General features: G+C 57.3%; 37 protein-coding genes (1 of these 37 running past the window's edge). 19 read left to right on the top strand and 18 right to left on the bottom strand.

The window, feature by feature from the left end; genetic code table 11:
* The 3 genes in view from araD1 to OW493_RS16355 are tightly spaced (at most 59 nt apart) and all read right to left on the bottom strand, a layout consistent with a single transcriptional unit that may run on beyond the window.
* Positions 1-19, bottom strand: the 5' portion of a protein-coding gene (araD1, locus tag OW493_RS16365; RefSeq protein WP_289864928.1) for an AraD1 family protein. The gene continues 989 nt to the left of window position 1, outside the view; 19 of the gene's 1,008 nt are visible here — the first part of the coding sequence; the start codon lies at positions 17-19; the stop codon falls past the left edge of the window.
* A 10-nt stretch (positions 20-29) separates the two neighbouring features.
* Positions 30-1,202, bottom strand: a complete 1,173-nt coding sequence (locus OW493_RS16360) for an L-rhamnonate dehydratase (protein ID WP_077373800.1) — start codon at positions 1,200-1,202, stop codon at positions 30-32.
* A 59-nt stretch (positions 1,203-1,261) separates the two neighbouring features.
* Positions 1,262-2,290, bottom strand: coding sequence for a 4-hydroxythreonine-4-phosphate dehydrogenase PdxA (locus OW493_RS16355; RefSeq protein ID WP_141391963.1), 1,029 nt, complete (start codon positions 2,288-2,290; stop codon positions 1,262-1,264).
* 319 nt (positions 2,291-2,609) lie between these two features.
* Here OW493_RS16355 and OW493_RS16350 point away from each other — a divergent pair, with 319 nt between their 5' ends.
* Positions 2,610-3,338, top strand: a complete 729-nt coding sequence (locus tag OW493_RS16350; RefSeq protein ID WP_084208310.1) for a FadR/GntR family transcriptional regulator — start codon at positions 2,610-2,612, stop codon at positions 3,336-3,338.
* A 24-nt stretch (positions 3,339-3,362) separates the two neighbouring features.
* Here the strand turns inward: OW493_RS16350 and OW493_RS16345 are convergent, their stop codons facing one another.
* From OW493_RS16345 to OW493_RS16325, 5 genes are all read right to left on the bottom strand, one after another.
* Positions 3,363-3,989 carry an XRE family transcriptional regulator gene (locus OW493_RS16345; RefSeq protein WP_289864927.1) on the bottom strand — a complete coding sequence of 209 codons (627 nt, stop codon included), beginning with the start codon at positions 3,987-3,989 and terminating at the stop codon, positions 3,363-3,365.
* Positions 3,990-4,255: 266 nt separating this feature from the next.
* Positions 4,256-4,636 carry a nuclear transport factor 2 family protein gene (locus OW493_RS16340; RefSeq protein ID WP_289864926.1) on the bottom strand — a complete coding sequence of 127 codons (381 nt, stop codon included), beginning with the start codon at positions 4,634-4,636 and terminating at the stop codon, positions 4,256-4,258.
* Between the two features lie 146 nt (positions 4,637-4,782).
* Positions 4,783-6,159, bottom strand: coding sequence for an FAD-binding oxidoreductase (locus OW493_RS16335; protein ID WP_289864925.1), 1,377 nt, complete (start codon positions 6,157-6,159; stop codon positions 4,783-4,785).
* A gap of 158 nt (positions 6,160-6,317) precedes the next feature.
* Positions 6,318-8,063 (bottom strand): BCCT family transporter, encoded by a 1,746-nt coding sequence (locus tag OW493_RS16330; protein ID WP_289864924.1) that lies wholly within the window; start codon positions 8,061-8,063, stop codon positions 6,318-6,320.
* Positions 8,064-8,550: 487 nt separating this feature from the next.
* The gene (locus OW493_RS16325; RefSeq protein ID WP_289864923.1) at positions 8,551-9,621 is read right to left on the bottom strand and encodes a nitronate monooxygenase; all 1,071 of its coding nucleotides are present in this window, start codon (positions 9,619-9,621) and stop codon (positions 8,551-8,553) included.
* A gap of 335 nt (positions 9,622-9,956) precedes the next feature.
* Here OW493_RS16325 and OW493_RS16320 point away from each other — a divergent pair, with 335 nt between their 5' ends.
* Positions 9,957-11,687, top strand: coding sequence for a thiamine pyrophosphate-dependent enzyme (locus tag OW493_RS16320; RefSeq protein WP_289864922.1), 1,731 nt, complete (start codon positions 9,957-9,959; stop codon positions 11,685-11,687).
* 196 nt (positions 11,688-11,883) lie between these two features.
* On the opposite strand, the gene OW493_RS16315 is transcribed toward OW493_RS16320, so the two are convergent.
* The 4 genes from OW493_RS16315 to OW493_RS16300 all read right to left on the bottom strand — a co-directional run bounded on the left by OW493_RS16315 (position 11,884) and on the right by OW493_RS16300 (position 16,808).
* Positions 11,884-14,112, bottom strand: a complete 2,229-nt coding sequence (locus OW493_RS16315; protein ID WP_271303453.1) for a YjbH domain-containing protein — start codon at positions 14,110-14,112, stop codon at positions 11,884-11,886.
* A 65-nt stretch (positions 14,113-14,177) separates the two neighbouring features.
* On the bottom strand, positions 14,178-15,149 hold the full coding sequence (locus OW493_RS16310; RefSeq protein ID WP_289864921.1) for a capsule biosynthesis GfcC family protein: 972 nt from the start codon (positions 15,147-15,149) through the stop codon (positions 14,178-14,180).
* Between the two features lie 127 nt (positions 15,150-15,276).
* Positions 15,277-16,098, bottom strand: coding sequence for a hypothetical protein (locus tag OW493_RS16305; protein WP_289864920.1), 822 nt, complete (start codon positions 16,096-16,098; stop codon positions 15,277-15,279).
* A 5-nt stretch (positions 16,099-16,103) separates the two neighbouring features.
* Positions 16,104-16,808 carry a hypothetical protein gene (locus OW493_RS16300; protein ID WP_289864919.1) on the bottom strand — a complete coding sequence of 235 codons (705 nt, stop codon included), beginning with the start codon at positions 16,806-16,808 and terminating at the stop codon, positions 16,104-16,106.
* A gap of 1,510 nt (positions 16,809-18,318) precedes the next feature.
* On the opposite strand from OW493_RS16300, the gene OW493_RS16295 reads away from it, so the two are divergent.
* The 15 genes from OW493_RS16295 to OW493_RS16225 all read left to right on the top strand — a co-directional run bounded on the left by OW493_RS16295 (position 18,319) and on the right by OW493_RS16225 (position 38,460).
* A complete protein-coding gene (locus tag OW493_RS16295; protein ID WP_289864918.1) occupies positions 18,319-19,482 on the top strand; it encodes a polysaccharide export protein in 1,164 nt (387 codons plus the stop codon).
* A gap of 81 nt (positions 19,483-19,563) precedes the next feature.
* The gene (locus OW493_RS16290; RefSeq protein ID WP_289864917.1) at positions 19,564-21,792 is read left to right on the top strand and encodes a polysaccharide biosynthesis tyrosine autokinase; all 2,229 of its coding nucleotides are present in this window, start codon (positions 19,564-19,566) and stop codon (positions 21,790-21,792) included.
* Between the two features lie 49 nt (positions 21,793-21,841).
* Positions 21,842-23,137: an exopolysaccharide biosynthesis polyprenyl glycosylphosphotransferase gene (locus OW493_RS16285; protein ID WP_289864916.1), complete on the top strand. Its 1,296-nt coding sequence runs from the start codon at positions 21,842-21,844 to the stop codon at positions 23,135-23,137.
* Between the two features lie 614 nt (positions 23,138-23,751).
* On the top strand, positions 23,752-25,203 hold the full coding sequence (locus tag OW493_RS16280; RefSeq protein ID WP_289864915.1) for an oligosaccharide flippase family protein: 1,452 nt from the start codon (positions 23,752-23,754) through the stop codon (positions 25,201-25,203).
* Between the two features lie 147 nt (positions 25,204-25,350).
* Positions 25,351-26,529: an O-antigen ligase family protein gene (locus OW493_RS16275; protein WP_289864914.1), complete on the top strand. Its 1,179-nt coding sequence runs from the start codon at positions 25,351-25,353 to the stop codon at positions 26,527-26,529.
* Between the two features lie 5 nt (positions 26,530-26,534).
* Complete coding sequence (locus OW493_RS16270) at positions 26,535-27,623, top strand: glycosyltransferase (RefSeq protein WP_289864913.1); 1,089 nt, start codon at positions 26,535-26,537, stop codon at positions 27,621-27,623.
* 14 nt (positions 27,624-27,637) lie between these two features.
* Positions 27,638-28,696 carry a glycosyltransferase gene (locus OW493_RS16265; protein WP_289864912.1) on the top strand — a complete coding sequence of 353 codons (1,059 nt, stop codon included), beginning with the start codon at positions 27,638-27,640 and terminating at the stop codon, positions 28,694-28,696.
* Positions 28,693-29,115, top strand: coding sequence for a serine O-acetyltransferase (locus OW493_RS16260; protein WP_289864911.1), 423 nt, complete (start codon positions 28,693-28,695; stop codon positions 29,113-29,115). The genes OW493_RS16265 and OW493_RS16260 overlap by 4 nt, the downstream gene beginning before the upstream one ends.
* Positions 29,116-29,183: 68 nt before the next feature.
* Positions 29,184-30,332, top strand: coding sequence for a UDP-N-acetylglucosamine 2-epimerase (non-hydrolyzing) (gene wecB / locus OW493_RS16255; RefSeq protein ID WP_354670168.1), 1,149 nt, complete (start codon positions 29,184-29,186; stop codon positions 30,330-30,332).
* A gap of 27 nt (positions 30,333-30,359) precedes the next feature.
* Positions 30,360-31,637 (top strand): UDP-N-acetyl-D-mannosamine dehydrogenase, encoded by a 1,278-nt coding sequence (gene wecC, locus OW493_RS16250; protein WP_289864910.1) that lies wholly within the window; start codon positions 30,360-30,362, stop codon positions 31,635-31,637.
* Between the two features lie 115 nt (positions 31,638-31,752).
* Positions 31,753-33,459: an alginate lyase family protein gene (locus tag OW493_RS16245; RefSeq protein ID WP_289864909.1), complete on the top strand. Its 1,707-nt coding sequence runs from the start codon at positions 31,753-31,755 to the stop codon at positions 33,457-33,459.
* 49 nt (positions 33,460-33,508) lie between these two features.
* Entirely contained in the window at positions 33,509-34,729 is a 1,221-nt protein-coding gene (locus OW493_RS16240; protein WP_289864908.1) for a glycosyltransferase family 4 protein, read from the top strand.
* A gap of 240 nt (positions 34,730-34,969) precedes the next feature.
* Positions 34,970-36,136: a nucleotide sugar dehydrogenase gene (locus OW493_RS16235; RefSeq protein ID WP_289864907.1), complete on the top strand. Its 1,167-nt coding sequence runs from the start codon at positions 34,970-34,972 to the stop codon at positions 36,134-36,136.
* Between the two features lie 251 nt (positions 36,137-36,387).
* Positions 36,388-37,695: an O-antigen ligase family protein gene (locus OW493_RS16230; RefSeq protein WP_289864906.1), complete on the top strand. Its 1,308-nt coding sequence runs from the start codon at positions 36,388-36,390 to the stop codon at positions 37,693-37,695.
* A 114-nt stretch (positions 37,696-37,809) separates the two neighbouring features.
* On the top strand, positions 37,810-38,460 hold the full coding sequence (locus tag OW493_RS16225; RefSeq protein WP_289864905.1) for a DsbA family oxidoreductase: 651 nt from the start codon (positions 37,810-37,812) through the stop codon (positions 38,458-38,460).
* A gap of 153 nt (positions 38,461-38,613) precedes the next feature.
* Here the strand turns inward: OW493_RS16225 and OW493_RS16220 are convergent, their stop codons facing one another.
* The 6 genes from OW493_RS16220 to OW493_RS16195 form a co-directional block, all read right to left on the bottom strand.
* Positions 38,614-39,954, bottom strand: coding sequence for an aminotransferase class I/II-fold pyridoxal phosphate-dependent enzyme (locus OW493_RS16220; RefSeq protein WP_289864939.1), 1,341 nt, complete (start codon positions 39,952-39,954; stop codon positions 38,614-38,616).
* A 257-nt stretch (positions 39,955-40,211) separates the two neighbouring features.
* Positions 40,212-48,356 (bottom strand): type I polyketide synthase, encoded by an 8,145-nt coding sequence (locus OW493_RS16215; protein ID WP_289864904.1) that lies wholly within the window; start codon positions 48,354-48,356, stop codon positions 40,212-40,214.
* Positions 48,353-50,104: an LTA synthase family protein gene (locus OW493_RS16210; protein ID WP_289864903.1), complete on the bottom strand. Its 1,752-nt coding sequence runs from the start codon at positions 50,102-50,104 to the stop codon at positions 48,353-48,355. Before OW493_RS16210 ends, OW493_RS16215 begins: the two co-directional genes overlap by 4 nt.
* 127 nt (positions 50,105-50,231) lie before the next feature.
* Positions 50,232-51,125 carry an SDR family NAD(P)-dependent oxidoreductase gene (locus OW493_RS16205; protein WP_289864902.1) on the bottom strand — a complete coding sequence of 298 codons (894 nt, stop codon included), beginning with the start codon at positions 51,123-51,125 and terminating at the stop codon, positions 50,232-50,234.
* 197 nt (positions 51,126-51,322) lie between these two features.
* Positions 51,323-52,747: a capsular biosynthesis protein gene (locus tag OW493_RS16200; RefSeq protein ID WP_289864901.1), complete on the bottom strand. Its 1,425-nt coding sequence runs from the start codon at positions 52,745-52,747 to the stop codon at positions 51,323-51,325.
* 3 nt (positions 52,748-52,750) lie between these two features.
* Entirely contained in the window at positions 52,751-54,715 is a 1,965-nt protein-coding gene (locus OW493_RS16195; protein WP_289864938.1) for a capsular polysaccharide biosynthesis protein, read from the bottom strand.
* 777 nt (positions 54,716-55,492) lie between these two features.
* On the opposite strand from OW493_RS16195, the gene OW493_RS16190 reads away from it, so the two are divergent.
* Complete coding sequence (locus tag OW493_RS16190) at positions 55,493-56,422, top strand: SLC13 family permease (RefSeq protein WP_289864900.1); 930 nt, start codon at positions 55,493-55,495, stop codon at positions 56,420-56,422.
* Between the two features lie 157 nt (positions 56,423-56,579).
* Positions 56,580-57,419: a 3'(2'),5'-bisphosphate nucleotidase CysQ gene (gene cysQ, locus OW493_RS16185; protein ID WP_289864899.1), complete on the top strand. Its 840-nt coding sequence runs from the start codon at positions 56,580-56,582 to the stop codon at positions 57,417-57,419.
* Positions 57,420-57,671 lie beyond the last annotated feature (252 nt).

The raw sequence follows: 57,671 nt of genomic DNA, 5'->3' as shown, positions 1-57,671 counted from the left end.
GAAGTTGGACGAGTCTCATGATGGCTTCCTCACTCGATGATGTTGAACTGATCGAAGTAGTCGCTGTTCAGCTCAAGGCCCAGCCCCGGGGTCTCTTCGTCGAGGTCGATGAAGCCGTTCACCGGCTCCGGGTCGCCCTTGAAGATGTAGTAGAAGAGCTCGTTGCCGATCTCGACGTCATGCACCGGGAAGTACTCACTCATCGGGGAGGCCAGTGAGGCCATGGTCAGGTGGTAGTTGTGCATCTGGCCGGCATGCGGGATGACCGGCACGCTGAAGGATTCGGCCAGGGCGTTGATCTTGCGCGCCGCGGTGATGCCACCGACCCGATTGGTGTCGTACTGGATGACGGAGACGGCACGCTTTTCCAGCAGCTGGCGGAAGCCGTAATGGGTGAATTCGTGCTCGCCACCGGAGATGGGAATGCTGGTCAGCTGATTGAGTTCAGCGTAACCATCGATGTCATCGGCGATCACCGGCTCTTCCAGCCAGCGCGGCTGGAAGCGCTCGAGCTTCGGCAACATGCGCTTGGCGTAGTCCAGGTTCCAGCCCATGTAGCATTCGAGCATCAGGTCGACATCCTCGCCGATGACTTCGCGCACGGCGGCGACGCTATCGAGGTTGGCACGCACGCCCTCGACGCCGTCACGCGGACCGTAGCCGAAGCGCATCTTCATGGCGGTGAAGCCTTGATCCAGATAGGACTGGGCCTCTTCCTGCATGCCCTTGAGGTCGGTGCGGTAGAGCTTGGAGGCGTAGCAGGGGATCTTGTCCTTGGTGCGCCCGCCCAGCAGCTTGAAGACCGGCTTGCCGACTGCCTTGCCCATGATGTCCCAGATGGCGATATCCACGCCGGAAATGGCGGCCATGCCGATGCCCTTGCGGCCCCAGGCGTGGGTGGAGCGGTACATGCGCTGCCACAGGTATTCGTAGTCGAAGGGGTCCTGACCGATGATCAGCGGCGCGAGGTACTGATCGATGATCGCCTTGGCGATGCGCGGGGCGAGTGCCACGTTGCCAAGCCCTACCAGCCCGTTGTCGGTCTCGATTTCCACCACCGTCCAGCCATGGAAGCGGAAGGTGCCCATCGAGTCGCCCTTGTCCCACAGCTCGTCCATGGCGTTGGAGCAGAAGTGGGCAGTGGGGGGAACGGTGTGGCCTTTCCATTCGAAGACGCGAGTTCTGACCTTGGTGATTTTCATCGGATTATCCTTGTTGTGGATGACGTTGGCGCAGATGGGTGAGCAAGAGTGGCAAGGCGTCAGGCCGACGCGGTCTCGAGGCGCAGCGCGCGCAGGTTGGTGCCCATGCGCTTGGCGATCGCGAAGGCATTGCGGGTCGGGTTCACGTCCGCCTTGCCCTGGCCTGCGATATCGAAGGCGGTGCCGTGGGCCGGCGTGGTGATGGGGATCGGCAGGCCGCCCTGGACGGTGACGCCGGACTTGAAGCCCAGCAGCTTGATCGCGATCTGCCCTTGGTCGTGGTACATGGTCACGATGGCGTCGTACTCGCCGTCGCGTGCCTTGAGGAAGATGGTGTCAGCCGGGAAGGGGCCTTCCACGGGATAGCCCTGGGCACGGCACTCGGCGACGGCCGGCGCGATGACATCGATCTCCTCACGCCCGCAGGTGCCGCCCTCGCCACCATGGGGATTGAAGGCGGCCACGGCGATGCGCGGCTGCTCGACGCCGGCCAGTGTCAGCGAGTCATGAATCAGCTGGCTGGCGGCGATGATGCGCTCCTGAGTGACGTACTCGGCGGCATCCTTGAGCGGGATATGCGAGGAGATGCGTGAGGTCCACAGCGTCCCCAGGGTGTTGAACTCGCAGAAGTAGCCCTTGACGCCCAGTGTCTCGGCGAAGAAGTGCAGCTCGTCCTCATGGCCAAGGCCGCCTTTCTTCATCGACAGCTTGTTGAGGGGCGCGAAGCAGATGGCGTCGACTTCCTCGTTCTGGGCCGCTTCCAGGCAACGAGACAGCACCGCGAGGGTCGAGGCGCCACAGGCGGCACTTTCCTCGGCCAGCGTCACCTCCTGCTGTGCCACGCTCTCCACCAGCATCAATGACAGGCCTTCATGCTGGCGGGCCTCGGCGAAGCTTGTGACGCGTGGCAGCTCGGTGAAGAGCCCGGCCTGGCGTTGGCCCTGCTCCCAAAGCCACTGATCCCCGACCAGCACGCTGTGGGTCTCGGCGAACTGCTCGGGTTCCGCGATCAGGCGAGCGATCAGCTCCGGGCCGATACCGGCGGGATCACCGAGGGTCAGGGCAATGACAGGGCGTGTTGCGGACATGGGGTCAGCCTCTTGGTGGTGTCGTCGTTGTTGTCGTTGTCGATCGATGTGGTAGATCGTGTCGATGTCGGGCGTGCTCAGCAGTCCGGCCTCTGGCGAGAGGGCCTTCTCAAGACAGTTCAGGACGGTTCAGGACTGTGAAATATCACGACTTGATTGGACTGCTGGTTGGTTTACCGGACCAGTTGAGATGAAAACTAGCCGAGCGCACGATGATTGGTCAAGGATTTCTCGAAAATTGCGACCATGGTCGGTTTTCTGGTGCGTCTGATTCGGTTGTCAGTTATTCTGGTATGAAATCTATACCAGTGGGGGCCGCATGAACCAGACGCCTTTCGCCTTCGAGAAAGCGCTGAAGAATCAGACCAAGAAGGAAATTCTCGCCGACAAGCTCATCGAGATGATCCTGACCGGCCTGCTGCGCGATGGGGATGAGCTGCCCAGCGAGCGTGAGCTGGCGCAGCTGTTTGAAGTGAGTCGTGAGACCGTGCGCGGGGGGCTGGCGCTGTTGACGGGCTATGGCCTGCTCAATGTCTCGCATGGCAGCAAGTCACGGGTGTGTGCCAGTGAGGCGGTGATCGACAGCTTCCGCAATCATCCTGCACGTCAGCAGGGCGACGAGCTCAACAATCTGGACATCGAGAGCGTCTTCGAGAGCCGTATCGTGGTGGAGTCGGCCATCGCCCGCCGCGCAGCACGGCACATCGATGCCGCGGGCCTCAAGAAGCTGGATGCCTTGCTGGACGCCCAGTCCCAGCATTTCGACTCGCCGGTGAACTTCCAGCTCTCGGATCAGAACTTCCATCAGGTGATCGCGGAGTATTCGCGCAACGAGATCCTGATCCGCTACGCCCACGAGCTCTATACCTATGCGCTCAACATTCGTCGCCAGGTCATGGCCGAACATGGCTCGATCAAGCGCAGCTATGAAGAGCACGTACGTATCGTCGAAGCGCTGCGCGCCGGCGACCCTGACGCCGCCGAACGCGCCATGCTCTCGCATATCGACAGCGTCTATTACACGACGCGGGACAAGATGCCTCGTTGAAGGTGCCTCATGGAAATGAGGGGCTCAGTACTCCACGCCCGTCATCACCCAGACGATACGGGTCTCGGTCTCGCCGGGGTTGCGAATCCAGTGGGGTTCCTCCCCGGTCAGCGAGAAGCTGTCGCCCGGGTTGAGCAGGAAGACCTGCTCGCCGATGGTCAGCTCCAATTGGCCACTTTCCACATAGCCCGCTTCCTCACCGCGCCGCTCACGAGGCGTCTCACCGCCGCTGCCGCCGGGCTGCAGGCGGGTCATGATCAGGATGAGCTGACCGCTCAGGCGGGGGGAGAGCAGTTCTTCCCGTGCACCGATGGCGCTGAGATTCATGGCACGGCGTTGATCCGCGCGCACGATAGTTTCCTGTTCGGCCGCCGAGTCACTCCCGCCCGGCTGGAAGAACCAGCTGACGCGCACACCGAGGGCATCACTCAGGGCCTGTAGCACCCCGATGGGGAGGGAGGAGACGCCGCGCTCCACCTGGCTCAGATAGCCGACGGATTTTCCGATGCGCTTCGCCAGCTGGCTGAGTGTCATCTGACGGGACTTGCGCAGGTCGCGCAGCTGTCTGCCGATACGACGGTCTTCCTGTTCTGCATTGCTGAGTGCGGTGCTGCCGGCTGATGCCTGTGAGGAATCTGTCTCCGTGGTCATCCGGTTTCCTCTTGGCAATGGGGGCTGTCAGGCAATGAGGGTCATTTCATGTAGATGAAAAGCGTGAAGTGGTTTTCATCAGCAAGATTATCAGCATGCGGCGTGGAGAGATAAGTCAGTGCCGTTATCAAATCGTCGTGTCGGGACTGGTGTTGGTTCAGGGCTCGAGATAGCGGTTTATGAGATAGCGGCTTTAGAGATAACGCTTGAGACGCAAAAGGCCAGTCATGATGACTGGCCTTTTGCGTGTGCGCCGGGCGTGAAAATCACCCGGCTGGGGCAAAGGCCGGTCGCTGCTTGCGGAAGGCCTGCTTGCGAGTGATCTTGCCCTTCTCGATGGTGAAGAGATCCACGCTATCGGCCTCGACACGCAGGCCATCGGGCTGGGTCGCCATGAAGGTGCATTCGGAGACGACGCGCTGATCGGCGAAGAAGAACTCGCCCTTGGCCCACTGCACATCGGGCATGGTCGTCCAGGTGTTCACGAAGGCATCGCGCACGGCGGCCTTGCCGACGATACGTGTGCCGTGCGCCTCATCACCGGACACGGTGTCGAAGACCACATCATCGGCGAAGTACTCCATGACCTCATCGATGGCGTGGCGATTGAAGGCATCGAACATGGCGGTCATCTGTTCACGGTTCATGGTAAGGGTCTCTGGTGCATGCATGCCGCGAGTGGCATGCCAGTGGGAGGTGCCGCGACGGAATTGGAGTGCGCCGCGGCGTGTCGGGAAGTGATGGCAGGAAGTGATAAGAGGCGATCAGTGGCGGAACTCGCGCGGCGCGTGACTCAGCTCACCTTGTCCAGCATCTGGAAATACTTGTAGAGCAGGTGCTGGCCCATGCGCCGGATCGGCCTGAGCGGATGGGCGGGTAGCGGCGAGTTGAAGATCGGCAGATGGACCTCCGGCAACGACTGCCCGGCGATCAGCGCGGCCAGCTGCTTGGAAGCATAAGCCGAGAACGACACGCCGTTGCCGCTGTAACCCTGGGAGTAGAAGATCTGCTGCTTGGGGTCTGGCTGCACGATGCGCGGCATCATGTCGTGGGAGATATCCATCCATCCATGCGAGAACCATGGTGTCTCGATGCCGGCCAGCGCCGGGAACTTGCGTGCAATGGCGGCGTGCACCACATCCAGATGACGAGCATTCTGCGCATCCGCGCCGCTGATGGCGCTGCGCGTGCCGATCTGCAGGCGTTTCTCGGGCAGCAGCCGATAGTAATAGCGCAGCTTGCGGGTATCCGTGGTCAGGATGGTCGAACGCAGGCCGCAAGCCTCGATCTCATCGTCGGTCAGCGTTCGCGTCCACACCGAATTGGCCATGATCGGCATGTTGCGATAGGCGGTCAGTGAGTGGAGGTTGGGGCTGGTATAGCCCGCCGTGGCGATGCCTACCGCGCGTGCCTTTACCGTGCCTCCCGGTGTCTGCAAATAATGGATGCCGTTCTCGGTCGTCCAGTGTTGCACCGGGCTGCTGGTGTGGATTCTGGCGCCATGGCGGCGCGCGATACGCGCATAGCTGTAGGCCAGCTTGAGCGGCTGCACGGCGATGCCCTCGGGCTCCAGCATCGCGCCGTGACTTTCCTGATCGCCCATGAAATCCCGATGGACCGTCGCACGGTCCAGTGTTCGGGTCCGGTAACCGAGGATGTTGTTGCACAGGCGTGATTCGGCCTCGAGATGCTGCATGGCCTGCGGGCTATGGGCGATCAGCAGATTGCCCAGCGGTTGAGGCTCGCAATCCACTTCCGGGTCCTGGGTCAGGGACTTGAAGACCTCGAAACCCTCGAGACTATTGGCGTGCAGCTGGCGCGCCATGTCGACCCCCCATTTCCTGACCCACTGGCTGCGACTCAGGCGTCCCCAGGCCAGATGGCCCTGGCCGCCATTGCGGCTGGTGCAGCCCCAGCCGATCTGATTGGCCTCCAGCACCACCGCCTTGATGCCGTGCTCGCGCGCCAGGAACATCGCCGTGGCAAGGCCGGTAAAGCCGGCGCCGATCAGCACCACGTCTGCCTCCATGTCGTCAGTGACCGGGCCATCATCCTCGGGAGGCGGGCCGGCGTGGTAGCGCCAGTAGCTCGGCGCATAATCCACGCCTTCGCCCGGGGAGCTGTCCTTGAGGGGGTCGTAGTGAGGGTTGTAAGGCTGCTTGACAGTCATCGTGGGTCACCATCCGTGTTGTTGTTGGCGATCGTTGTCATTGGTGATCGTTGTTGTCGGTGATCAATGTCATTGGCGATCAATGGCGGTGCTTGTCCAGGCGTGCTGCGCTCTGGGGTCTCTGCCTGCCCGAGTCGGCGTGAATCGCATCATGCCGCTCAGGTCGCGCCCGGGATGGGTTGGCTTCCCGATCCCGGGAGGGCGTGCGGCGTTGGCGTGGCAGTGGTGCCTGGCGTGGCGGGTGTGGCAGCGCTCGGGGCTTCAGGCTCAGCGGCTTCGGCAGGCATCGGTCTGGCCTGAGGGGCCGGCTGCATGGCCGTCGCGGGCTGCTCGTGGGTCGCCTTGAGCATGCGATAGACCGAGAACATGTAGGCGATGCTGACGAGGAAGAAGGGCGCACCGACCACGATGGCCAGGCTCTTGATGGCGTTGAAGCCTCCGGCGAGCTGGAAGACGATGCCGGTGACACCGATGATCACGCCCCACAGCAGACGCATCAGGATCTTTGGATTCTCGTTGCCATTGGAGACCTGCATGGCCGAGAAGAACGAGGCCGAATCCGAGGTGGTGACGGCGAAGACGATGATGTTGAACAGCACCGCGAGGCACAGCCACCAGCCGCCGGGCATGCTCTGCAGCAACAGGTAGATGCCGGATTCCGGATTGCCCTGCACGCTCTCCCACAGCGGCACGATCTGATTGACCTCGGCATAGCCGGCCGAGCCACCCCAGATGCTGAACCACACGATCGACAGCAGCATCGGCACCACCACCACGCCGAACACGAATTCGCGCAGGGTGCGACCGCGGGAGATGCGCGCGATGAAACCGCCGCAGAAGGGGATATAGGAGATGTACCAGAGCCAGTAGAAGATCATCCACCAGCCCACCCATTCGCGCTGTTCGAAGCTGCCCGCGTCGGTCCAGAACTGAGTGACGAAGACGGCGCCGAAGTAATCACCGAACTGCTGGGTGATCATGTTCAGCAGGTACTGCGCCGGGGCATGACCGAAGGCCAGCAGCGCCAGCAATATGGCACCGGCCATGACCATGTTGAGCAGGCTGAGGTATTTGATGCCGCGCTCGATGCCGGTCGCCGCCGATGCCACGTAGGCGATGATGATCACCAGCATCACCATGGCCTGACCGAAGGCACCGAACTCGAGCCCGAACAGCACCTTCAAGGCATAGCTGATGGAGGTGACGCCCAGGCCGATCATGGTGGCATTGCCGCCGATGGTGCCGATCACCCCCAGCCCGTTGGCAAGCTTGCCCCACAGGCTGCTGTTGCAACGCTCTCCCAGAAGTCCGTAGAGGCCGGTGGCGACCGTTAGCGGCTGTCCCAGGCGATAGGCCGGAAATGCGATGGCCCAGGCGGCCACGGCAAACAGTGCCCAGCCATTCATGCCCCAGTCCATCAAGGTGTCGAGAATCGCGGTCGATACCCCGGCCTGCTGGCCGACTTGATTGAGATCCTGCACATGCGAGGAGGTGTAGAGGTGCGTCAATGGCTCGGCGACGCTGAAGAACACGAAGCCGATGCCTAGTCCGCAGCTGAAGATCATCGAGATCCACGCCACATAGCTGAATTCAGGGCGTGAGTCGTCCGGCCCCAGCCGGATGCCGCCAAAGGGGCTGAGCAACAGATAGAAGCTGAAGATCAGCGTCGCGGCGACCCCAAGCACGAAGCTCCAACCGAAGTTGAAGATCAGGAAGTCGCGTATGCCGGACAGCGCCGCGCCGGTCTGCTCCGGTACCGCCAGGGCGTAGATCATGATCAGGGTGTAGATGCTGAGAACGGGCCAGAACAGCCCCTTGTCGTAGTCGCCAAGCAGACCGGACGAGCGCGGAACGCCGTTGCTGCCAGCGCGCTCAGCCGCTGCGGGATTGCGTGTAGCTGTCACTGGGGTGTCTCCAGAAAGGGGCCCTGATGCTCCAGCCAGATCTCGTCAGACACCTGACGAGCCGACAGGAATATCGAGAGCAGATTTTATTGTTGTCATGGGAGCGGGGGCTGGGACTTCGCCATTCATTGAACCGGCAAGGTCCCCATCCATCGTCAGTGAATGCGCTGCAGCTGATGCAGCACTCGATGAATCTTCTCGCGTCAAAATGAAAATAGACGGCGGTGTAAATCACGCAAGTGAAATTTTCAGGTATTTTTTCATTTATATGTGAATTGGTAGACTTTTAGCGCTAACGCCTTGAAATAAAGAATCAATTGGGTGCACTGCTCAGGTTGGTTCGAGGGTCGAAGGCGGGCGAACAGAGGTAGGGGAGGAACGGGATAGGAAAGAGGAGGTGAGGGGGAGTGAAGAGTGAAGAGTGAAGAGTGAGGCAGCCTGTCAGGAGTGGCACTGCACGGAAGGTGCAGCGCCTTGCTCTGACCCGTTATCTCCGCAACGACATTGCCCTACATGCCATTCGATATTCCTTTCCCAATATTGCCACCAGCTCTCCCGCTGGCATCGCTCTGGCCAGCGGGGCGCCCTGGCCCGCCCACTGTGCCCCGAAACCGGTGTCGCCCTGCGATCTGGCGGCAGCGTTGAGCGCCTTGCCGGCGGCGTAGGTGAGAGGGTAGTCCGGTGGTGTGGGGCATGATGGGTCTTCCATCAGGCGGGCAAACCGATTGGCGAGAATGCGTGCGGGGCGGCCCGAGACGATCGAGGTCATGCGGGTGTCATGCGCTGCCGGTCCTGTGAGTGCGTCTCGATAGGCGGCATCGGCGCTGGATTCCGGGCAGGCGATGAAGGCGGTTCCGAGTTGGGCTGCCACGGCGCCATTCGCGAGAGCGGCGGCAATGGCCTCACCGTTCATGATGCCTCCCGCGGCAATGATCGGCAGGTGCGTGGCGTCTACCAGCTGCCTGGTCAGGGCGGCAGTGCTCAGCTGGGTATCCGCGGCTTTTGGATCAAACATGCCGCGATGACCTCCCGCTTCGAATCCCTGCGCCACGATGGCGTCCAGGCCGGCGCGCTCGATGGCGCGGGCTTCCTCCGGGTGGGTCGCTGTCGCCATGAGCCAGATGCCTGCCTCCTTCAATGCGCGGATAAAATCGCGTGAGGGCAGGCCGAAGTGAAAGCTGACGACGGGTGGGCGAGTCTCCAGCAACATCGCCTGCATGTCAGGGTCATCGGCGACGCTGGTATAGAGCGTGTCGAGTCTGGCGGGGGGCGTTGCCTCGAAGGCCTGGAAGTGCGGCGTCAGCCACTCCCGCCAGGCGCTCTCGCGAGCAGCGTCATGTGTCGGGGCCGGGTGCACGAAGACATTGACGTTGAAGGGCCTGTCGGTCAGCGCTTGCAGTTCTGTGATCATCCTGCGGGCGCCGTCGGCATCCGTGGCACCGACGCCGATCGAGCCCAGCCCGCCTGCCTTCGAGACCTCGGCTGCTAGGCGAGGCGTCGAGACGCCTGCCATCGGGGCCTGAATGATCGGCCACTGCATTCCCATCCTCTTCAGCATTTTCGTTCTCCCCAGCATCGTTCTCTCCGGCATTGCGCACTTTCCGGCTTTGCGCTCTCTCCAGTATTGCTCCATCCAGCATTGCGCTGTGCTCTGCATGCACAACTCCGCCTGTGCACTCCGCCTGTGCACGCTGCGTGGCGTGATCAGGTCCTCGCGGCTCGGGTGCCACAGGCTCATGCTACGCCGCACGCAACGCCGTGTGCCACTTATGCCTTGCGCCCTCACCATTGCATTTCCTCGGGTCATCCCAACGTCTTGTTTACTGTTTATTCGAATGAGTGAATGCATTGCTCATCCTTCACCGCAACTCAACGGAAAAGGAAAGCGCCCCCATGTCCAAGTCCCATTCTTCGGCCCATAGCGTCTCCGAGATCATCACCGAATCCCTGCTCGAGGCAGGTGCCAAGCGCTGTTACGGCATCGTCGGCGATACCATCAACCATTTCACCGACGCCATCCGGCGCTCCGAGATGGAGTGGGTGCATGTGCGGCATGAGGAGGTGGCCGGCTTCGCGGCAGGGGGCGAGTCTTTCATCAGCGGGGAGCTGACCTGCTGTGCCGGCACCTGTGGCCCGGGGAGTACTCACTTTCTCAATGGTCTGATCGAATCGCATCGCAATGGCGCACCGGTGGTGTTCATCGCCTCGCAGATCGATACCGCCGAGATGGGCGTGGGCTTCCCGCAGGATGTGGACCAGAAGGCGCTTTATTCCCAGTACAGCGTGTTCTGTGAATACCTGACCAATCCCGAGAATGCTCGCCGCATGGTGGCCATCGCGGCGCAGAAGGCGTTGGCGGAGGGTGGGGTCGCGGTGCTGATCGTCCCGGGGGATCTTTTCCCGCAGAAGCCGAAGGCCTCGCTGCCCTGGCGTGCCCATCGCTTCTCGCCGGTGATCCGTCCGAGTGAGCAGGAGCTGGCTGCCATCGCCGAGGCGCTCAATCAGCCGGGCAAGGTGTCGATCTACGCCGGGGTCGGCTGTCAGGATGCGCAGGAAGAAGTGCTGGCATTGGCACGTCGCCTCAAGGCGCCGGTGGCGTGGACGTCGCGTGCCAAGGACTTCATCGAGCCCAACAATGAACTCGAAGTCGGCATGACCGGCGTGTTCGGCCTGCAGGGTGGCTACGAGGCCGTCGCGGAATGTGACACCTTGCTGCTGCTGGGCTGCAGCTTTGCCTGGTCCCAGTTCTATCCGGACAAGGCCACCGTGATCCAGGTGGATCTCGACCCCGGCAAGATCGGTATCCGTCATCCGGTGGATCTCGGTGTCGTCGGTAGCGTCAAGGACACCTGCGACGCTCTGCTGACCCGCGTGGACCCGCGTGATGACAGTGGCTGGCTTGACAGCTGCCGCAAGAAATATCTCGAGGCACGCGACGAGGCCGCCGTCACCTCCGACGATGAGCATCTGATTCACCCGCAGGAGCTGACCCTGGCGCTGGACCGCCATGCCAGTGAGGACGCCGTCTTCACCGCCGATGGCGGCAGCCCCATGGTGTGGTGCCTGCGTCATATCCGCGCCAACGGCAAGCGCCGCACGCTGCCAAGTCTGATGCATGGCACCATGGCCAATGCCTACCCTCAGGGCATCGGCATCCAGAAGGCCTACCCTGAGCGTCAGGTGATCGCCATGTGCGGTGATGGCGGTCTGTCGATGCTGATGGGGGACCTGCTGACCCTCAAGCAGGAGAAGATTCCGCTCAAGATCGTCATCTTCAACAACAGCACGCTGGGCTTCGTGGAGCTGGAGCAGAAGGTCGAGGGCATCCTGGATACCTACACCGAACTCGAGAACCCCGACTTCTCGCTGGTCGCCCAGTCCATGGGGCTGTGGGGACGGCGTGTCGAGGAGAAGCACGAGCTGGATGAGGCAGTGCAGAGCCTGCTGGCCCAGGACGGCCCCGGGGTGCTGGAGGTCAAGGTCAACCGCATGGAGCTGGTGATGCCGCCGCACATCGAAGCCGGGCAGGTTGCCTCCACCGCGCTCTACTCCGCCAAGGCGGTGCTCAATGGGCGCATGGATGACGTGGTCGATCTGGTACGCAACAACTTCACCGGGCGGTGAGTACGGCGTGAGAGATTGTGGCCCACTCATGCCTTCGCTCAAGAAGGCATGAGTGAAGGCGCAGACCAGAAGGCGCAGACCAGAAGGCCCCGATCCAGAGGATCGGGGCCTTGTCGTTGGCACGGCAGGTGACTGAGGAGAACTTCAGCACGACCGGCCGTTGTCTGCGGGAGCAGAGGTCAGCTCGCGGTCAGGATCACTTCCATACCTGTGAGGCGAAACCGCGCCAGTAGTCGTCCATGTCGCGATAGCTGGTCATGTCATACAGGCTGAACTTGCGATTGAGGCGGGCGCCACCATCACGCGTCAGCGGATTCCACGCCAGGCCGACATTGTCGCGGGTGGAGTGCATGAAGAAGGCATCCAGCGGCAGCACGATGTAGAGGCCCTTGTCGAAGCTACCCTCACCGAAGTCGTCACCGGCATCGGTGAAGGTGGCCCAGGCACCCATGCGTGCGCCATTGGCGAAGCCGCGCGAGACATCCAGCGTCACGCCGACATCTTCTGCCAGATAGCGGCCGATACTGGCCTTGGCCAGCACATCCTCGTAGCCGGTATCCCAGTAGACGCTGGCATGGCCGGTGGTGGTGGAGTAGTCGCGCAGCCCGAACTGCTGGTCGAATTCACGCTGCTTGACCCAGTTCACATCGACCCCGTAGGCCAGTGGAGAGCCCAGCGGACGATAGAGCACCTCGGCGCCGACACCGGCATACATCATCTCCAGGATGCCGCCATAGGCCATGCCGTACCAGTCACGCCCGAACTGGTGGGTACGGGTGTACTGCAGGTTGTCGATACCGACGTCGGTCTCTTCGATATAGCGCCCGATATAGGAGCGAACCCTGGGCAGCTTGGAGTCCGAGATGTAATCGAACTTGTCGAAGTTGTCGAACAGGGTCAGCTGTGCCGAGCCGGAGAGCCAGCCGTGGCGATCGGTACGCCAGGCGGCCGAGCCACGCAGGTAGGCCTGATACAGATAGCCATCCGGGCCGCCGATGTTCTGGTTGAGGCCAGGTGAGAAGCCGGCGCTCCAGCGATCATCAGGATTCTCGAGCAGCACCTTTTCACCCGGGTAGCGCGCGGCACCTTGTGCCTCGTCACCGTCGGGTTCGGTGGCGGCCAGCGCATAGACGCCATGGGTATAGCGCAGCTGCTGGCGGGCGTCGTGACCGGCGTTGACGATATCGGCACGCTGGTGGACATCTTCGCGGGTATCCAGGCCGCCGGAGCGCAGGCGGTAATGGAAGCTCTCGAAATAGTCATCCAGGCGGTTGTGCAATACGCGGTTGGCACGGCCTTCGGCCTGTGCGGTCGAGCGGAAACGCGTACTCTCGCCGCTGACGATCAGCGCCGTGCCTTCGCGGGACAGGCTATCGACACGAATGCCGGATTGCGCCTGGATCTCGCGGGAAAGCTCAGGCCAGCTGACCTGGTTGCGTGAAGGGGCTTCTGCCTGCAAGGCCTCCGGCGGGCGGTCCAGCTTGGCCTGGGAGAGCCCGGCGAGATCCACCCCGAAGTTGACGCCCAGCATCGCGGTATTGCCCCGCTCCCAACCGGCCTTGAGGGTCAGGTTGTCCGTCACGCTCAGGCGAGCGCCCAGATTGATCGGGCTGTCCTGCGCTTGATCGTTGTCCTGTGGCTCGCTCTGATAGTCGTTGCCATCCAGCTCTACCATCATCACCAGCGGGTCCCACGGGGTCTGCCATTCCACGCCGCCGAACACGCCCATGTCGCCCTTGAACAGGCTGTTGAGGGAGAACTCGCCACCCTGGTCACCGCCGGTCTCGCCGCGACCGGGACGGTCGTTGTAGCTGTCGCGTATCCAGCCGATGGGGTTGGAGAGATCCCCGCGAGAGCCCAGATACCCCCAGCCCAGTCCCAGCGTGAAGTCCAAGTCATACCAGCGCTTGCTGGCGACCAGATATTCACTGCCGAACAGGCTGGTACCGCCCATGTCGCGCAGGCCGACCGCGAGCTGCGGCAGATAGCGGCTCTCTTCCCACAGGCGGATCTTGGCATCGACCCCCTTGTCCAGATAATCGCGGTCACCGGCGATGGATTCGCCATACAGACGGTTGGTGACCTCGGTATAGCGAAAGCCCACTTCCAGCCAGTCAAGCGGCTGCAGGCTGACGTTATAGCGCTGATACGGCTCGACCTGGCTGTAGGAGAAGTGGATGCTGCCCGGCTTCTGCATGCGCGCGGTCGGTGTCTGCATCAGCCCGACGCCGCCGAAATCCGATTGGCCATGCCCCAGGCCGCTCAGGCGGCTCTCGACGGGCTGCGGACCATCCAGCACGCCGGCGTGGCTCACGGGGGCCAGCATCACGCCCGCGCTGAGCAGCGCCAGCCTGCGGATGATGCGTGGCAGCGGGGCCAGACGCGGCCGGGCCTGCATGGCGGGAGAAGAGGGGAAATGATGCATGCTGTCTGCTGCCATCCTTTGCTTGCCTGAGCGCGAAGCGTGCGGCGGGTTCATGGACGCCTCGCTCATGGGGTCTCACTCTCGTCGGATGCGGGCGCCGACGCGTCGGCGGGGGCGTTGTCGGCCGCCACCTTCGCCTCAGCCGTGCCTTCCGGGGCTTTCGCTTCTGCCGCCTCAGGAGAGGCGTCCAGCTCACGCAGCGACAGCAGGTACTCCGGCGCCTGGGGCTGGCCAGTGATGGCATCCAGGCTGCGGCACGCCTTGCCCGGCCATTGCAGGCTCAACCATTCCGGCAGGCTGCGATTGACCCAGGCCGCCGAGGGCGAGAGGCGCGGCAGATGGATCACGACACGATCCCCCGGTGCCAGCGTGTAGGGCTGCTCGTTCCAGGCGCTGATGCCGCGCTCGATCACTCTGCCGCTGAGCGTGATGACACTGGCGCTCTCGGCGCTGGTCCGTGCGCCCGGCAGGCCGGCAATGGCCTCGCGCAGGGTCAGCTCCGGCCGCCAGTCAAGCTGACGAACGCCCACGGCGCTCCACAGCTGGAGGCGAGTCTCGGGCTGGCATTGCCCGATCCAGTCATGCGTGCTGAGCGGGATATCCAGGCGCGGGAAACGCCACAGCGCGATGGGATCGATACGCCCCACCTGACGGCCGCCGATCGGCGTGCGCTTGACGATCTGCATCCAATGCTTGAGCCCGGCGGCGGGCAATCGCTCATCGAACACCGCCTGTGAACTCAGTTGACGCAATTCGAAGAACAGCCGACGCCCCAGCTGGCGAGAGTGCTCACGCGCCTGCCGGGTCGCCACGAAGGTGTGCGGCCATTCAATGCCGTGCTCACCCCTCAGTTCGGCGAAGTGACGTGACAGTGCCTCGCTGATGGTCAGCGTGGTGGGTGGCTGAGCGCGATCAGCCGCGGCATCAGCGGCAAACGCTGGCGCAGGCGTCAGGAATGCCCCTGACGCGGCCATCAGAGAGCCGAGCAGTGCGGTGGACAGGACGGCCTTCAGACGTGTTGGCAGATAAGGTTTCACGACACCTCGACGAACAGGAGAATGGCCGTCGGCTCCCCCGCGAGGGGCGACGTGATCAAGGCGCTGACGCCGGCGGCTGTCATGCCATGTACCTTCTTGCCAGGCACTTTCATACCGGGTACCACGCTTACCACCAGGCACGTGCCACCTCCCAATGCCAATGGGGTGAGTCAGGCCAGGCCTGAACCTCTGCAGCCCAGATTCTGGGAGAGGCAACCGGTGTCATGGCGGGGGCCACCGCGTAGTGATTGACGCTCAACGAGCCGTCGCTCCAGTGAATGCTCTCCTCACAGCGGGCGACGCGTTGCTCGCCAAGCGGGAAGGGCTGCACGCTCGGCGCGGCACACGACCAGTCGGCACGGCCCTGGGCATAGCCCTCGGTGCCATCGGCGCGTTGCCAGCGCGTGCGTACGTGGTAGCCGGGAGCAGGCTCGCCAGCGGACAACGCGGACATCAGCGTGGTCAGGCGAGTCTCGCGATGCATGTCCAGGAGGTCGCTGTCGAAGCCGGCAGTGCCGGTCAGCCAGCCGTTCTCCAGGCGAACGAAGGCGTGGTCCGCGGTTTCAAAACGGGCCAGTTCTGTCGGAGGCGACGAGGGGGGCGTCACTGTCTCGGCAGAAGTGGCAGAAGATGACGAGGCTGCCGGTGAAGACAGCTCGTGGTCTGCTTGTGTCGGACTCGCGTCCGTGGCGCTGGGGGGGCGGGAACTGACGGTCTCAAGTGACGCCAGTACCACCATGCCGGTGTTGCCGTCGTAGCGCAGACGCAGCGACGCGTAGGGCAGGGCCCGCGCGCGCTCGGCATCGAATTGATCGCTGCCGAACACGGCGCTCGCCGTCTGACCCAGCTGCCCCTGCTCAAGCGCGGAACAGCCGCCAAGCAGCAGTGCGCCGGACACGAGCAAAGGGGCCGCCAGGCGACCCCCCATGCTGATGGATGTCGAGATCATGATGATCAGAAAGTACCTGTCGTGCCGGTGGTGCCTGTCGTCCCGGTAGAACCGGTGGTGCCGGTCGTGCCCGTGGTACCTGTCGTGCCGGTGGTGCCAGTGGTACCGGTGGTACCTGTCGTGCCGTCACCATCGCCCGGCTCGCCGCCTTCATCCGGGTTACTGCCATCGCCCGGATCGGTGGTGCCAGTGGAGCCGTCGCCATCACCTGGGTCGGTGGTGCCAGTGGAGCCGTCGCCATCGCCCGGATCGGTGGTGCCAGTCGAGCCGTCGCCGTCACCCGGATCGGTGGTGCCAGTGGAGCCGTCGCCATCACCTGGATCGGTGCCGCCGTCGCCCGGATCAGTGCCGCCATCGCCACCATCACCCGGATCAGTACCGCCGTCGCCGCCGTCACCCGGATCCGTTCCGATATCGCCGCCAGTGCTACCACCACTACTGCCATCGCCACCAGATGCGACAGTCGCCGCGACGCCCACTGCCGCTGCGAGGCCAGCGGCAACGGCGGCGATGCTGCCGGCTGCCATGCCACCGGCTGCGCCGGCACCTGCGGCAGTGCCACCACCGCTGCTACTGCCCGTACTTGTGGAAGAGCCGGTGGATGTCGTGCCCGTCTGCGCTGGCGCTTCACTTTCCGCGCGCGCGATCCCGGCAACGAGAGGGGATAGCGCCAATCCCGCGATGACCAATGTTGTAGCAGTACGTTTCATGAGAGGGCCTTATCTCCTGCAGAGTACATCTGCACATCTGGTTGTGATCGTGATGTCCTGCCGATGGGTTCCCTATTGGCACCAATCGGCAGGTCATGCACATTTTTGTGACAAGACTTGAACAGAGTTGGAACAATGCGCCCGGCATGCGATTGAAAGAAGCAAGCGTACACTCAAGCCATGACATTCTCATCAATGACAGGTGAAATCAGTTGAAGCATGGCGCATCTAGTGATAATGCGAGCCATCTTAGCGTATTCCCATTCTTTAGAGAATCTCATTTCACCCGCTGGCAGAGATATGGGAGCCAATGTGACGTCTTCACCTGCCGAAATCATATCAGGCCTTATATCTGTCAGGGGGCTGAGCTTACTAAATCCGACGAGTGAAAGTCATTATAAGAAGGTGCTTAATTAATCTCTTGGGGATGGTTTGTCTAATGCTTGTCGGGGCTTGTTGTGGTCCTGAATGTATATTTGCGTATCGTTGTGTAACTGTTTGGAGGCGTGTGAGTACTGCTGCGTCGCACATAGCAGACGCATGGTGGGTATTGTCAACTGTGATCAGTACAGTGAAAAGTGGGTCAAATAACAGGAAATTGTTTTTATATCAGTAGCTTATCAGATATCTGGTGCCAGAATCTCACGCCTGGACCTGAATGAAATGTGAAAAACTGGTGGATGAATTGCGTGATTTTACAGTATGATGCTCACCTTATTTGTCACCGCCGTGTTGCGAAAAGGCGACAGGGTTGGCAAGGATGCGAACCAGATTGATAGGAAATCAAGCACCACAGAGGTTGTCGTGTGCTCCTCTGGCAAGTGACACATTCTCCTACCGCTACTGCTGGCAATCTTCTTTCTTGTCAATCACGCCTGCATCTGACTCGCTGGTGACGTGCTTTTTTGCGTAAAAAAGTTCTTGTACTGCCAATGTCATGGTTGAGTCACTCAAACGCTATAGCGTCAAGACACAAAGCAACTTCATGAGCTCGACATGCCTGCGTGTGATGGATGAATCCTCACGCCTCAAGGCGATGCTCACTATGTGCTTTCTGTCTTGAGGTGATGCTTTATGTCTCGCCTGATGAAATCAAGAGAAGGAGTCAAGGCCATCCGGCATTGAACTCGAGAACTTCGTTTCAAGGCGCCACATTGCATTGCCGCTTTCCCTATGACTTCTCGTAACGCCCTTTCCAGGGTGGGGAAACGTTCGTCTTAAAATTCTTGAATTGTTTCCATCGTGGAAGCAATTCTGTCGCGTCATCAGCAGTCTCTGCTGGTGGGCGTGTCCGGGCCTTGGGGTAAGCGCCGTCATATACCTCAGGGCGGTAGCGTGCCTGAACGCTGAATGGCTCAGAGGTGCACCACCTCGGTTCCTGGGCACCGAACCAGCGTTTCTTCCTGACGATCCATCGTCTTTCATCGCTTCAGCACTCATGGCGGATGTGCCTTGCCAAGGCGCGCCGGGTGAGCTGCTTACTTCATCTTGCAGGTTTCGGGGGTTTTACATGATCAAGGTCACCATGTTTGGCAAGGGCTGTGCGCTGAAGCCGCGCCCCCGCCTGGCAATGACCACCGCGCTGTTGATTGCCATGTTGTCTACCACCGGCTGTGCCTTTGCCCCCGGTGGCAACATGGATTATCAAGCGGAAACGGCTCCCCTGGATGACGCGCTCGAGGTCCGGCCCATCACCTTTGGCATGGTAGATGCCCTGAAGGACAGTCACGGGAAGGCCCAGCGTGACAACGAGAAGCTGGAACAGCAGCTGGCCGATTACGATTACCGTATCGGCCGAGGGGATGTGCTCAACATCATCGTCTATGACCACCCCGAACTGACCATCCCGGCCGGCTCCGAGCGCAGCGCCATCGAATCAGGCAACAGCGTTCACAGTGACGGCACCATCTTTTATCCCTATATCGGGCGCGTGAAAGCGGCGGGGCTCACCGTCAAGGAATTGCGGGCGGTCATCGAGCGTCGCCTGTCCGGCTATATCGCCTCCCCGCAGATCGATGTGCAGGTGGCGGCATTCAAGTCCCAGAAGGTCTATGTCACCGGGCAGGTGGAAACCCCGGGAATCCTGCCGATCACCAATGTGCCGCTGACCATCCTCGACGCCGTCAATCAGGCAGGCGGCCTGTCGCCGCTGGCCAACTGGCACGACGTGGTACTGACACGTGATGACAGTGATGAGCACTTCTCGCTGTATGACCTGCTACAAAACGGCGCGCTGAGCAACAACCGTCTGCTGCGCGACGGCGATGTGCTGCACGTGCCGGATGTGGGCAATCAGAAGGTCTACGTGATGGGCGAGGTGCAATTGCCGGGCAGTCTGGCGATGGGCAATTCGCGTATCTCGCTGACGGATGCCATCGCACAGTCTGGCGGTATCGATGAAGGTCAGGCAGATGCCAAGGGTATCTTCGTCGTGCGGCGCGCGGACACCAGCACTGGCAAGCTGGCGACGGTCTACCAGCTGGATGCACGTGATTCGGCGGCCTTCGTGATCGGCGCGGAATTCATGCTTCAGCCTTCGGATGTGGTCTACGTCACGGCCGCGCCGCTCAGTCGCTGGAACCGTGTCGTCAATCAGTTGCTGCCGACACTGACAGCCGTCTATCAGGTGACGCGTTCCGCCAGTGATTTCGATGATCTGCGCAGTGATGATTGATCCGCGTCATCCTCCCGTCTCCCTCTTCATTACCCACTACCACTGGTTCTCACGAGAGCCGCAGCACTCGAAGGGTGTTTCATGAATCAGACCCCGCAACATACGGCCACTGGGGCGATGTCAGCGCCTGCCACTCGCGACAACGATGACGATGCGATTGATCTGGGGCGCCTGTTCGGCATTCTGCTCGATCACAAGCAATGGATCATCGCGATCACTGGCCTGTTTGCCGTCATCGGGGTGGTCTACGCGCTGTTGGCGACGCCCATCTACAAGGTGGATGCCCTGATCCAGATTGATGATGCCCCTTCGACCAATCCATTGGCTGACGTCAATTCGATTCTGGGCAAGGAGCCGCCGTCACAGTCCGAGATCGAGATCATCCGCTCGCGGATGGTACTCGGCCGCGCGGTGGACCTGCTCAACCTGGATGTCACCGTCACGCCGAAGCGACTGCCGCTGCTGGGAGATTTCCTTGTGCGCCGGGGGGTGGAGCGCCCGGATTTCGCTCAGGGTTGGGCAAGTACCTGGGCAGGGGAGAGCATCAGCGTCAGTGAGATGCCTGTCGATGAGGCCATGCTGGGTAGCACCATTACCCTGCGTGTCGTCGATCATGCGCATTACGAGCTGATCCAGGACGGTGAGTTGCTGGGCAAGGGGCGCATCAATCAGCTGGACAGCTTTGCCGATGGTCAGCTGAATCTGCGTGTCACTGCCTTGAATGCCGCCACAGGCGCGGAATTTGAGCTGACTCACATCAGCCGCATGCAGGCGATCGAAGATCTACGTAAATCATTCTCCGTCTCGGAGCAGGGCAAGGAGACCGGCATTCTCTCCTGGTCGATGACGGGCGAGCAGCCGCGTGAGCTACAGCGCACGCTGAATACCATCGCGGATATCTACTATTCACAGAATGTTCAGCGTCAGAGTGAAGAAGCGCGCAACAGTCTCGAGTTTCTCGATAACCAGGTACCCAAGGTGCGTGCCCAGCTCGATGAGGCGGAATCGCGCCTGAATGCGTTCAGGACGTCACGTGACAGTGTGGATCTCTCACTGGAGACCCAGTCAGTGCTGGAGCGCATCGTGAATCTGGAGGCCCAGGTCAATCAGCTGGAACTGACCGAAGCCGAGATCGCCAAGCGTTATACGCCTAGCCACCCCACCTACGCGGCACTGCTCGAGAAGAAGTCTCAGCTCAAGCGCGAGATGGACAAGCTGAATGCTCAGGTGAAGGACCTTCCGGAAACCCAGCAGGAAGTGTTGCGCCTGACACGTAGTGTGGAAGTGACTCAGGCCATCTATGTGCAGCTGCTGAATAAAGTGCAGGAAATGGAGATCGCCAAGGCCAGTACGGTGGGCAATGTGCGCATCCTGGACGATGCCGGTATCTTGCCGCAGCCCGTCAAGCCGAAGAAGGCCATGATCGTGGTCATCATGACACTGCTGGGTGGCATGCTGTCCGTCGGTGTCATTCTGCTGCGTGCGGCGTTCCGGCGTGGGGTGGAATCGCCGGACCAGCTGGAAGCGCTGGGTCTGCCGATGTATGCCACCATCCCGCTCTCGGATGAGCAGGGCAAGCTGAGCCGCAAGGTGAAGCGCGCGACAGACAAGCACTCACGCAAGATTCCCAACGGACTGCTGGCCGAACGTAATCCCGCGGATCTCGCGATCGAGGCCTTGCGTGGCCTGCGCACCAGCCTGCACTTCGCCATGCTGGAATCCTCATCCAACACCCTGATGATCACCGGCCCCAGCCCGGGGATAGGCAAGAGTTTCATTGCCGCCAACCTGGCGGCTGTCTGTGCCCAGGCCGGGCAACGCGTGCTGGTAGTGGATGCCGACATGCGCAAGGGCCACATGCACTCCATCTTCGATGAGCGCTCCGAGTGTGGCTTGAGTGACTACCTGGCAGGCAAGAAGTCGCTGGAAGAGGTCATTCGCCCCGTTTCCGCACTCGAGACACTTTCCTACGTCGCGCGAGGCATTGCGCCGCCCAACCCCTCGGAACTGCTGATGAGTGCGCGCTTCCAGGACTTCCTGACTGCGGTCAGCGAGCGTTATGACCTGGTCATCATTGACTCTCCGCCTATCCTTGCCGTCACCGATGCCGCCGTCATCGGCAAGCATATGGGCACGACACTGCTGGTCACGCGCTTCGAGGTGAACGCGCCCAAGGAAGTGGAAGTCTCTCTCAAGCGCCTGGCAGCTTCTGGCATTGCCGTGAAAGGCGGAATCCTCAACGCCATGGAGCGCAAGGCCGCCGGCGCCTATGGCGAGAATTATGGCTATTACAACTACAGCTATAAATGATCCCGCTGTATTCCGTCATCAGTCATATTGAATTCGAAGGGAACCAGACATGAAAGACATGAGCTCTACCATGGAGCATCAACGGCGCTATTCACGTCACTACGAGCGCTTGCTTGCCAGCAAGCGCCTGCAGACATTCTTTGGCGTGCTGCTGGTTGTCGTACTGCCTGCCATGTACCGCTGGGGATTCGATTTCTGGAATACCTCCACCTTGGCACAATGGAATGCGATTCTGGGCACCGCCGCCGCCTTCACCTTGTCCCTGACGCTGATCAACCGTCTTTGCCAACTGCCGGGGACACGCTCCTTCACGTATGTCATTCCGACAGTTGCGGCTTCCTATACCTTGCTCATCATCATCTGCGGTGTGCTGGAAATCGAGGTGTCACGTCTGCAGGTCGGGATTTCCTTCGTACTGGCCATCGTCTTCGGTGGGGCCTTCTACTATGTCGACAGCAAGCTGACCACCAAGCGCATGGCAGTGGTGCCCTTCGGGAAAGCCCCTTCCTTGTGTGATCACCACAGCAAATCAGTGTACTGGTATGCGATGAAGGAACCGACGCTGGTCGGGTTCAAGCGTATCGATGCCGTGGTTGCGGACCTGCGGGCAGATCTCCCCGAAGAATGGCAACGTTTCCTTGCTGACTGCACGATACATCGTATTCCGGTGTATCACGCCACCCAGGCCCATGAAATGATCACCGGCAAGGTACTGCTGGATCACCTCTATGCCAACGAATTTGGCTCTCTGACGCCGCGCGAAGACTACGAAGTCATCAAGCGCGGCATGGACATTCTCGCCGCGTTAATCCTGATTCCTTTGCTGACCCCTGTCATGCTGTTGACGGCACTTGCTATTCGTCTGGATAGCCCGGGCAAGGCACTGTTCTGCCAACCGCGTATGGGGTTCCACTGCCGCCCGTTTACCGTCTACAAGTTCCGTAGCATGTATACCGACATGAAAGGCACTGGCTTTACCCAGGAAGGCAATGATCCACGTATCACGCGCGTGGGGCGATTCATTCGCAAGTGCCGTCTGGACGAGCTTCCCCAATTGTTCAATGTCTTGAAGGGTGACATGAGCATGATCGGACCGCGCCCTGAATCCATGAGCCTGACGGAGTGGTATGAGAAGGATGTGCCGTTCTTCCACTACCGTCATGTAGTACGTCCGGGTATAACAGGTTGGGCTCAAGTGGAACAGGGCTATGCAGCAGAAGTAGAAGGGATGATTGAGAAGCTTGAATATGATTTTTACTACATAAAGAATTTTTCTTTTTGGTTAGATTTATTGATTATTGTGAGGACAATAAAAACTGTAGTCCTAGGAAATGGAGCAAGATGAATTATGTTGATTAAATAAGTAGAGGAAGTCACTTCTAAACAAGGTAAGTCTTTACACTTCTTTTACCTGATATCTTCATTATACGGAGATGTTATATTTTTAGTAAATATTTTTTGGATGATAAGTTTGATATAAATAATTTTAGGTAGTCTGTATTATTTCAGCAAAATGGATTCCTCGATAATATTACGACTGAGCTAGAAAAGTTGATTTATATGCGTGTTTAATGATTTGTACTTTGGTAAAAAATAGCATGCCGGTTATATTTCAAGATCATAAGTATGTTCAGAAACATCTATGTTAGAATTTGTGATTTTACTTTAATCATTATTAATTCCAGTGCAAATTAAATATAAACTCCATACGCCTTATTATCTAGGAGAAACTAAGGTATTTTCTAAGCACTATGAATTCAAAACAACGCTAGTTGGTAGATTATGGTGATAGATAACACTTCACGAATCATCATTTTTAAATGATGATTCGTGAAGAAATATTATCATCCGTTATGATAAATTACCATGGCACTTCAAAGTAGTGTAATTCTCCTATGAATTCAGGATGAGCAGCAGAAATTAGTAATAGAGTAATTTTTATTAATAGGCCATTACGCAATGAAAATACTAAGTGATACTCTTTGGGTGTTTTTTGGAAATGCATCAGCTAGGCTGATTTCGGGTATCTTCACAATACTATTGGCGAGATTCATTGGTTTAGAAGATTACGGTATTTTTGTGTTGGCACTAACATGTGGTGCTATTTTTTCACAATTTGCAGACTTTGGCCTACAGCAGACATATATAAGAGCTGTTAATCAAGAGTTAAAAAACGACAGGGGGTTAATAAATACAGCTCTAGTAATAAGATTTATCCTAGGAATAGCTGCTTGCATTCTTTTAGTTTTATACAGCCTTATTTTTGTAAAAGAAAGTTACTTGAAACCGGTCCTTTATCTAGGCTTACCATATATATTTGGAATGACTTTTTTTAATCTGATACAAGGAGTAGATTTTGCGACACAAAATATGCGTAGAGCATCATTTTGCAAAATTTTACAAACTATATTCATAGTAGGGTCAATTGCACTTTTTATAATAATAGCAAGTCCAGAGGAAGTTCATGCAACAAGTTTAAGTTTATTTTATGGACTAGCATCGCTTGGTGCAGGCTTTACGATACTTATAATTGCTATACGAAATAGCTACAAGTTGCCTTTTTTTGATATGAAGCAAGCTAAGATATTGCTTCAGGGAATAACAGGCTTTATGGGGACTAATATTTTCTTCATTTTATCTTCACAAATGCCTATACTGGTCTTACAAATATTTTCTAGTGCTATAGTTCTCGGAGCATTCTCATTAATTTATCGATTACCTCTAGTTTTACTTATGGTACCTACATCTATAGCTCAATCTTTTTACCCAAAGCTTTTCAAAAGCAACAATAGTCATATAGAGTACCGTAGTTTAATTAAGATTGAGCTGATAAGCTTGGTTACTTTAGGTCTTTGCTTAAGTATTTCTCTAGATTTTATGGCATCGACACTCCTACCGATGATGGTTGGTGATACAGACAAATTTATACTACAAGAGTTGAAATACGCATTTAGCGTTACATCTTGGTTAATAGTTATTATCTCGATATCTCAACTATTTTCGCAAATATTGATGACTACGGGCCATCAAGGTCGACGTGCCTTAGGCCAAGGATTGATTTTAATCGTCAGTATTGCACCTTACATTATAATTGGAAAAAATAATAATATTATAGAGCTAGCTTATGTTGTTGTATTAATAGAACTAGCTTTGTTATTAATGTATGTATATTTAGTAAGATGCTCCTTAAATAAGGATATAGTTAACTTTCTGGCAAAAGAGTTAATGCCTTACTTTATTGTTGCATTGAGCATAAAGTTATTTGAAACTTTAATACACTCGATGATAACTCCAGGAGTTGTAATAGATATAATTTTGGCAATGACAGCTTGTATCATTATCACTGGAGTATCTGCGATTAAACTAAACTTGAATCCATGGATGATAGTAAGAAGATTTAATAAGGTCTAGAGTTGCAATAAATAAAATTTTATGTAATGAGCAGTAGGGGCTTTCTTGAATAAAAGCAAGGTAAATAAGCAAATATTTTTTTTCCTAACGCTGTATGTTTTTTCAGTACTATTCTCGCCTACTATACGCATACCTGGAATTTCAGGAATGCGCGGGTTAACAGCAGACCATATATTATTGCTAGCAATAATATCTATATATTTTGTCAGTTGTAATAAAAAGTGGCGACAGGCATTCTCTATTTCAATAGATAGTCGTGTAGCTGTAGGTGTGTTTACTATAATTATAATAGCTATTGCAACATTCACTTCTCTATTAAGATTATTATTTGAAGAAGGGACTGTATCTCCATTTGTAGAAGTTGCACGATTGTATGGCATTTTCCGTCCAGTACTTATAATAATGTTAGGAGCTATATTTATACATATAAGTTTCGTTAACGAAAAAAATAAGATTTATGAGTTATACGCACATTTAATAGTGGTTCTTGGTGGTGGAGCAATATTAGTTGGACTGCTACAAGGCGCTGATTTTTTGCCTCTAAATGTGATTTTAAACGAATTCTATTCGCGAGATGCTGACTTTGAGTCTGTCATTAAATACGGGCGTGTATTTGGTACTTTTGACGGACAACCAAACGTATACGGGACTTTTTGCAGCCTTTATATACTTATATGTATTAACCGAATTAAATCCAGTAAAAGTGTATTTATTATTATTCCGGCAATTATTATAGGTGGCTTGGGTTTAATGCTCTCTGGGTCACGTGGAGCTTTATTAGGATTATTAATTTCGATTATTATTTGGTTAATATTGACACGTAGTGTCAAAACTTTTTTTATTTTCTTTATTCTAGGAGTTTGTATAACTTTAACAGTTTTTATAGGAAAAGACTTTGTACAAGAATCTTTGGTTGAGCGATTAAGTTCAGCAATAGGTATTAGTGGTACACAATCTGTTAGCTTAACTAGCAGTCGACTACCATATTGGAATACTATTTTTGATCTATTCTTAGACAATCCATTCAGACTTTTGTGGGGGTTACCTGGGAATATAATGCCACCTACAGATAATTTACAGTTAGCTTTAATGTCTTCTCTAGGGCTACCGGGTTTACTTATTTTTATGTCTTTCCTGGTGTATATAATAGTTCTTCAACTAAAATACCCGAACCCTAATAGTAAAGAATTTATATCAATTATAGTACTTATGATATTGAACGGCGTCTCCTATCCAACTTTTTTAACTGGTAGAATAGGAGATACATTCTGGATGATCGCATCATTAATATTAATATCCAATTTTTACGAAAGGGTGAAAAAATGAGAATTATGCAGATTGTGCCCAGCTTATATAATGCTGGTGGTGAAATATTCAGTGTTCAACTTTCGATCGCTTTAGCTGAGTTAGGACATGAAGTAAAACTTGTATCTATAGCCGAGGTTAATGAAGATAATTATCTTCTTAAACAAATATTGAGGTCAGAAATTCAATTTGAGTCTCTAAAGAAAAAGAATGGGTCTGGCATAAATATGTCGATTCCATTTAGGCTGGTTAATATAGTTAAAAATTGGAAACCGGATATAATACATACGCATTTAAGAGCGCTACCATATTCGATATTCCTAACAAAGTATAAATCGAAAAAGTTTCATACCGTTCATAATGTGGCGGATAAAGAAAGTGGGAGCAAAGTAAGATTATTAAATAAGTTATTGTTCAAACTAGGTTGGTGTCCAGTAGCAATATCCCCTATAGTGGGTAATTCTATACAAGATATATATAAAATTAGTGCGCCAATTGTTTCAAATGGTGTTGTTAGACCTATAGTAACAGTACATAAAGCAGAGTTTCTAAAGCATTTGAATATTGATTCTAATAATAAAATCATCACTCATATAGGTAGATTAATCGATACGAAAAACCAGCTATTATTGATTGAAGTCTTCGAAAGAATTGCGAAGTACGATAAAAATGTTTACTTATTTTTAGTAGGTAATGATCCCGTTAGGGGTGAGCCCTATTTAAATAAGTTGAATCAATCTATAAGTTCTATGGAGCCACATATTTCAAAGCGTATAAAACTACTAGGATCCCGATCTGATATTGGGAATATACTTCAAGCAACAGATGTATTTGTATTATGTAGTAAGTATGAAGGCTTACCATTATCATTGCTTGAAGCATTATCACATGGCTTGAGGTGTGTGTGTACAGATGTTGGCGGTATATCTGATGCTCTTAGTAATGATATTGGTTGGCTAGTAGAATCAGATAAATCTTATCAACTTGAAGAGGCCATAAATGAAGCTTTAGCAGAACAAGATGAAGAATATTCCGAAGATATAAAGCATCATTTTGATAATCTATTTTCTATAAAAAAATGTGCTCGTGGATATGAACTGTTATATAAAAATTAACCTTTGAGTTTTTTATGAGAATTTTAGCACTAGGACCTTTACCTCCAGAACTAGGTGGAACAACAGTTCTGTTTAAAGACTTTTGTAGAAAAATTAGAAACCACACTGATGAATTAGTGGTTATTGATATTAATGATAGGAGTTCAAATAAAGCTAAAAAGGTTTTTAATGCATTCAAGCTATTCTTTATATTCCTATACAAACTGTTTCAATGTGATGTAATCACACTCCATGCTTCCACCAAGAAATTTGTGATCTACGGGGCTTTTTTGAGGTTGGTATCATTAATTACTGGGAAACCGGTAATACTACGTGCTTTCGGAGGATCTCTAGACTTATTCTATAACCGGTCGGGTAAACTAAATAAATTTATATTCAAGCTTGCTGTTTCTAATACGCTGATTTTAATAGAAACTAAATATTTGATTAATTTTATAAGCGAAAAACACAATGGTTTAAATATAGATTGGTTACCTAATTCCCGATCTATAACTAAATCAGTGGATGAGGAAAAAGTACGAAATAATAAATTCATTTTTGTTGGGCACGTGAACGAAGCAAAAGGAATTAGAACAATAATCGATGCCTTTAAAAATAATTGGTTAGAAAACCATGATGTACAAGTTGATATAGTGGGGCCGATTACTCAGTCTTTCCCACAAGAGTGGTTAAATAATATTCCTGGTTTGAACTATTTAGGTGAAAAGTCTCCGGAAGAAATTCAACATCTTTTAGGATCTTATAGATGTCTAATACTTCCTACAAAATATTCAGGAGAAGGTTATCCTGGAGTAATATTAGAGGCATATGCGCAGGGTACTCCAGTTATTACAACTGATTGGCGATCAGTTCCAGAGATAGTTGTAAATAATTTAACTGGAATAATAGTTAAGCCTGATAACCCTTTAGAACTATATAAAGCGATGCACTATATAAGATTTGAAGATAGGGTTTGGATACGCATGAGTCGTAATGCACGACGTTACTCTAAATGTTTTGATTCAGATAAGTGGCATGGTACTAAATGGAGTGATTGGTTAAATAAAACATTAGGTAAGGATCAAAATAAATGAATGCTATGTTTTTGCAAAGAATCGGATATTTTTTTTACAAGCGTAAGGTGCCAATTCTACCGAAGCTACTTTCGTCATTGAATTATATTTTATTTCACTGCTATCTTCCGTCATCAATAGAAATAGGGAAAGGTACAAAATTAGGATATGGTGGACTTGGTATTGTTATTCATAATAGAGCTATTATTGGTCAAGATGTAGTTATAGCTCAAAATGTGACGATTGGAGGTCGTTCTAAAAACTATGAAGTACCTAAAATCGGTAATAGAGTATATATCGGAGCAGGTGCTAAATTGCTCGGACCAATAAATATTGGGGACGATGTATCGATTGGTGCGAATGCAGTAGTGATAAAAGATATTCCTTCTGGTGCGACAGCAGTAGGTGTACCCGCTAAAGTAATTCGATCAAACGCTTAGTCTATAATATCTCAGTATTTAGATAGATTATACATTTTTTGTGGCATATAAGTAGGTGATAGTAGTATATGAAAGAGTACAAACAGACTATTAAAACTTTATGTGTAATTGGTACACGTCCTGAAGCTATAAAAATGGCTCCTTTAGTATTGGCCTTACAAGAAGATCAGCGTTTTGAACAAAGTCTATGTGTGACAGGACAACATAGAGAGATGCTAGACCAAGTACTAAGCCTGTTTGAGCTAGTCCCTGAACATGATTTATCAATAATGTGTCCTGGTCAAGACCTCACGGATGTTACGACCGCTATTCTTACAGGGATGCGTGAGGTCCTAAAGATAGAGCAACCTGACGTTGTGCTTGTCCATGGTGATACAGCTACTACTTTTGCAGCGTCGTTAGCAGCTTACTATGAACAGATACCTGTTGCTCATGTCGAAGCAGGTCTACGTACGGGAAATATCTATTCACCGTGGCCAGAAGAGGCTAATCGAAAGCTTACGGGAGCTTTAGCTGCAATACATTTCGCTCCCACAGAACGATCGCGTAATAATTTATTAGCAGAAGGTGTGTGTCCAGAATCAATAAGTATTACTGGCAATACGGTTGTTGATGCTTTATTTACTATTATTGAGAAGCTAGATACTAACCCAGAACTTGCGAAATATGAGGACTTACCTCTTGATTTAATCACGTTAAGTACAAATAAAACTATCTTAGTGACAGGCCATAGAAGGGAGAGTTTTGGTGGTGGATTTGAGCGTATCTGTCAAGCGCTGCGAGGAATAGCAGTTAATAATCCGGCTGTTAATATTATTTATCCTGTGCACCTTAATCCTAATGTACAAGAACCGGTGAATCGTCTGTTAGCTGATATACCGAATATTCACTTGATTGAGCCTCTGACCTACTTACCTTTTGTCGCATTAATGAATCTATCGGATATTATCTTGACCGACTCAGGTGGCATTCAGGAGGAGGCACCCTCTCTTGGTAAGCCCGTTTTAGTAATGAGAGATACTACTGAGCGTCCTGAGGCTTTAGAGGCGGGTACCGTCAAGCTAGTTGGCACCAACGTTGAAAAAATAACTAATGAGTTGAATTACTTGTTAAATGATTCTTCAGCATATGAATTGATGAGCCGTGCTCATAATCCCTATGGTGATGGTAAATCATGCGGCCGTATCTTAGATATTCTCGCCACTCATTACTCCTAAACACACGACTACAAGTGAATTAAAGTTATGAATTTTAATACTATTTCCGTAATTGGACTTGGGTATATTGGGTTGCCTACTGCGGCTGTTATTGCGTCTCGTCGTAAGCACGTTATAGGTGTGGATATCAGTCAAAAGGCCGTTGATACCATCAATCGAGGAGAGATCCATATTGTTGAGCCCGAGCTTGATATGCTTGTGCATGCAGCTGTCAATGAAGGTTATTTACGCGCGACTACCAAAGCAGAGCCAGCAGATGCCTTCCTTGTCGCAGTGCCAACTCCATTCAAGCGTGAGGAAGGCAAGACACATGTGCCCGATCTTACCTATATCAAAGCTGCGAGTTTATCTATAGCGCCTGTTTTGAAAAGCGGCGACCTGGTCATTCTTGAATCAACTTCACCTGTTGGTGCGACAGAACAGATGGAAGCTTGGCTTGCAGAAGCACGTCCAGATCTCTCTTTCCCTAGTCAAGTAGGTGAGAAATCGGATATCCGTGTAGCTCATTGCCCTGAACGTGTATTGCCTGGGCATGTAGTAAGAGAACTCGTTGAAAATGATCGAGTCATTGGTGGGATAACGCAGCGTTGTTCAGAGATGGCCTGCTCGTTGTACGAAATTTTTGTCAAAGGCGAGAGTATAATTACAACTGCTCGTACTGCAGAAATGGCAAAATTGACAGAAAATAGTTTTAGAGATGTAAATATTGCTTTTGCTAATGAGCTATCAATTATTTGTGATAAACTTAAAATAAATGTATGGGAGCTGATTCGTTTAGCTAATCGTCATCCTCGTGTAAATATATTGCAACCGGGCCCGGGGGTAGGTGGACATTGTATTGCAGTTGATCCGTGGTTTATCGTTAGTCAGACTCCTGAGCAGGCTCGATTAATACGTACTGCCCGTGAGGTGAATGACAGTAAGCCGCAATGGGTCATTGACCAAGTTAATCAAGCAATTGGTAAGTTTCTTTGTCATAACCCTCATTATACATCTAGAGATGTTACTGTTGCATGCTTAGGTTTGGCCTTTAAGCCCGATATTGACGATTTACGTGAGAGCCCAGCTCTTGCTATTACCCAAGATTTGCATGAACAACTTATTAGCAACTTACTGGTAGTAGAACCTAATATATCGACGCTACCGACGAGCTTGAAGGGAGCCACACTTTCAGGGTTAGAAGAAGCGCTTGAAAAAGCGGATATCATTGTACTATTGGTTGATCACAAATCATTCAAAAAGATTGAACTTGATCATTTATCTAATCGGTATCTCGTTGATACCCGTGGGGTATGGACTAGCTAAACCAACAGATTCTATCCTTTTAGCAGACAGTCTTCTTAGTTAAGACTATTTATCTTTTAGGTTTTAATAATTAGCAGCTGCACGTTTATTGCTGCCTACTTAACGAGTTTTACCAATGACGTCTAATCGGGCTACTCGCTTATTGCATACAATCCGTTTTCTCAAGCCTTCACAAATTGGCTGGCGTCTCTACTATCTTGCTTTGCGCAGTAGAGTGCGTCGGAAAGCTATGTCTGCACTGCCGCCTCTACTTATTCGTCCTTGGCAAGATATATGGATGGCTCCTGTATGGATGCCATCCTGTTGGGTTGGCAATAATGAATTTAAATTCCTCGGTGAGCGTGGTTTTTTGACCACAGAAAAGGACTGGCACTGTTCAGAAAAATCCAAACTATGGCTGTACAACCTACATTACTTTGACGATCTTACGGCTAAAGACGCAGAGACACGTTTTTCAATGCATTGCGACTTAGTATCAAGTTGGATCAACTCTAATCCAGAGCTTACTGGTAATGGTTGGGAACCCTATACTCTATCACTACGTATAGTGAATTTCATTAAATGGTTCAAGGGGCCAGTATGGAACAATAGAGAGGCTATTCCAAAAGCTTGGTGTAATAGCTTAGCACGGCAAGCTCAAGCACTTTCTGCACAACGCGAGTATCATATTCTTGCTAATCACCTGTTCGTTAACGGTAAAGCACTTACTTTTGCAGGGGCTTTTCTGCAAGGAGATTTAGCTGACCGTTTTCTGCAGGAAGGCTTGGCTATTCTCGATGCGGAAATTCCGGAACAGTTTTTATGTGATGGTGGTCATTTTGAGCGATCACCGATGTATCACGCTATTCTTTTATGGGATTTAGCTGATTTAATTAGACTTGCTGAGTGTAGTGATTTACCATCTTTAAAAAAACGAGTGTCGTTATGGCGCGATTATTTGGCTAGGGGGATGTACTGGCTTGAAATGATGTGTCATCCAGATGGAGGTATTAGTTTTTTCAATGATGCAGCCTTTGACATAGGCCCAACGTTTACAGACTTGAAGCGTTATGCGGTAAAATTGCAAGTATCGGACTTGAAACAATCTTGTCTGAAGACACCGTATATAGCGGAAGACTATCCCCTTGTTGTTCAGCATGCCGTCACTACCGGCTATCTAGCTGTTACTTGGGCTAAAAAATGTAAAGCTCTTCTTGACCTTGCCCCAATAGGCCCTGATTATCAGCCTGGTCATGCACATGCAGATACATTGAGCTTTGAGTTAAGCCTTTATGGTAGGCGTGTATTCGTTAATTCTGGAACATCACAATACGGCGAAGATAGTGAGCGTCATCGTCAACGATCAACACTAGCCCATAACACAGTTGCTGTAGATGGTGAAAACTCCTCAGAAGTATGGTCGGGGTTCAGGGTAGCTCGGCGTGCATATCCTGGTGAAGTTCAGATTGAGCGCGAAGAAAATTCACTGAGTATATGTGGTAGTCATAATGGCTATCAACGACTCAAAGGTAAAGTCTTACACTATCGAAAATGGAATTTTGAGACTAATCGGTTGATAATCGAAGATCGCTTAGAGGGCCGTTATAATCAAGCAGTAGCACGGTATTTTTGCCATCCAGATGTGTCTCTAACCATGTCTAGTTCTCATAATGGTTTTTTGACTACTCATGATGGACTAAAAGTATTATTATTTATTGAAGGTGGCGAGGCTAACATCGCGGTAAGTACTTGGCACCCGCGTTTTGGCGAAAGCCAGATCAATCAATGCTTGGTAGTAAACATGACTTCTTCTTGTTGCAGGGTTAGTCTCTCCTGGGACTAAAGCGCTGCCTTTATTCAATTATTCAATTTCTCAAACTAGAGCTTTTACCATGCGAATTCTTTTCCTCTCTGATAATTTCGCTCCCGAGACTAATGCTCCGGCCACACGACTTTATGATCATGCTATTCGCTGGGTGCGTGCAGGACATGAAGTCACAGTAGTTACCTGTGCACCTAACTTTCCGGAGGGTCTCGTTTTTAACGGATATAAAAATCGATGGTATTCAGTGGAGGAAATTGAAGGTATTCGTGTCGTACGTGTCAAAAGCTATATTACCTCCAATGAAGGTTTTCTTAAGCGCACCTTAGATTATATTTCCTTTATGTGTAGTGGTTTTGTTGGCGGTCTATTCCAAAAAAAACCTGATATAATTGTGGCTAGTTCTCCACAATTTTTTGCAGCGGTAGGCGGTTGGTTGCTATCTGTTGTGCGTCGTAAACCTTTTATATTTGAGCTGCGTGACCTATGGCCAGCTTCTATTGTAGCCGTGGGTGCTATGAAGGACAGCCGTATGATACGTATGCTCGAAAGACTAGAGCTGTTCCTCTATCGTCGTGCTCGGCGTATTGTAGCCGTCACTCATGCATTTAAGAAAGATTTAATCCAACGTGGTATTGAAGGAGATAAAATTGATGTAGTACTTAATGGTGTTGATCTTCGTCAATACTCTCCTGTTTCACCGGATTGTAATCTTCAGCATCAATATAATATTCAAGATAAGTTCGTTGTCGGTTATTTGGGAACTCATGGTATGGCCCATGCGTTGGACAAGGTCTTGGATACAGCTGTTTATCTCCGTCACCGAGAAGATATAGTATTTTTGTTTGTCGGTGCTGGAGCTGCTAAAACCGAGATTGAATCAAAAGCTAGAGATCTCAATTTGCAGAATGTTCGCTTTATCCCACGTCAAACCAAGGATGTAATGCCTAGTTATTGGTCGTTATGTGATTTAGCTTTGATTCCTCTGAGAGATACCCCTGTGTTCGAGAGCGTTATTCCATCTAAAATGTTTGAATGTATGGCAATGGGGATACCAGTTCTTATGGCACTTCCAGAGGGAGAAGCAACAGGAATCCTCCGTGAATCAGGAGCCGGTATTTGTGTTCCTCCGGAAGATCCAATTACCATGGCCAAGGCCATAGAGCAACTACAAGCTGATACTGAGCGGCGTGCCGCTATTCGCGAATGCGCTTTGAAAGCTGCTCAGATATACTCTCGAGACCGTCAAGCTGAAAAGATGCTAGCTGCTTTCGATAAAGCTAGATCTTAGATATATTTAACTCAATGATTCTTGATCATGACTTAGTTGCGAGTTATTTTCTGTACTTGATATGTACTTAACTGCAATGTATTGTTTTTTGGCTACAAAAATCTTATAATCATAAGTGTTTTGATCTCTATTGTTTTTCTTCAAGATTATAACTTAGTGATTATTGGTAATTATAATCATATGTTTTGTGTCGGTATCAGGTGTGATGCTTTCACATGTTTTATTGAGGAGTTATAGCGTATGAAAATTGCCATCGCAGGCACCGGTTATGTCGGTCTCTCCAACGCCATGCTGCTGTCTCAGCATCATGAAGTCGTCGCGTTGGATATCGTGCCGGAGAAGGTGGAAGGCCTGAACCGTGGTATCTCACCTATCGTCGATAATGAGATTCATGAGTTTCTGGCGCGTGGAGATCTGAATTTCCGCGCTACCCTCGACAAGGAAGAGGCCTACCGCGATGCCGATTTCGTGATCATCGCCACGCCGACAGATTACGATGCATCTACAAACTACTTCAATACCAAGAGTGTGGAGGCGGTGATTCAGGATGTGCGTGACATCAATCCAGACGCGGTGATGGTGATCAAGTCCACCGTGCCGGTGGGCTATACGGCTGAGGCGCGTGAGCGTTTCCAGACTCAGAATCTGATGTTCTCGCCCGAATTCCTGCGTGAAGGCAAGGCGCTGTACGACAACCTGCATCCGTCTCGCATCATCGTCGGTGAGCGCTCCGAGCGAGCTGAAGTGTTCGCTGGGCTGCTCAAGGAAGGTGCCATCAAGCAGGGTGTCGGTGTGCTCTTCACTGACAGCACCGAGGCAGAGGCCATCAAGCTGTTTGCCAATACCTACTTGGCAATGCGTGTGGCCTACTTCAATGAGCTGGATACCTATGCCGAATCGCGTGGACTGGACGCCAAGCAGATCATCGAAGGGGTGGGGCTGGACCCGCGCATCGGTCAGCACTACCACAACCCGTCCTTCGGGTATGGGGGATACTGCCTGCCGAAGGATACCAAGCAGTTGTTGGCCAATTATCAGGAAGTGCCCAACAACATGATCCAGGCCATCGTCGATGCCAACACCACGCGCAAGGACTTCATTGCGGAATCCGTGCTCAAGCGCAACCCGCAGGTGGTGGGGGTGTATCGCCTGGTGATGAAGTCCGGCTCTGACAACTTCCGCGCCAGTGCCATGCAGGGCGTGATGAAGCGTATCAAGGCCAAGGGTGTGGAAGTGGTGGTGTACGAGCCGGTACTGGAAGAGGACACCTTCTTCGGGTCACGCGTCATGCGGGATCTCGAGGCGTTCAAGCAGGAAGCTGACGTCATTCTGAGCAATCGCATGGCGGAAGAGCTCGCCGATGTGGTCGACAAGGTCTACACCCGCGATCTGTTCGGCAACGATTGATCTAGAGCGCTGGCTCTTAATCGAAAATACAACGCCGCATCCTCGTGATGCGGCGTTTTCATATGGGTTCACAGGGCACCGGGTAGAGAGGGCATAGGTGAAGACTTTCATGCTGCTAGCCTGATGCCAAGGAGGTGGGCAGTTGTGTCAGGCTATCTCTCCCATGGAGTCCTCAATAGCCCTCTGCAGCATGCGCCTGAGTGGCTCGTGCCATCCCTCATAGAGTCATCACTGGGTCAGGAAGGCCAGGTATGCCGTCATACGATTCCCTCGCTCGTTCAGCTTCATCCCCCGTTGACGCCGATGTTTCCTCGGTGACGTCGCGCCCCGTGTCCTGCGGCGTTTTCCTGTTCGGTCTGCTCAGTCTGGTCGTGCCCTCTGGCTATAGCATCGGGCCGGCACTGCTGGTGTTGCTCAGTGGCTATGGGTTGCTGCGCGAGCCTCGCACGCTGCTGCGCGCGCCTGGCAAGGAGGACGTGACCGTCATCGGCGTGATGGCGGGCCTCGCAACCTTGTTGCTGGTGAGCATCCTGCTGCAGGGGGATGCGTGGCAGACGGCGGGCGTGCCTATCCGCCTGTTGCTGGCTGTGCCGGTGCTGTTGCTCGTGTTGTCTTGTCCTCCGTCGCTGGGGGCGATGTGGGGTGGGTTGATCCTCGGCAGTGTGCTGACCGGTAGCTGGGCGATGTGGCAGAAGCTGGTGTGGGGTGTGCACCGCGCCGGTGGCTTTACCAATACCATCAATTTCGGCGATATCTGCATGTTGATGGGGCTGATGTGTCTCGCGGGACTTGGCTGGGCCATGAGTCAGGCAGGTGCCCGGCGGCGCTATTGGATACTGGCGCTGCTGGTTGGCGGGGCGTTCGGCATCATCGGCTCGTTGATGTCGGGGACACGCGGCGGTTGGATCGGCTTTCCCTTCGCGGCCTGGGTGCTGTATCGCAGTTATGGTGAGGTGATTTCACGCCGTGTGCTCAGGCTGGGCGTCTTCATGTGTGCCGGGGTGATCGCCTTGATGGTGATGACGCCGGCGACCGGTATCCAGCAACGTGTCGAAGCCGGTGTCTCGGATGTCACGAAGTACGTGGAGGACCGCAATGCCGGCACCTCCGCGGGGGCGCGACTCGAGATGTGGCGGGGGGCTCTGCTGATGATCGCCGAGCAGCCGTGGCTGGGCAGGGGCGAGACGGGGTATGCCGAGGCGCGTGATGCGATGATCGAGCGGGGAGAGCTGAGTCGCCACGTCCAACCTTATGAGCATCCCCACAACGAGTTTCTCGATGCCTGGGTCAAGCGTGGGGTACTGGGCTTGCTGGCGTTGCTGGCACTCTATCTGGTGCCGCTGCGACTCTTCTACCGTCGCCTGGACAGTGACGACCTGACATTGCGCTCACTGGCTGTCGCCGGCGTGCTGCTGCCGCTGACCTTCCTCGACTTCGGGATGACCTGGGTGATGTTCTCCCAAGCCAGCGGCGTGATGGTCTACGCCTTCTGGCTAGCGATCGTGTGGGGCACGCTGCGCGCCCACGAGCGACGCCTCGAGACACTGCAGGCACCCTGAGAGTATTTTGACCTGCGAAGGTGACAGGTCTACAGTACGCGCAAAATTTGAGCAATCGCTCACGACTATTCACGTGGGGTGAAGGAGGCTGCTTCACCGCTCAGGAGAACTGACATGCAAGACAAGCTCAAGATCGACATCGTCTCCGACGTGATGTGCCCGTGGTGCGTGATCGGCTACAAGCGCCTCGAGAGCGCCATTCAGTCACTCGGCCTGGAAGATAGCGTCGAGATCGAATGGCAGCCCTTCGAGCTGAATCCGGACATGCCGGCACATGGCGAGAATCTGCGCGCCCATATCGAGCGCAAGTACGACACCACGCCCAAGGCCAGTGCCGAGGCACGTCGCAATCTGACCGCTCTGGCAGCTGAAGAAGGCCTGGTCTTCAATTTCTTCGACGACATGCGCATGGTGAATACCCTCGAGCTCCACGTCCTGCTCGAGTACGCCGCCGAACAGGGCATGCAGCATGATCTGATGATGCAGTTCTACGCTGACTACTTCACCTTGCAGAAGGACATGTCGGACCGCGCCGTGATGGCGGACTCTCTGGCAGCGGTCGGGCTGGACGCCACCGAAGGTCTGGCACAGCTGGACGTCCCGGAAGCCCTCCAGCAGGTAAGGGCGCGCGAAGCCCATTGGCAGCAGATGGGCATCTCCAGCGTGCCGACCTTCGTCTTCAATCGTCGCAGCGCTCTGAACGGGGCCCAGCCTAAAGAGGTGTTCGAGCAGGTGTTGAGCGAGCTTTCGGGAGATCAGGCTTGAGCCTCACCGAATGAGGTGTCACTGAGGCACTGATTTCGGTAGTGACGATCCCGTGACAAAAACGCGGCCCCGCTTTTCAGCAGGGCCGCGTTTTTCGTTCTGGGGTGTGAACTGGCAGAACTGGCCGATCCGTCACGTGTGGACTGACGACCCTCAGAGCCCTGCCTTGATGTCGCTCAGCTGCTGGATGAGGGTCTCGAGGACGGCATCCACCTGGGTTTCGGTGTGCTCGCAGGAGAGGAAGAAGCGCAGACGGGCGCTCTTCTCCGGGACGGCGGGGTGCAGGATGGGCTGGACGTTGAAGCCGGCCTCGAACAGCTGGTTGGAGAGGCGTGCCGCCACCAGGGAGCTGCCGAGGATGACAGGCACCACCGCGACGCCCAGGCTGTCCCCGACATCCAGCCCCAGCGCACGGGCGCGCGTGAGGAAGTAGCCGGAGACGGCATGCAGGCGGGCGATGCGCTGTCTGGCATCGTCACCCTGGAGCAGTTCGAGGATCTTCAGTGACGGGGCGGCGACCTGCGCCGGCATGCCCACCGAGTAGAGGAAGCCCGGCGCGAAGTAGCGCAGCATGCTGACCAGCTCCTTGCAGCCGGCGATGTAGCCACCGCAGCCGGACAGCGTCTTGCTCATCGTGCCCATCCAGATATCAACATCACGCGCAGCGATGCCGAAGTGCTCCCTCAGGCCGAGCCCACGCTCCCCGAGCACGCCGAAGGAGTGGGCTTCATCGACCATCAGCCAGCAGCGGTACTGTTGCTTGAGGGCGATCAGGCGCGGCAGGTCCGGCACGTCGCCGTCCATGCTGTAGAGGCCTTCGGTGACGATCAGCACGCGCTCGAACTTGCCGCGCTGACTGCTGAGCAGGGCTTCCAGCGCGTCCGGGTCGTTGTGCGCGAAGGGCATGCGACGAGCGCCGGACAGCTGAGCCCCCACCAGCGAGCTGTTATGGATCCACTCGTCATGCAGGATGAGGTCCTTCGGGCCGAGCAGATAGCCCAGCGTGGACACGTTGGTGGCATGACCACTGACGAACACCACCGCATCCTCGACCTCGTAGGTGCGCGCCACCGCCGCTTCCAGCTCGCGATGGATCGGGCGCTCACCGGAGACGGCGCGTGAGGCCGACACCGAGGTGCCGTAATGGGCCGCCGCCTCGGCCGCGGCCTTGATCACCTCGGGATGACGGGAATAGTCGAGGTAGTTGTAGCTGGCGAAGTTGACCAGCTCGCGCCCATCGATGCGCGTGGTGGCGCCAGCGCAGCCTTCATGCACGCGGAAGAAGGGCTCCGGCACGCCGAAGGCGGCGCCGGCCTGCTGCATCATGCTCAGCTGCTGATAACCGGGCTGGCGATCGAAGCGCACGAAGTCATCGCTGATCTCCAGTGGAGCGGTTGTCCTGTGCGCGAAGATGTCGTCTTCGGGGCCTTGAGCCTGTGCGGTGGTGGGGCGAGTACGGCGTGCACGGGCCTTGTCCAGCAACTGCTGTTTCATGTCACTGGTGGAAGATCCGGGGGTATGACGTGATGCCAAGAGTCGAATTCCTTTCACGATGTTGCTGACCCAAAAACGGGCGCGAGAGCCGTGGCTCCCCGCCCGTCGGGTACGTGATGCATGTCGGCGCCGCCGTTGGAGGCGACGCGAACCTGTGACGATATGACTGGGACGTTACGGCAAGACGGGAGCCGGCGCCAGTCTCGCCTCGCCGTCACCGTCCTGCCGCCTTCGCCCGCGTCTCATCCTCCCGGCGGCTACTTGCTGACCATCTCGCCGCGCTCGCCCTGGGGAATGGCATCGCCACCGTGCTGCTTGACCAGCTGCGCCATGGCCTGATCTTCACTGCTGCTCTCGGCGTCCTCGCCATCGGCCGCGCTCATCTTGTGCATCAGACGCTCTGCCAGACGCCACAGGGTGGCAGCCTCGCTGATCATCATCACCGGGATGCTGATGCCCAGACGCGCCTCCACCGCCGTCATCAGCTCGACCCCCATCAGCGAGTCGAAGCCCATGTCATAGACGCTCTTGTTGACGTCGATGGCGGCCACATCGATCAGCAGGATCTTGCTGAGCTCGCCCTTGAGGATCTCGACGATGGCGGTCTGCAACGCCTCACCGCTCAAGCCGGCCAGGGCCGCGGCGATATCGTCCTGCTGCGCCTGACTGCCGTCATCGTCTCCGGCGCGCCGTGCGATCTCGTCAAAGCGCGGTGTCGCGGCCGTGGGCAGGAAGCGCGCCAGCGCTCCCCATTCCAGCTCCAGCACGCCCAGCGAGCGACCCGGCTGGCCGAGTGCCAGCGCCTGCTGATCCGTCACGATCATCTCGCCGAGACAGGCCAGGGCGTGATCCGCCATCAGCGCATCGCCGCCCAGACGATTCTTGAGCGCTTCGCGAGTCTTCTCGTTGCGCGCCAGGAAGCCGGCATCCTCGATCGCGCCCCAGCGGGCACAGGTGGCCGGCAGGCCACGCGCACGACGATTGGCGGCGAGCCCTTCCAGCCAGTGATTGGCTGCCACATAGACACTCTGACCGGGGTTGCCGAACAGCGTGGTCGCCGAGGAGTAGAGCACGAAGAAGTCCAGCGCATGCTCGGCACTCAAGCGATCCAGCAGGCGTGCGCCCTCGAGTTTCGGGGTCATCACTCGCTGGATGCGCTCGGCGTCCAGGTGACGGATCAGTGCATCGTCGATCACCGCCGCGGCGTGGATGATGCCTTTGAGCGGCGCGATGGCATCTTTCGCCTCACTGGCATCCGCCGACGTGACGAAGCGTGAGAACACGGCCGTGAGCGCCGCTTCATCGGCGACATCGCAGGCCAGCGCATGCACGCGCACGCCTTGTGCCTCGAGACGCGCGACACCTGCCTGTGCCTCGTCACTGGCAGCGCCGGAGCGCCCCAGCAGCACCAGTTCACGCGCGCCTTGTGCGGCCAGCCACTCGGCGCTGCGCAGCCCGAAGCCCCCGAGACCGCCGGTGACCAGATAGCTGGCCGCCGGGTCGAGGTGCAGCTCGCCGGACTGCGCCGCCAAGCCGCTGGTGCTCATACCAGAAGTCCCGGAACCGGCGGGAGCAGATTGCGCCTCGCTCAGCGGTGCCGCGAGGGAGCGCTGGGTGACCACCACCTTGCCGATCTGACGGGCCTGCTGCATGTAGCGGAAGGCTTCCACCACCTGGCTGGCATCGAAGGTGGTGTAGGGCAGCGGTGCCAGGGTGCCATCCTCGAACAGCGCCATCATCTCGCGGAACAGACGCGTGGTCAGGCCCGGGCATTCCTTCATCAGCTGATCGGAGTCGATACCGAAATAGCTCAGGTTGTTGCGGAACGGACGCAGCCCCATCGGGGTGTTCTCGTAGAAGTCACGCTTGCCCAGCTCACAGAAGCGCCCGAAGGGCTTGAGCACGCGCAGATTCTGGACGATGGCCTCACCGGCCAGCGAGTTGAGCACCACGTCGACACCACGTGCATCCACGCTTGGATCGCGCTGCTGGCGGGCGTCGAGATCGGCCAGGATGTCCTCCGCGAAGCCGTGGCTGCGCGAGTCATAGACGTTCTCGATGCCCATCAGAGCCAGAAAGTCACGCTTGGCGGGCGAACCGACGGTGGCGAACACCTCGGCGCCCAGCCACTCGGCGATCTGCAGCGCCGCGATGCCCACCCCCCCGGCAGCCCCGTGGATCAGCACCTTCTCGCCGGCTTCCAGACGTGCCAGATGCTTGAGGGCGTAGTAGACGGTGAAGAAGGTGGTCGGGATGGTCGCTGCCGCTTCCAGACTGACGCCCTGAGGCACGCGGGCCAGCGCGGTATCCGCGATCACCAGACGGTCGGAGAAGCTGGCGGGGCCGAAGCCGACCACCCGCTCACCGACCGCGAATTCGGCGTTGTCACCGGCGCGTGTCACCACACCGGAGAACTCGAGTCCCAGGCTCGGGCCGGAGAAGCCGTGCTCGATGGCTTCATCCGACAGCAGCCCGAGGGTGTACATCACGTCGCGGAAGTTAAGGCCGGTGGCCTCGACACGTACCTCGACGTCACCGCGTGCCACCTCGGGGAGATGACGCGGCTGCCACTCGAGATTGCGCAGCTGGCCCGGCTGACTGAAGCCTAGACTCACGCTGCGGCGATCCTGTCTGGCTGTCTCGCTCTGGCCTGCCGCCGTCTCGTGGGACGCCTGCTCGGCAGCTATCGCAAGCCTTGCCTGTGCAGGGGCTGTCACCTGACGCAGGCGCGTCGCGAAGCGGGCGCCATTGGCATCCAGCACGACTTCCTGCTCGTGATCCGGGGCTTCGACTTCCTGTACCAGCGCGTTGATCAAGGCTGACGTGCTGACGACGTCGCTTCCCAGTACCGGCGTGTCAAGCAGGCGGATATCCAGTGACTGGCTCTCGTTGGCCAGGCTGCGCGCAAAGCCCCAGCTGGCGGCATCGGCAGGCGCCTCGGTGGCAGTCGCATCCCCCGAGGGCGGCGATTGCCACATGGCGGCAACATCATGCGTGAGCACCCAAAGGGTCGGCGCCACCAGACTGTCATCCTGTTCCTGCGCCGCCTCGAAGGCCTGGGTGATCTTGGTGAGCAGCTGCTGGCGGGCACATTGCCGGGCGTTGGCGGCAGCGGCGTCGCTGGCCTTGGCCGGCAGCGCGACCAGATGATCGACGCTCGAGAAGCGAGCGAACAGCGCCTCCGGGGTGTCTTGCGGCGGCAGCGTCACGTGCGCCACCTGATGGCCTCGCGCCTCCAGGGACTGCGACAGCGACGAGATCAGCGCCTGGTCCGCAGCCGCCTGTGGGGTATCCAGCAGCGCGATTTTCAGAGACGTCTGTGGCACATCTGACTGAGCGGAGTCATCGGCCATCGCTTTGCTCGCGGCCAGCCACCAGGCACCGGACATCGGTGCCGCGCTGGTATCCGTCGCCGGCAGGCTCAGGCCAAGCTGGCCGAGCAGACGCTGCCACTGGACCATGCCCGGATGACTGCGCAGCTGCTCGCCATCATCCAGTGCCAGTATCGGGCCGCTCCAGGCGGCAGGCTCGCAGCCACACAGCAGGACCTCTGCGCCGGGGGCCAGGCGCTGCACCAGCTGACTGAGCAGCTCGCGGGCCTGAGACGGCGCTTCCATGTCCAGATGCACGATGGCGACCTGTACCGGCGCCTGGGGGCTTTCCCAGCCCTCGCTGGTGGTGACATCGATCAGCGGCAGGTCTTCCTGCAGGCGCTGGGCCTCGCCGAGCGCACTCTGGCTGGCGGCGAGGAAGGTGTAATCCAGCGCATCGAAAGACGGCTCACGCTGGTCGGCGAGACGCAGTGCTTCCAGTCGCTGTCCCAGCCACGGGCCACCGGCACCGAGTTCCAGCACCGACAGACGCTGGCCGGCGGGCAGTTCACCTAGGCTGCGGGCGAGACGTTGATCCAGCTGCGCGCTCAGCCACTGCCAGCCGGCATTGCCGACGGCGGTCTTGAGCAGGGTGGGGATCAACGGCTGGCGCAACTGTGCCAGTGCCGCTTCGGCGTCCTGGGTGAGGGTGTCAGTGGCGAGTCCCTCCACGCTGGAGACTTGAGCGGTAGGCGAGGCTTGCTCGGTATCATCCAACACGTCCGCCGCGGAATCTGCCTCGGTGCCGTCCAACGGGGTGCCGCCCAACGGTGTGCCGCCCATCGGCATGCCACGGTTGAGCCATTCGTCCAGGTGCAGATGCAGACGGCCTGCCGCATGCGTCAGCGGGAACTGCCCCGGATAGTCACGGACCAGCAGCTGCCAGATGTCGCGGGCCGCCGGCAGGTCCAGCGGGTGGATCTGCCAGTCGCCGCTCTCGCGGGATTCGGTCAGGCCCTGGGCACTGGCCCAGTCGAGCAGCACGCGGGTGAACAGCGGGCTGCGGCGCTGCCAGCGGGACAGCGCCTCGTGATCCAGATGCGGGGCTGCCGGATCGCCCGGCGCCGCGTGGCGCATCAGTGTCTCGTGCACGCTGGCCAGCATCAGGCTGTCGAGCAGCGGCTCCAGCTCATCACGGAAGCGTTGGCTATCTTCCAGCGGATGCGTGGTGTTGTCGCTGTGGGCAAGCTCGGGCGCCATCGCCTCGGCGACCAGCGATTCCAGCGCCAGGGCGGCGGCAGGGCGCGGACTCAGCGGATGCGGCGCCGCCGTCAGGGCGATATCCAGATAATCGAGGTGGGCCGTGCCATCGCGACCCAGCCGCACGGCCCGGAAGCGCGCTTCCTCGGCCACGGCCACGGCGCGCCCGTCAGCATCGTACAGCTCGAAGTCGGCGCACAGCGAATGCGGACCGCGCGAGCGCAGGACCACGCGGGCGGTAGTGATCTGTGAGGCACGTACCTGCTCACGCACCTGCAGGCGGCCGACCCGCACCGGCACGAACGCCATGCCATCGCTGGCGGCCGTCTGGCCCTGGAGCACGCCCAGCAGCGGGATGAATAGCTGGAAAGCGCTGTCGAGCACACCGGGGTGCAGGTGGAAGTCACCGTCCTGCATGAGCATTTCCGGGGTCAGCGCGAAGCGCGCCAGCACCTGCGGATGCGGGGCTGCGCCGACGGTGTGCCTGTTGACTGCGCCTTCGCTGCCATGCTCGACCCAGATCTGCTCGGCGGCGCGGAAGTGCGGGCCGTAGTGCAGGCCCAGCTGGGCGGCGGCCGCGATGTGAGCCTCGCGATCCAGGTCGGCGGCACGCGTGGGCAACGCCGGGGCGCGACGCTCCAGCAGACGGCCACGCGTGGCCGTAAAGGCGCGCGCTACCGCATGCAGGTTCCACTTGTCGGCATCTTCGGCGCGGGTCTCGCGGCTTTCCAGACGCATGGCACCGTTGCGGCTGTCGAGTGACAGACGCGTCAGGCGCAGGGTGGTGTCATCGAGCAGCAGCGGGGCGCGAATCTCGAAGTCCTCGAGATCCAGCACGTCGGGCAGGGAATCCTCCTCCGCGCTGGCGGCCTGCCATTCGTGGGCGGCCGCCAGACACTGCTCCAGATAGCCGGCACCCGGGAAGACGGCACTTTCGCCGACCTGGTGATCGGCCAGCCACGCGACCTTGCGGGTATCGAGCTGCGCCTCCCAGGTGAGCTGCTGCTGGGCGAGACGATAACCAAGGAGCGGATGCACGTAATGGCGCTCCAGCAGGCGCTGGCCTTCGCTGGTGGTCTTCACCCAGCATGGCGTGCGCTGCCAGGGATAGGTCGGCAGATCGACGAAGCGACCGGCCACCGGGAACAGACGAGTGAGATCCACCGCGCCGGAGAGCAGCAGACGGCCGCGCAGGTGCTCCAGCGCCTCCAGGCCATCATGACGGCGCTCCAGACTGGCCAGCACCTGTCCCGCCGGCGCCTCGTCACTGCGCGCCTTGAGGACATCATTCAGATAGCTGCGCAGAATCGGATGGGCACCGATCTCGACCAGCAGACGATGACGGCCAAGGTCCGCCTCGCAGGCGGACTGCCAGCTGACCAGCCGCGTGACGGCGGCCTCGAACTGCACCGGCTGACGGATGTTCTCCCACCAGTAGCTGGCGTCCAGGCGTTCGCCTTCGATCACGCTGCCGGTGACGGTGGAGAGGAAGGGGATGCGGGTGGCGCGGGGCGTCAGCCCTTCGAGCGAGGCGAGCAGGCCGTCCTTTATCGGGTCCATCGCCGGGCTGTGGAAGGCATAGTCGAGCCCCAGTACGCGGGCGAAGGTGCCCTGTGCGGAAAGCTCGGCACTCAGGGCCTCGAGCCGTTCGCGGTCGCCGGCCAGCGTGGTGCCGCGCGGGCCGTTGATGCCAGCCAGTGACAGCGAGGCCCATTGTGGCTGTTCCAGCCACTCGCACATCTCGCTCTCACCCAGGCCCACCGCCATCATCGCGCCGCTGCCGCGGGTGCGTCCCTGATGGTGGCTGCGCTGGAAGATGACACGGGTCGCCTGCTCGAGGCTCAAGGCACCGCTGGCCCAGGCCGCCGCCACTTCGCCCACGCTGTGGCCGGTGACGGCCACCGGCTGGATGCCGCGTTCGATCAGCCATTCGGTGATCGCCACCTGCAGGGCGAACAGGGTCGGTTGGGCGATCTCGGTGGCGTCGAGGCGGTTCTCGCCGTCCTCGGCCAGGCTGCCGTCCAGTTCCTTGAGCAGCTCGAAGCCATTGAACTCGCGGAAGGCCGCATCCAGTCGGGTCAGGCAGGCGCGCACGCTGGCGGATTCCTGCATCAGGGTGCGACCCATGCCGGCCCACTGACAGCCATTGCCGGAATACACGAATACCGGCCCACGCTCGCGAGTGAGGGAGGGCGCACCGGTCGCCTTGCGCGGCGAGGCACCGTTGTCACTCTCGGCGGGCAGCGGGGCGAGGCGGTCCGCCAGGGTGATGCGCGGATGATCGCCAAGCGCAGCCTCACCGCCCAGGGTCTCGAGGTCCTCGATCAGCTGCTCCAGGCTGTCGGCACTCAGCAGCGCGCCGTGCACGTGATGCTCACGGCGGGCCGCCAGGTGCCAGGCGAGGTCGTAGAGGCTCGGGGCGGCATCGTGCGCCTGCGTCTCGCGCAGATGCTCAGCCAGCTCGCGCGCCATCTGTCTGAGGGCCTCGGGGGAGCGGGCGCTCAGGCGCAGCGGCGGCGTCTGGTCGCCGTCAGCCGTCGGTTGCGCTAGCGCCGGTTCGGGGGCACTTTCCAGCAGCACGTGGGCGTTGGCGCCGCCGAAACCGAAGGAGTTGACCCCGACCACCAGACGGCCGGAGGCCTTGAGCTTGCGCGGCTGGGTGACGATGTCGAGATTCCACTCGTCGCTGCGAATCTTCGGATTCAGACGCTGGATCTTGATGGTGGCCGGCACCTCGCGGTGGGCGATCACACCCAGCGCCTTGGCCAGACCCGCCACGCCGGAGGCCGTCTCCAGGTGGCCCATGTTGCTCTTGATCGAGCCGATCGGCAGCGGGCTTGAGCGCTTCTGGCCGATGGCGGCACCGATGGCGCGGGTTTCCAGTGGATCACCGACGGCGGTGCCGGTGCCGTGGGCCTCGAGATAATCGATCTCGTCAGGCGTCACGCCGGCCAGTTCACAGGCGCGCTCCATCAGCTGGATCTGCGCGGCGGGGTTGGGCACGGTCAGGCCGGACTTGTAGCCATCGGTATTGACCACCGAGGAGGCGACGACGGCGAGGATGCGATCGCCATCGGCGAGTGCCTGATCGAGATCCTTGAGCAGGAAGATGCCGCCGCCCTCGGAGCGCGCGTAGCCATCGCCCGCCTCATCGAAGACCTGACAGCGGCCGGTCTTCGAGAGCATGGTGGCCTTGGAGAAGATCAGGAAGCCGTAAGGGTGCAGGTGCAGGCTGATGCCGCCGGTCAGCGCCATGTCGGTCTCGCCGCTGCGGATCGACTGGCAGGCCTGATGGAAGGCGACCAGCGATGAGGAACAGGCGGTATCCAGCGACAGGCTCGGCCCATGCAGGTCAAAGGCATAGGACAGGCGGTTGGAGGCCACGCTGGAGGTATTGCCGGTGGCGGTATTCGGGCCGATGGCGCTCAGGTCATCCGCCATGCGATAGGAATAGTCGAGACTCGCCACGCCCATGAAGACGCCACAGCGCGAGCCGCGCATCTTCTCGGCGGGAATGCCGGCGTGCTCGATGGCCTCCCAGCTCATCTCCAGCAGCATGCGCTGCTGAGGGTCCATGTTGGCGGCTTCGCGTGGGCTGATGCCGAAGAACGCCGGGTCAAAGCCCGAGATGTCGCCCAGCGAGCCGGCGGCGAAGCTGTAGCTCATCCCCGGTGCCTTCTTGTCCGGGTGCAGGAGGGAGTCCTTGCTCCAGCGGTCATCGGCGACTTCGGTCACCATGTCCTTGCCGGCCAGGAGGTCGTCCCACAGAGTGGCCTGAGTGGTGCCGGGGAAACGGCTGGCAGCGCCGATGATGGCAACGCGTCGGGTCATGAGAGGCTCCTGAACTTCTGAGTCGCGGCGCTGTGGCGAGCATGACGGGCGGTCGCCTCCAGCAGCGCACTTCCTAATGTGTCGATATTGGTGACGCGCGGGTCGCCCTTGCGGCATTGCTCGTCAGTCTTGAAAGGCCCGTCGCAGTCGAGGGCCCATTCCATCAGCTCCGGGTCCTCGTCGCGCACGGTCGCCATGGTCTGGCGTGCGGTGTCGTCGGATTCCGGCAGGGCGCTGGACCAGATGAAGCCATCGGTCACGCCATTGGGTTCTCCCAGGGTCGCGTAGACCTCGGGCATGATCGGTACGTGATCCCCATAGAAACACAGCAGCCCGCCGCGCGGCAGTCTGGAAAGCGCCGTGGTCAGCTGGCCGATCATCGCATCGGCGTTCACCAGGTGGCGCAGATAGATGCCGAGCTCCTGACAGTTGTCCGGCAGATCGCCGTCATGCCACTCCGACAGGCGAGCCGTGTCCAATGTCTCCAGATGCAGCGGCCCGTGATTCTCCATGGTGATCACCTGGATGAACAACGGGGTATCGCCCGCGGCCAGCAGACAGTCTTCCACCTTGGCAGCCACGGCGGCATCGCTGATGTACTGACCACACCTGTCGGCATCGCTGAAGTGCGCGATGTCGAGGAATTCATCGAAGCCCATGCGCTTGAGCACCTGATTGCGCAGATAGAAGGTGCCCGGATACGGGTGGATGCACAGGGTGCGATAGCCCAGCGCCTTGTAGCTGGCGGCCAGGTTGGAGACATCACGTCTGGCCAGCTGGTGATAGGGGTTGAACATGTGCACGCCGAGCTGCTCGGCGGTCAGGCCGGTGAGGAAGGCCGTCTCGGTGCGCACGGTATTGGCGCCCCAGGCCGGTACGGCCAGCCGCCCGCAGGGTAGCCCCTGAGACAGGGCGGTGAAGTGACAGCGGTCCAGATTCGGCAGCAGGTCATCGCGCACCTTGGGGTAGACGCGGCGCGCATCGAAGAAGGATTCGCTCTGAACGCTCACCACGTGGGGCAGACAGCCTGGTGCAGCTTCGTTGCCGATCGCCTCCAGCGCCTCACGCGCCGTCTGCCCAGCCGCCTGCAGGGGATCGTGATCCGGCATCAGCGGGCGACGGGCCAAGCGAGCGTATGCCAGCAGGTAGGCGACCATGCCGCGCTCACGCAGGTCATATTCCGGGAACAGCATGATGTCTCGAGTCAGTCGATTGCCGAGCACATAGGTCATGGCGCCGCTCGCCAGCAGCAAGGCGACCAGCGGTACCAGCCAGGCGCTGGTGTCATCGGCGTAGCGCGCAGAGAACCCCAGTGCGGGTTCCAGCCACAGACCCGTCCCGATCGCCAGTGCGCCGGCGCAGAGGGCGGCAATCGTCAGGCCGATGCCGAAGAAGGGGATATACAGCCGGGGATGCTTGATGGCGTCGGTGAAATACTCGAAGTCCTGGCTCAGGAAAGGCTCACGCAGCGAGACGTATTTGGTGTGACTGACCTGCAGCACCACCAGCCACAGGGCATTGACGACCACCACGGAAAACCACGGGCGTTGCGTGATCAGGGTGCAGAGCGCCCAGCTCGCGCACCAATACCCCACATGGGCGAGCTGGGCGCTCCAGGACCGGCGCCAGAAGACCACCGGTGCCGAGTCCATCTGGCGCAGGATCAGATGCTCCAGCACCAGCGTGACCAGCAGCCCTGCCAGCAGCGGCCAGACCATGAAAGACACGAACGCAATGACAAACTCCATGTAATGCCGACCTCGTTAGCGCTGCCACGGCAGCAGCGGTGTAATGTTCTGGCGCAGATCGCGACCGTCTGGAACCCTGCCCGCGATGCCTGGCATGCGTCGGACAGGGTGGGGGTGAGGCAGCCATTCAGTGAGTGTAATTGAACCATCCCAGCAGACGCTGTGAGATACCGGCTGGCAGCACGCTGAGCCACCAGCAGCCGAAATTGAGCGGGAAGGGGAAGCTGATGCGTGCCCGGTTGCGTGCCGCACCCTTGAGAATGCGGCGTGCGGCTTGCTCGGCGGGCATCTCGAAGGGTTTGGGGCCTGGCATCGCCTCGCACATCGGGGAGGTGACATAGCCGGGCATCACCACCGTCACGCCGACCCCGAACGGCTTCAGCCAGCTTCTCAGTCCTTCCCCGTAGGCCTTCACCGCCGCCTTGCTGCCGCTGTAACTCGGCGTGAGTGCCAGGCCGTGCCAGGCGGCAAGCGAGCTGAGCAGCACCAGCTGGCCGCTGCCTCGCGCCTTCATCGCCATGGCCAGGTGATGCGCCATGCCGAAGGTGCCCACCACGTTGGTCTGCAGCAGGCGACGTGCGTCTTCCCAGCGCTCGCCATTACCCTGGGGGCCGATGTCGGTGTTCATGCCGGCATTGGCGATGGCGATGTCCGGCACTCCCTGTGCGCAGACCTCATCCAGCCAGGTGAAGAGTGTCTCTTCATCGCACAGGTTGAGCACCGTGCACTCCACCTCGGCACCCAGTGCGCGGCATTCGCCGGCAATGGCATCCAGCTTGCGCTGCTTGCGACCGGTGAGGATCAGCGTGGTGCCCCGGGCGGCATAGGCACGCGCGAGCGCACCGCCGATCTCGCCGGTCGCGCCCGTGATCAGCACGCGGCGCAGGGCAGTGGCGGGACGCGAACTCTGTTGAGTTGCGCCATCCGGAGCTTGCTTTCCTTCACGCTGCTCGGTGGTCGTTGCGTCATCCCGTGCGGACGGTGCCTGGGTGTCAGGCTGCTGCGGGGGCATTGCCGTCATGATCGTCTCCCTTGAATCCCGACACTCACGGTCGGCAGTTCCCTTGCGTTGTTCATGGTCGTTCTTCTTGTGACCCTGGGGCAGACACGCGGCCTGCCTTCGGGGGTTCCGGCTCTGCAAGGCGCCTGATGGCGCTCTCATGATCAACGGTGGCATCCCTGCCAACGACGATCTCGATGTTCGGCCCGGAGGCAGGATCAGCAGCGACTCAACATCTGCTCAAGCGGCGAGCGCTCGGCACACAGTATCTTCGAGGCTCCCGTCACCGCGAGCTGCATGCCCGGCTTGCAGTAGAAGCCGCCATTGAGCTGCACGGTATGGATGACGGTGTTGCGGAAGCTGCGAAACAGTGTGGTGTCCGGCTTCTCGCCCTGAGTCCAGAACTCGTGCAGGCTGCCCTGGAAGGTCAGGCCGGGCAGGTTGAAGATCGGGTCGCCCATGCAGTAGGTCGGGCAGCGATACTGCAGCGCGACATTGCCGGTGGTGCTGTTGACGGTGATCATGCCTTTGGCATGCTGCAGCAGCTTCTCGAGATTGCCGCTTTCCAGATAGACGATGCGGCCGATCACGTCATAGCGGCGCTCGAGCTCTCGGATCAGCTTCGGGTAATCCACCAGTCCCATGTCGAGTGGGTGGTTCTTGATCACCAGGCGCGCCCCGCGCGGAGCGTTCAGGGCAAAGCTCTTCATCACTCGCTGGATGACTTCCTGCATGTTGGAAAAGCGCGAATGATGACGGATCTGGGCATCGGTATTGAGCTGCAGCGGCAGCAGGTAGAAGGGCGCGCCACTGTTCATCAGCTGTTCGATGCGTCCGGCATCCCGCCGCTTGTACCAGCGCATCAACGGCAGGCGCGTGGCATAGCCGCAGTATTCCTCCGCGGCATTGATACTGTGTGGCCGATAGCGCGGGAACAGCAGCGGATTGGCGGCACCGGCCAGATGATAGGTCATGTCATGACGGGCGCGCTCCCAGAAGGAGGCCTTGAAGCGCTGCGGCGTGGGCGCGTCGTCCAGTTGCCTGCCCGCCTCACGGAACCAGTCGGGGTCACGCGGCAGCAGGGAGTGGCCATTGACCCCCTCGCGCTCCAGCGTCACCCAGAAGGGGCGGAAGTAGCCTTCCTCGAAGACATGGGTACGAATCCCGAAGTATTCCGCCTTGAGCACGGCATCCCGATGCACGGGACGACGATCCCCGAACAGCACCTGATCCGTGACGTGGTGCCTGCGCCACAGCTCGGCGATCCATTCGCCGAGGTCTTCACTCCGGCCGCGGTAGGCGTAGGCCTTGTCGTGGCGCCAGTAGAAGCTGTCGCCACTGTTGAAGTTGACCTTGATGACCTCGTGCCCGTCCTGCTTCAGCTTGTGGGCAAGATGCAGGAAGAAGGGCGAGCAGACCCCTTGCAACAGCAGGAAGACACGCCGCTGCCCACCACCGGGAATGCGACGCGCGACAGGGGGAGGAGTCAGCAGAGAGGAAGGTGTGTCCTGCGTGGTCGGATGCATCACCCCGATATCTTCCGACAGCTTGAACAGCGGCTGCAGCGATGCCAGGCCGCGCGCTTCAGAGCCGCCCGACAGGGGAGAATGATGATTCGGCAACGCCAGACTTCCTTGTTGCATAGGTCAGTGCCTTCCAATGAATAGCGCACGATAGCCGCGGTAGAGCCTTGTTTTCCAAGGCAGGGTGATCTTGCGGGTGCCATTTCTCAGCATGGTGCGTTGTTGTTCCAGAATCGTGACAACCGTCTCGGCGTTGCAGTGATGCCCGTACACCGGGTCCACGTACAGCGGGTACTCGATCAGGGCACCCGCCACTAGCGCATCAAGACTCAGGCGCCGTGTGCGACGTTCACAGCTGACGCGATCATGGGTCAGCCCCCAGCCGGCATAGAACGGTAGCCCGTGGGTCGTGACTTCCACTCCGCGCAACAGTGCCTCGAAGCCCGCCAGGGAACACAGCGTGTGGACATGATCGACCTGTTCGAACAGCTGGCAGATATCGCCTGAGGTCAACACCAGGTTCTCTGGCGTGTTCTCGCCGGACATCTCCCCGCGCCGACCACCAGAGACAACGTCAGGATGCGGTTTGTAGATCATGTAGGCATCAGGATGCAATTCCCGCGCCGCTTCCAGCAGCTCACGGTGGGTCTTGATGCCCGGGCAGGCATGACGGATCGAGGCGTCCGACTCCACCTGGCCGACCACCAGCACGATCTCGCGCTCGCCGGCCAGGGCCCGCAGGTCCGGCAGGGCGTCATGTTCTGCATTGTACTTGCTCAGTCCCAGCGCAATGATGCGCTCCCGAAGACGACGCGCCCGCGCAAGTTCATCGTCGTCAAGCGCGTGGTGCTCAAGCCAGTCCTCCAGCGTGCTGGCACGCTGGGCATCGAAATGCATCGCCTTGTCGTCGACGATCAGCGACAGGGGGCGGGTGAGATCCACTCCCAGACCGACCGAGCGCAGAAAGCCGTCTTCCATCATCCAGAGTTCGCCGCCGGCTGATCTGACCTTCTCCTGGCGCTCTGGGGGCGTGCGGCCAGCCCAGCTCAGGACCTTCTGTGGCAATGCGGAGGCAGTCGGCTGAGTGAGACGCTCCAGTGCGCGTTCAGGATGCTTCTCGAAGCGAAGTTCCGACCATGGCCCCAGGAAGAAGCCGATGAACTTCTGTTTCCATCCGGAAAACTCCAGCCCTTGCCACTGTCCTGCCATGCGTGAAGCGACTCGTTTCTGGTCTGCCAGCAGCTGAAGGACCTCCTCCAGCGAAGCGCGCTCCCCGGTGTAGGGGTTGGCATAGCGTGAATACTCGAGGTACGCCGCGGCGAAGACCTGTTCCAGACGGCGTGATTCGCCGCGGCGCTCGCACGCCTGGCGATCCTCGGTCAGCCCCCAGCCGGCATAGAAGGGCAGGCCATGACAGGTCACCGTCAAGCCGGCCAGCAGTGCCTCGAAGCCCAGCTGGCTGGTCACCACATGCACGGCGTCCACCTGCTCGAACAGTGACCAGGGATTGATGTCGTCGCTGAGCAGGGTACACCCCAGTCGGCGCGCCTCTTCCACCAGATAGCCCTGCTTCTTGCCGGCGATCACATCCGGATGTGTCTTCACCCACACCTCGGCCTCCGGCTCGGCGCACGCCTCTCTCAACATGGCGAGAAAGGTCGCCTGCGTAGCCATGCCGCCTTCTACCGAGGCATCGCCAGATGTCTGGTCTACCACCAGCACACGCCGCGCCTTCGTCCTGGCAGGCAGCTGTCGCTCCGGCGCATGGTTGTACTTGCTCAGGCGCTGGTGGCGAAGACGCTGCATGGCAGTGCGGGCACGCATCAGAAGCGCCTCGTCCTGACGCTCAGGCGCCTCAAGAATCAGCTGCTCCAGGTCACTCGGCTGGCGGGCGTCGTAATAGATGCCCTGATGATCCACCACCATCGACATGGCGGGGTAGCCTGCACTTGCCAGCGTGAGTGAGCGCACGAAGCCATCTTCCAATGCGATATAGGGCAGCGCATGTCGCCGGGCATACGCGCGCGCCTGAGCCGCCGTTTCCTTGTGTCCCCATCCGACGACAGCGCTGGATTCAGTGCGGAAAATACTGCATACATTAGCATTTTTTGTACTACTAAAGCCGAATATCGAAGGGGAGGAAGTGGCCTTGATAGGCGTTGTTTTCTGGCGAGGTAAACATGCAAAAAGTGGTGATTTTCTTACATTTTTGCCGGTCGCAGGTGGGGTGGCAGCAGCGTTTTTCGGGCGACACGAGGGGTGGTGGCATGCCGGCGAACGGCATGTCGCACCGAGAGATGCCGAGACACCGGCCTTCTTCAGTGGCAACAGCTCCGGAATGAAAGCCTCAAGGTGAGACTGGCGAAGGATTCCACGCGAGAAGCACAGTGTCTGCCGGGAGGCCCCGCATGTCGGGGGGGGCCGGCGATTCGGGGAGTCAGCGAGAAAGGCGCAGCGAGACTGCATGAAAAGCCACCATCCGTGTTTTTTGATTGCGCCCAGCATGCAAGATATCCGTTGCACTGAAAAAAAGTGACTACTCACTCGTGGTGATGGCGACGTCCTTGCCGCTCTTGCGGCATTACCGTTGACGCAGAGTCCGCAAATAGGGAAAGTACGCAAAGTGACGAATGAATTCAATCAAAGTCTTCGTGGATGAAGCTGGTAGCAGGCAAATGATTAGTCTGAGCGTTTTGCCTCAAGTCAGTCTTATTAACTGCATGCTTTAGTGGCATGAGCTTTGCTGCTAATGTGTCCCGCTTCGATAGAGAATGTCTCCTCGCCAAGCTCGGTGGTCATGCACCTCACGAATGAACGCGCTGAGCAGAAACGAGAAGCGGCAGGATGCCAAGGGAACATCTGTAGATGGATATCGCGCAGCATATGGATGCTGTCATTACACTCGTCGTCACGATAGGTGTGCTGGCAGGACTGATCTGGAACCGCTGGCCCGCTGAGTGGCTGATGATGGCAGCCGCCGTGCTGCTGATCCTGCTGGGTGTCATTTCTCCTACCACCTTCCTGTCCGGTTTCGCCAATCCGGGGATCATGACCATCGGCGCACTCTTCGTGGTGGCGGCCGGGGTCCAGGAGACCGGCGCGCTGCGCTGGATGCTGGAGCGTCTGCTCGGGCGTCCCACCTCACCGTCTTCCGCATTGGCACGCCTGATGCCGATCACCTCGCTGGTGAGTGCCTTCCTCAACAATACTCCCGTAGTCGCACTGTTCATCGGTCTCGTTCAGGGCTGGTGCGCGCGCATGAAGATCTCTCCCTCCCGTCTGCTGATGCCGATGAGCTACGCTGCCATTCTGATGCTATTCACCGGCTACCTGCTTGCTGTCCAGGCGCGTGCCAGCATCGATGGCGGCGTGTTGGTCGTGATCGCCGCCGCCCTCGCGCTGGGCCAGGCCATGCCCGATAGTGGTGCAGCCCAGGTCGTGGCTGACCAGTTGATGCAGTTCGGCGATGGCTTACCCTTCCTGGTGCTGGTCTACATCACCACGACGCTTTTCACCGAGATCATCACCAACAATGCATCCGCCATGCTCATGTTTCCGATCGCCATGACAGTGAGTGTGCAGTCGAAGGTCTCCTTTATGCCCTATGTGATTGCCATCATGTACGCGGCTTCGGCCAGCTTCCTCACGCCACCGGGGTGTCAGGGCAGCCTGATGGTGATAGGGCCCGGCGGCTACAAGGCGTCAGATTTCATGAGGATCGGGTTGTCGATGAGTCTCATCATCGGGTTGCTCTCCGTGGTTCTGAGTCCCGTAATCTGGCCCGTCGCGGGATAGCATGTGTAACCCGAGATGAGAAGGATGGCAGGCTTATTGCCTCTTCAATGTGCATATTCGTGGCAATCGAGTACACCCTGCAGGACAACGATGGTGGCACTGGTGTCATATCACCCGCAGTAATGAGCGCCAGACACCAATACGTACAGGAAAGCACATGATAGATACGACTGCGGCAGGTACCCCACGCGCGAAGTTGACCGCGCTAGAGTCGATTGCTCGCAAGGCCGGCGCCGCCATCATGGACATCTATGAGAGTGGCGACTTCACTGTCGACATGAAGGCGGATGACTCTCCGCTGACCACGGCAGACCGTGCGGCGCATGCCGTCATCGTCGAGGGCCTCAAGGAGATGGAGGCTGAGTTCGGCGCCACGCCGATCCTGTCCGAGGAAGATGCCGACATCCGCTGGGACGTGCGCAGCGAGTGGTCGCGTTACTGGCTGGTGGACCCGCTGGATGGCACCAAGGAATTCATCAAGCGCAATGGCGAATTCACCGTCAATATCGCGCTGATCGAGCAGGGCGTGCCGACGATGGGCGTCGTCTATGTCCCGGCCATCGAGACGCTTTATGTGGGTGCCCAGCAGAGTGAGGGCCAGGCGCCCATCGCCGAGAAGCAGGTCGGCGAGGGCGAGCGTCAGGCGATTTCCGTCGCTCAGGTGCCCGGTGAGCAGGACAGCTGGCGCATCGTCGGTAGCCGCACCCACCAGAGTGATGACTTCAAGGCCTTCGTCGCCAATTTCCATGCCTGTGACATCGTCGCCATGGGCAGCTCACTGAAGCTGTGCCTGGTGGCGGAAGGGGCGGCAGATCTTTACCCGCGCCTCGGCCCGACCTGTGAGTGGGATACCGGCGCGGCACATGCCGTCGTCGAGGCTGCCGGTGGGCAGGTGCTCAATGTCGAGACTCGCCAGGCGCTGCGCTACAACCAGCACGATAGCGTGCTGAATCCCTATTTCATCGTGTGCGCCAGACCGGCAGCCCCCTGGGCGTGATGCCCGACTGCGTGGGATGCGCCACGGCGTCACAGGACTGACGTCTGTGCATGTCAGTCTGATGTCAAAAATACATGGCTTTCTTCAGTGTGCGCGGCTTCGTCTGCGAGTGAAAAGTCAGGAATAACCAGCAGTGTGATCGCAAGGAATCTGTAATGACAGCATCGTTCACGGCTGAAAAACTCGGTATCACACCGGAACGTCAGACCCACCTCAAGCAGCTCGAGGCCGAGTCCATCCACATCATTCGTG

It is taken from the genome of Cobetia sp. 14N.309.X.WAT.E.A4 (genome assembly GCF_030397495.1).
GTDB lineage: Bacteria > Pseudomonadota > Gammaproteobacteria > Pseudomonadales > Halomonadaceae > Cobetia > Cobetia marina.
The sequence above is the reverse complement of the archived record's forward strand: the minus strand, read 5'-3'. Positions and strand labels throughout refer to the sequence as shown.

Coding starts and splice junctions, on each gene's coding strand:
- OW493_RS16360 (WP_077373800.1), bottom strand. CDS start 1,202: ATGAAAATCACCAAGGTCAGAACTCGCGTCTTCGAATGGAAAGGCCAC.
- OW493_RS16355 (WP_141391963.1), bottom strand. CDS start 2,290: ATGTCCGCAACACGCCCTGTCATTGCCCTGACCCTCGGTGATCCCGCC.
- OW493_RS16350 (WP_084208310.1), top strand. CDS start 2,610: ATGAACCAGACGCCTTTCGCCTTCGAGAAAGCGCTGAAGAATCAGACC.
- OW493_RS16345 (WP_289864927.1), bottom strand. CDS start 3,989: ATGACCACGGAGACAGATTCCTCACAGGCATCAGCCGGCAGCACCGCA.
- OW493_RS16340 (WP_289864926.1), bottom strand. CDS start 4,636: ATGAACCGTGAACAGATGACCGCCATGTTCGATGCCTTCAATCGCCAC.
- OW493_RS16335 (WP_289864925.1), bottom strand. CDS start 6,159: ATGACTGTCAAGCAGCCTTACAACCCTCACTACGACCCCCTCAAGGAC.
- OW493_RS16325 (WP_289864923.1), bottom strand. CDS start 9,621: ATGCTGAAGAGGATGGGAATGCAGTGGCCGATCATTCAGGCCCCGATG.
- OW493_RS16320 (WP_289864922.1), top strand. CDS start 9,957: ATGTCCAAGTCCCATTCTTCGGCCCATAGCGTCTCCGAGATCATCACC.
- OW493_RS16315 (WP_271303453.1), bottom strand. CDS start 14,112: ATGCATCATTTCCCCTCTTCTCCCGCCATGCAGGCCCGGCCGCGTCTG.
- OW493_RS16305 (WP_289864920.1), bottom strand. CDS start 16,098: ATGATCTCGACATCCATCAGCATGGGGGGTCGCCTGGCGGCCCCTTTG.
- OW493_RS16300 (WP_289864919.1), bottom strand. CDS start 16,808: ATGAAACGTACTGCTACAACATTGGTCATCGCGGGATTGGCGCTATCC.
- OW493_RS16295 (WP_289864918.1), top strand. CDS start 18,319: ATGATCAAGGTCACCATGTTTGGCAAGGGCTGTGCGCTGAAGCCGCGC.
- OW493_RS16290 (WP_289864917.1), top strand. CDS start 19,564: ATGAATCAGACCCCGCAACATACGGCCACTGGGGCGATGTCAGCGCCT.
- OW493_RS16285 (WP_289864916.1), top strand. CDS start 21,842: ATGAAAGACATGAGCTCTACCATGGAGCATCAACGGCGCTATTCACGT.
- OW493_RS16280 (WP_289864915.1), top strand. CDS start 23,752: ATGAAAATACTAAGTGATACTCTTTGGGTGTTTTTTGGAAATGCATCA.
- OW493_RS16275 (WP_289864914.1), top strand. CDS start 25,351: ATGCGCGGGTTAACAGCAGACCATATATTATTGCTAGCAATAATATCT.
- OW493_RS16270 (WP_289864913.1), top strand. CDS start 26,535: ATGCAGATTGTGCCCAGCTTATATAATGCTGGTGGTGAAATATTCAGT.
- OW493_RS16265 (WP_289864912.1), top strand. CDS start 27,638: ATGAGAATTTTAGCACTAGGACCTTTACCTCCAGAACTAGGTGGAACA.
- OW493_RS16260 (WP_289864911.1), top strand. CDS start 28,693: ATGAATGCTATGTTTTTGCAAAGAATCGGATATTTTTTTTACAAGCGT.
- wecB (WP_354670168.1), top strand. CDS start 29,184: ATGAAAGAGTACAAACAGACTATTAAAACTTTATGTGTAATTGGTACA.
- wecC (WP_289864910.1), top strand. CDS start 30,360: ATGAATTTTAATACTATTTCCGTAATTGGACTTGGGTATATTGGGTTG.
- OW493_RS16245 (WP_289864909.1), top strand. CDS start 31,753: ATGACGTCTAATCGGGCTACTCGCTTATTGCATACAATCCGTTTTCTC.
- OW493_RS16240 (WP_289864908.1), top strand. CDS start 33,509: ATGCGAATTCTTTTCCTCTCTGATAATTTCGCTCCCGAGACTAATGCT.
- OW493_RS16235 (WP_289864907.1), top strand. CDS start 34,970: ATGAAAATTGCCATCGCAGGCACCGGTTATGTCGGTCTCTCCAACGCC.
- OW493_RS16230 (WP_289864906.1), top strand. CDS start 36,388: ATGCCGTCATACGATTCCCTCGCTCGTTCAGCTTCATCCCCCGTTGAC.
- OW493_RS16225 (WP_289864905.1), top strand. CDS start 37,810: ATGCAAGACAAGCTCAAGATCGACATCGTCTCCGACGTGATGTGCCCG.
- OW493_RS16220 (WP_289864939.1), bottom strand. CDS start 39,954: ATGAAACAGCAGTTGCTGGACAAGGCCCGTGCACGCCGTACTCGCCCC.
- OW493_RS16215 (WP_289864904.1), bottom strand. CDS start 48,356: ATGACCCGACGCGTTGCCATCATCGGCGCTGCCAGCCGTTTCCCCGGC.
- OW493_RS16210 (WP_289864903.1), bottom strand. CDS start 50,104: ATGGAGTTTGTCATTGCGTTCGTGTCTTTCATGGTCTGGCCGCTGCTG.
- OW493_RS16205 (WP_289864902.1), bottom strand. CDS start 51,125: ATGACGGCAATGCCCCCGCAGCAGCCTGACACCCAGGCACCGTCCGCA.
- OW493_RS16200 (WP_289864901.1), bottom strand. CDS start 52,747: ATGCAACAAGGAAGTCTGGCGTTGCCGAATCATCATTCTCCCCTGTCG.
- OW493_RS16190 (WP_289864900.1), top strand. CDS start 55,493: ATGGATATCGCGCAGCATATGGATGCTGTCATTACACTCGTCGTCACG.
- cysQ (WP_289864899.1), top strand. CDS start 56,580: ATGATAGATACGACTGCGGCAGGTACCCCACGCGCGAAGTTGACCGCG.